46 protein-coding genes and 1 tRNA gene (2 of these 47 running past the window's edge) are annotated in these 57,671 nt (G+C 65.8%); 26 read left to right on the plus strand and 21 right to left on the minus strand.

The features are described from left to right. From BM125_RS20400 to BM125_RS02045, 3 genes are all read left to right on the plus strand, one after another. Window positions 1–2,556 carry the final stretch of a SpvB/TcaC N-terminal domain-containing protein gene (locus BM125_RS20400; protein ID WP_217647787.1) on the plus strand. 6,516 nt of this gene lie to the left of the window's left edge, so only the last 2,556 of its 9,072 coding nucleotides appear in the window; the start codon falls outside the window, past its left edge; its stop codon occupies window positions 2,554–2,556. Window positions 2,557–2,566: 10 nt separating this feature from the next. Next, window positions 2,567–2,950, plus strand: a complete 384-nt coding sequence (locus tag BM125_RS02040) for a hypothetical protein (protein WP_092404363.1) — start codon at window positions 2,567–2,569, stop codon at window positions 2,948–2,950. Window positions 2,951–3,187: 237 nt separating this feature from the next. Continuing rightward, window positions 3,188–4,042 carry an REP-associated tyrosine transposase gene (locus tag BM125_RS02045; protein WP_092404365.1) on the plus strand — a complete coding sequence of 285 codons (855 nt, stop codon included), beginning with the start codon at window positions 3,188–3,190 and terminating at the stop codon, window positions 4,040–4,042. A gap of 25 nt (window positions 4,043–4,067) precedes the next feature. On the opposite strand, the gene BM125_RS02050 is transcribed toward BM125_RS02045, so the two are convergent. Then, window positions 4,068–6,365: an NADP-dependent malic enzyme gene (locus tag BM125_RS02050; RefSeq protein ID WP_092404367.1), complete on the minus strand. Its 2,298-nt coding sequence runs from the start codon at window positions 6,363–6,365 to the stop codon at window positions 4,068–4,070. A gap of 111 nt (window positions 6,366–6,476) precedes the next feature. Continuing rightward, window positions 6,477–7,730: a peptidase MATCAP family protein gene (locus BM125_RS02055; RefSeq protein WP_092404369.1), complete on the minus strand. Its 1,254-nt coding sequence runs from the start codon at window positions 7,728–7,730 to the stop codon at window positions 6,477–6,479. A 153-nt stretch (window positions 7,731–7,883) separates the two neighbouring features. Here BM125_RS02055 and BM125_RS02060 point away from each other — a divergent pair, with 153 nt between their 5' ends. Further along, window positions 7,884–8,792: a hypothetical protein gene (locus BM125_RS02060; RefSeq protein WP_139224821.1), complete on the plus strand. Its 909-nt coding sequence runs from the start codon at window positions 7,884–7,886 to the stop codon at window positions 8,790–8,792. 255 nt (window positions 8,793–9,047) lie between these two features. On the opposite strand, the gene rsgA is transcribed toward BM125_RS02060, so the two are convergent. After that, window positions 9,048–10,127, minus strand: coding sequence for a ribosome small subunit-dependent GTPase A (gene rsgA / locus BM125_RS02065; RefSeq protein WP_092404372.1), 1,080 nt, complete (start codon window positions 10,125–10,127; stop codon window positions 9,048–9,050). A 44-nt stretch (window positions 10,128–10,171) separates the two neighbouring features. After that, window positions 10,172–11,296: an efflux RND transporter periplasmic adaptor subunit gene (locus BM125_RS02070; protein WP_092404374.1), complete on the minus strand. Its 1,125-nt coding sequence runs from the start codon at window positions 11,294–11,296 to the stop codon at window positions 10,172–10,174. Between the two features lie 244 nt (window positions 11,297–11,540). Between BM125_RS02070 and BM125_RS02075 the strand changes: the two genes are divergently transcribed. Then, window positions 11,541–12,788: an aminotransferase class I/II-fold pyridoxal phosphate-dependent enzyme gene (locus tag BM125_RS02075; protein WP_092404376.1), complete on the plus strand. Its 1,248-nt coding sequence runs from the start codon at window positions 11,541–11,543 to the stop codon at window positions 12,786–12,788. Between the two features lie 11 nt (window positions 12,789–12,799). Continuing rightward, window positions 12,800–13,435: an SGNH/GDSL hydrolase family protein gene (locus BM125_RS02080; protein WP_092404378.1), complete on the plus strand. Its 636-nt coding sequence runs from the start codon at window positions 12,800–12,802 to the stop codon at window positions 13,433–13,435. 51 nt (window positions 13,436–13,486) lie between these two features. Here the strand turns inward: BM125_RS02080 and BM125_RS02085 are convergent, their stop codons facing one another. Then, window positions 13,487–15,499 (minus strand): Ig-like domain-containing protein, encoded by a 2,013-nt coding sequence (locus tag BM125_RS02085; protein ID WP_175497863.1) that lies wholly within the window; start codon window positions 15,497–15,499, stop codon window positions 13,487–13,489. Window positions 15,500–15,715: 216 nt separating this feature from the next. Between BM125_RS02085 and grxD the strand changes: the two genes are divergently transcribed. The 7 genes from grxD to BM125_RS02120 all read left to right on the plus strand — a co-directional run bounded on the left by grxD (window position 15,716) and on the right by BM125_RS02120 (window position 23,362). Continuing rightward, the gene (grxD, locus tag BM125_RS02090) at window positions 15,716–16,639 is read left to right on the plus strand and encodes a Grx4 family monothiol glutaredoxin (RefSeq protein ID WP_092404382.1); all 924 of its coding nucleotides are present in this window, start codon (window positions 15,716–15,718) and stop codon (window positions 16,637–16,639) included. Between the two features lie 200 nt (window positions 16,640–16,839). Then, the gene (locus BM125_RS02095; RefSeq protein ID WP_092404384.1) at window positions 16,840–17,103 is read left to right on the plus strand and encodes a hypothetical protein; all 264 of its coding nucleotides are present in this window, start codon (window positions 16,840–16,842) and stop codon (window positions 17,101–17,103) included. Window positions 17,104–17,190: 87 nt separating this feature from the next. Continuing rightward, a complete protein-coding gene (gene ilvA / locus BM125_RS02100; RefSeq protein ID WP_092404386.1) occupies window positions 17,191–18,729 on the plus strand; it encodes a threonine ammonia-lyase, biosynthetic in 1,539 nt (512 codons plus the stop codon). A gap of 137 nt (window positions 18,730–18,866) precedes the next feature. Next, window positions 18,867–21,281 (plus strand): acyl-CoA dehydrogenase, encoded by a 2,415-nt coding sequence (locus BM125_RS02105; protein ID WP_092404388.1) that lies wholly within the window; start codon window positions 18,867–18,869, stop codon window positions 21,279–21,281. Beyond that, window positions 21,281–21,934 (plus strand): 2-hydroxychromene-2-carboxylate isomerase, encoded by a 654-nt coding sequence (locus tag BM125_RS02110; protein WP_092404390.1) that lies wholly within the window; start codon window positions 21,281–21,283, stop codon window positions 21,932–21,934. The genes BM125_RS02105 and BM125_RS02110 overlap by 1 nt, the downstream gene beginning before the upstream one ends. Before the next feature lie 148 nt (window positions 21,935–22,082). Continuing rightward, window positions 22,083–22,616, plus strand: a complete 534-nt coding sequence (locus tag BM125_RS02115; RefSeq protein WP_092404392.1) for a hypothetical protein — start codon at window positions 22,083–22,085, stop codon at window positions 22,614–22,616. A 68-nt stretch (window positions 22,617–22,684) separates the two neighbouring features. Further along, entirely contained in the window at window positions 22,685–23,362 is a 678-nt protein-coding gene (locus BM125_RS02120; protein WP_092404394.1) for a hypothetical protein, read from the plus strand. A 15-nt stretch (window positions 23,363–23,377) separates the two neighbouring features. On the opposite strand, the gene BM125_RS02125 is transcribed toward BM125_RS02120, so the two are convergent. From BM125_RS02125 to BM125_RS02135, 3 genes are all read right to left on the minus strand, one after another. After that, window positions 23,378–23,878, minus strand: a complete 501-nt coding sequence (locus BM125_RS02125; RefSeq protein ID WP_092404396.1) for a methylated-DNA--[protein]-cysteine S-methyltransferase — start codon at window positions 23,876–23,878, stop codon at window positions 23,378–23,380. A gap of 14 nt (window positions 23,879–23,892) precedes the next feature. Then, window positions 23,893–25,356 carry a DNA-3-methyladenine glycosylase 2 gene (locus BM125_RS02130; RefSeq protein WP_092404398.1) on the minus strand — a complete coding sequence of 488 codons (1,464 nt, stop codon included), beginning with the start codon at window positions 25,354–25,356 and terminating at the stop codon, window positions 23,893–23,895. A gap of 247 nt (window positions 25,357–25,603) precedes the next feature. Then, the gene (locus tag BM125_RS02135) at window positions 25,604–26,380 is read right to left on the minus strand and encodes an SDR family oxidoreductase (RefSeq protein WP_092404643.1); all 777 of its coding nucleotides are present in this window, start codon (window positions 26,378–26,380) and stop codon (window positions 25,604–25,606) included. A 75-nt stretch (window positions 26,381–26,455) separates the two neighbouring features. Here BM125_RS02135 and BM125_RS02140 point away from each other — a divergent pair, with 75 nt between their 5' ends. Further along, a complete protein-coding gene (locus BM125_RS02140) occupies window positions 26,456–26,710 on the plus strand; it encodes a hypothetical protein (protein ID WP_092404399.1) in 255 nt (84 codons plus the stop codon). Between the two features lie 52 nt (window positions 26,711–26,762). On the opposite strand, the gene sppA is transcribed toward BM125_RS02140, so the two are convergent. Then, window positions 26,763–28,613: a signal peptide peptidase SppA gene (sppA, locus tag BM125_RS02145; protein WP_092404401.1), complete on the minus strand. Its 1,851-nt coding sequence runs from the start codon at window positions 28,611–28,613 to the stop codon at window positions 26,763–26,765. Between the two features lie 107 nt (window positions 28,614–28,720). After that, window positions 28,721–30,088, minus strand: a complete 1,368-nt coding sequence (locus tag BM125_RS02150; RefSeq protein ID WP_092404403.1) for an MATE family efflux transporter — start codon at window positions 30,086–30,088, stop codon at window positions 28,721–28,723. 131 nt (window positions 30,089–30,219) lie between these two features. Between BM125_RS02150 and BM125_RS02155 the strand changes: the two genes are divergently transcribed. The 3 genes from BM125_RS02155 (at window position 30,220) to BM125_RS02165 (ending at window position 35,460) form a co-directional block, all read left to right on the plus strand. After that, complete coding sequence (locus BM125_RS02155) at window positions 30,220–31,206, plus strand: NAD-dependent epimerase/dehydratase family protein (RefSeq protein WP_092404405.1); 987 nt, start codon at window positions 30,220–30,222, stop codon at window positions 31,204–31,206. After that, window positions 31,203–32,426 carry a DUF3667 domain-containing protein gene (locus BM125_RS02160; RefSeq protein WP_092404407.1) on the plus strand — a complete coding sequence of 408 codons (1,224 nt, stop codon included), beginning with the start codon at window positions 31,203–31,205 and terminating at the stop codon, window positions 32,424–32,426. Before BM125_RS02155 ends, BM125_RS02160 begins: the two co-directional genes overlap by 4 nt. Window positions 32,427–33,273: 847 nt before the next feature. After that, the gene (locus BM125_RS02165) at window positions 33,274–35,460 is read left to right on the plus strand and encodes a primosomal protein N' (RefSeq protein ID WP_092404409.1); all 2,187 of its coding nucleotides are present in this window, start codon (window positions 33,274–33,276) and stop codon (window positions 35,458–35,460) included. A gap of 47 nt (window positions 35,461–35,507) precedes the next feature. On the opposite strand, the gene BM125_RS02170 is transcribed toward BM125_RS02165, so the two are convergent. The 9 genes from BM125_RS02170 to BM125_RS02210 form a co-directional block, all read right to left on the minus strand. Continuing rightward, on the minus strand, window positions 35,508–35,957 hold the full coding sequence (locus BM125_RS02170) for a hypothetical protein (protein ID WP_139224822.1): 450 nt from the start codon (window positions 35,955–35,957) through the stop codon (window positions 35,508–35,510). A 122-nt stretch (window positions 35,958–36,079) separates the two neighbouring features. After that, window positions 36,080–36,943, minus strand: a complete 864-nt coding sequence (gene rpoH / locus BM125_RS02175) for an RNA polymerase sigma factor RpoH (RefSeq protein WP_092404413.1) — start codon at window positions 36,941–36,943, stop codon at window positions 36,080–36,082. 379 nt (window positions 36,944–37,322) lie between these two features. Then, entirely contained in the window at window positions 37,323–38,030 is a 708-nt protein-coding gene (gene ung / locus BM125_RS02180) for a uracil-DNA glycosylase (protein WP_092404415.1), read from the minus strand. Further along, on the minus strand, window positions 38,027–38,881 hold the full coding sequence (locus BM125_RS02185; RefSeq protein WP_092404417.1) for a response regulator: 855 nt from the start codon (window positions 38,879–38,881) through the stop codon (window positions 38,027–38,029). Before BM125_RS02185 ends, ung begins: the two co-directional genes overlap by 4 nt. Further along, window positions 38,878–39,882, minus strand: coding sequence for a permease-like cell division protein FtsX (gene ftsX, locus BM125_RS02190; protein WP_092404419.1), 1,005 nt, complete (start codon window positions 39,880–39,882; stop codon window positions 38,878–38,880). The genes BM125_RS02185 and ftsX overlap by 4 nt, the downstream gene beginning before the upstream one ends. Beyond that, the gene (ftsE, locus tag BM125_RS02195; protein WP_092404421.1) at window positions 39,882–40,556 is read right to left on the minus strand and encodes a cell division ATP-binding protein FtsE; all 675 of its coding nucleotides are present in this window, start codon (window positions 40,554–40,556) and stop codon (window positions 39,882–39,884) included. The genes ftsX and ftsE overlap by 1 nt, the downstream gene beginning before the upstream one ends. A 106-nt stretch (window positions 40,557–40,662) precedes the next feature. Then, window positions 40,663–41,871 carry a type II secretion system inner membrane protein GspF gene (gene gspF / locus BM125_RS02200; protein ID WP_092404423.1) on the minus strand — a complete coding sequence of 403 codons (1,209 nt, stop codon included), beginning with the start codon at window positions 41,869–41,871 and terminating at the stop codon, window positions 40,663–40,665. A gap of 61 nt (window positions 41,872–41,932) precedes the next feature. Further along, the gene (locus BM125_RS02205; RefSeq protein WP_175497864.1) at window positions 41,933–42,799 is read right to left on the minus strand and encodes a UbiA prenyltransferase family protein; all 867 of its coding nucleotides are present in this window, start codon (window positions 42,797–42,799) and stop codon (window positions 41,933–41,935) included. Window positions 42,800–42,803: 4 nt separating this feature from the next. Beyond that, a complete protein-coding gene (locus tag BM125_RS02210) occupies window positions 42,804–45,497 on the minus strand; it encodes a C25 family cysteine peptidase (protein WP_175497865.1) in 2,694 nt (897 codons plus the stop codon). 284 nt (window positions 45,498–45,781) lie between these two features. Between BM125_RS02210 and BM125_RS02215 the strand changes: the two genes are divergently transcribed. Together BM125_RS02215 and BM125_RS02220 are read left to right on the plus strand one after the other, a co-directional pair. Then, window positions 45,782–47,281, plus strand: a complete 1,500-nt coding sequence (locus BM125_RS02215) for a tetratricopeptide repeat-containing sulfotransferase family protein (protein WP_175497866.1) — start codon at window positions 45,782–45,784, stop codon at window positions 47,279–47,281. 210 nt (window positions 47,282–47,491) lie between these two features. Beyond that, window positions 47,492–48,097, plus strand: a complete 606-nt coding sequence (locus tag BM125_RS02220) for a hypothetical protein (RefSeq protein WP_139224823.1) — start codon at window positions 47,492–47,494, stop codon at window positions 48,095–48,097. A 156-nt stretch (window positions 48,098–48,253) separates the two neighbouring features. Here the strand turns inward: BM125_RS02220 and BM125_RS02225 are convergent, their stop codons facing one another. After that, window positions 48,254–48,622, minus strand: a complete 369-nt coding sequence (locus tag BM125_RS02225; protein ID WP_092404433.1) for a hypothetical protein — start codon at window positions 48,620–48,622, stop codon at window positions 48,254–48,256. Between the two features lie 460 nt (window positions 48,623–49,082). Here BM125_RS02225 and BM125_RS02230 point away from each other — a divergent pair, with 460 nt between their 5' ends. The 7 genes from BM125_RS02230 (at window position 49,083) to BM125_RS02260 (ending at window position 54,928) form a co-directional block, all read left to right on the plus strand. Further along, the gene (locus BM125_RS02230) at window positions 49,083–50,933 is read left to right on the plus strand and encodes a DegV family protein (RefSeq protein ID WP_175497867.1); all 1,851 of its coding nucleotides are present in this window, start codon (window positions 49,083–49,085) and stop codon (window positions 50,931–50,933) included. Window positions 50,934–50,985: 52 nt separating this feature from the next. After that, entirely contained in the window at window positions 50,986–51,630 is a 645-nt protein-coding gene (gene plsY / locus BM125_RS02235; RefSeq protein WP_175497868.1) for a glycerol-3-phosphate 1-O-acyltransferase PlsY, read from the plus strand. Beyond that, window positions 51,627–52,619 carry a biotin--[acetyl-CoA-carboxylase] ligase gene (locus tag BM125_RS02240; RefSeq protein ID WP_175497869.1) on the plus strand — a complete coding sequence of 331 codons (993 nt, stop codon included), beginning with the start codon at window positions 51,627–51,629 and terminating at the stop codon, window positions 52,617–52,619. The genes plsY and BM125_RS02240 overlap by 4 nt, the downstream gene beginning before the upstream one ends. Beyond that, window positions 52,616–53,368, plus strand: a complete 753-nt coding sequence (locus tag BM125_RS02245) for a type III pantothenate kinase (RefSeq protein ID WP_092404439.1) — start codon at window positions 52,616–52,618, stop codon at window positions 53,366–53,368. The genes BM125_RS02240 and BM125_RS02245 overlap by 4 nt, the downstream gene beginning before the upstream one ends. Before the next feature lie 69 nt (window positions 53,369–53,437). After that, window positions 53,438–54,094 carry an SPOR domain-containing protein gene (locus BM125_RS02250; RefSeq protein WP_092404441.1) on the plus strand — a complete coding sequence of 219 codons (657 nt, stop codon included), beginning with the start codon at window positions 53,438–53,440 and terminating at the stop codon, window positions 54,092–54,094. Between the two features lie 91 nt (window positions 54,095–54,185). Further along, window positions 54,186–54,261 (plus strand) — tRNA-Thr (locus tag BM125_RS02255). 331 nt (window positions 54,262–54,592) lie between these two features. Beyond that, complete coding sequence (locus BM125_RS02260) at window positions 54,593–54,928, plus strand: YegP family protein (RefSeq protein ID WP_092404443.1); 336 nt, start codon at window positions 54,593–54,595, stop codon at window positions 54,926–54,928. A 292-nt stretch (window positions 54,929–55,220) separates the two neighbouring features. Here the strand turns inward: BM125_RS02260 and BM125_RS02265 are convergent, their stop codons facing one another. After that, window positions 55,221–57,671, minus strand: partial view of a GGDEF/EAL domain-containing response regulator gene (locus BM125_RS02265; protein WP_092404445.1) — the 3' portion only. Its footprint extends 675 nt past the window's final position; 2,451 of the gene's 3,126 nt are visible here — the last part of the coding sequence; its start codon lies beyond the right edge, outside the window — the gene reads right to left on this strand; the stop codon is at window positions 55,221–55,223.

Below are 57,671 nucleotides of genomic sequence, written 5' to 3' on the forward strand. Positions count from 1 at the left end.
CCAAACCCCAGCACCGGGACCTATTCGGTGAGTTGGACGCATCCAGACGGCGCCCAAACGTTTCGTTTGGAGGAGCAAGTCGTCACCGGCGCGAGGACTTCGCCATGGGTAGTCTTGCTTGACCAGTCCTCCGCCACTCATTGGGATGCGCTCGGAAAGGCGGCAGGGAAATACAACTACCGTGTGCTTGCCTGCTCGGATGTCTGCGGTGGCTTCAGCACCGTTGTTACGGAAACCGTTAACTCCGCCGTCAACGTGCCACAGCCTCCGGCCTGGCTGACTGCAACCTTTGAAGCGGGGTCCACGACAAGCTATCGAGTAAATTGGGCCTCTTCAGCCTCTGCCAGCTACTACCTGCTTGAGGAAAAAATCGGATTGGGCAACTTTACTCCTGTCAATGGTGTCACTGGCACTTTCCATCTGTTTTCCAATAGACCACCAGGGACGTACACCTACCGGGCAAGGGCGTGCAATTCTATCGGGTGCAGTGTCGGTTACAGTCCGACCGCGACAATAACTGTTGATGCGCTTGCCGTCTGCAATCCGCAGAACCTTGTGATCGCGCCGGACAATAGCCTCGACGGAAACTTCCGGTTGACATGGGATCCAGTCCCAGGAACCGGCATTCGCTACAGCGTAGAAGAATCAACGACTGCCAGCACGCCGTATCAGTGGCACGTAGTGTCCGATCAGACAGCAACGCTGTTTGATGTCACCGGAAAACCGGACGGTTCGTACCCCTATCGTGTGAGGGCCTACAGTACAACTTGTAGCGGCTACAGTGCTGTCTATATTGAGACGGTGCGTTTGGTGCCCGATGTCCCGACGATGCACCCGCCCAGCCCGACAAGCAGCAACGGGCAGTTCGAGCTTTCCTGGAGCCCTTCACCCACCGCCACCTACTACAGGCTGTCCGAGCAGGTCAACGGCGTTTGGTCGGAAATTGGCGATGACAACGGGCAGGGCATCCATGGAACATCTGTGGTTCTGCATCGCGGTGATGGGGATTACCACTACAAGGTGCGCGGATGCTTTATCGGATCCCAGGTCCGGTGCAGTGGCGAGTCAAATGTTGTCGCGGAGCATGTCTCGGGAAGCGGGCTCCCGATCATGCCTCCTACGATCACCAGTTCCCTGGGGGACAACTGCGGGCATGTAAGTGCAGGACATCCGGCGTCCTACACCATCAGCTGGTCGCTCACGAACGGAACGGAGTACGAAGTCCTTGAGAGCAACGCTGATGTCCCCGGGCCCAGCACTTACTTCACGACCGCGGACCACATGGCATTCACCCATGGGCTGCCCGGAAGCCCTCCAGGAGGAACCAGGCCGGATTCCACGACATACGACTATTTTGTGCGCGCGTGTATCGGAACCGGCAGCAACAGACCCTGTTCAATCTGGAAGGGCGGCGCCCATGCCTGCGTCGGCGACGGCCTGAACCGCCCGGGCGCCGAAAACTCGGCGACGGCCTATGACGCTTTTGGCAAGGTGCGAAACGGCGACTACTCGGACAAGGCCAACGGCACCTTGAATCTGCTGCCCGATACGGTTCGCGGGTTCACCGGGCACCAGCATGTCGATGACGTGCGCCTGATTCATATGAACGGGCGGGTTTACGACTATCAGCTGGGGCGGTTTTTGAGTGTGGATCCGGTGATTCAGTTTCCGACGAATACGCAGTCGATGAATCCGTATTCGTACATTATGAATAACCCGTTGTCGGGGAGGGATCCGACGGGGTATCAGTCTTGCTCAACCGGGACGCACATTGAAGGAAGCAGTGGGCCAGATTGCGACAGCATTGGAGTTGCGCAGATTCAAGTTGGCCAGAGGAGTGAAGGTCCCAAACAGAAGAGCAGTGGGAGTCAATCACAGTCTGTGAAAGTGGCTCCAGTGAGCGCGGCGGATGCCACTTCTGCCACCAAGCAGCCAGCGTTGGACAATCCAGGCGCACCAACCAAGCCACAAGATCATGGCAACCAAGATGGAATGCTTGGCGCAGTGGTAGTCACCGCAACGGCAGCCGTCAGATTTGGCGAAATGGTCAGTCCGTTCCCTTGGGGGTTCAGTGGTACTAGCGGGCGGATTCCCTGGGCAGGAAGGGGTGGCCTAGCCGGTATCGCTACCGCGCTGATACTTTATTCACCAAACGCAGGTGATCCAAACGAGTGTATGTGTGGTTGCGGAAATACGTGTGGCGCGCTAACTGGGGCTGCTGGATTGGAGGGTTTACGTGGTTCTACTATGTCGAATGAGGCTGGGGAGAATGCTGATTCAGGAGAAACCGCTCCACCTGTGCCAGGCGCAAAGCCGGGACGAGAAACGAGAGGTCGAACTACTCAATGGGAAGCGCCGGGCGGGATGACCGAGGCCGATCGAGACTTTGACGGAAAACAACCTACCGGAGTAAGGACCCTTCCCAACGGTGGCCGGGTCGGAAAATTGCCCGACGGTTCGACAATTGTAGTGAGGCCAAACAGTAGCGACGGTAGGCCTACTCTGGAGATTCAGCACGGGAAGACCAGTGACAAAGTCAGATACGGCAACAAGTGAGGTGGCCTAGATGAACACCTATGTCAATATTTTTCAGAAGTTCGAGTCTAAGGAGCCATATGTCTTCGACCTGCTATTGGACCGCGGAGGGGTATTAGTTGTTGAGTTGATGGATGTGGATGGTAAGAGAGTCCGTTGCAAATTCGACAGCTATTTGGCATATCGAAAAGTAGGAGAGAGCGATTCGCTGATTCTCATCAATGAATTACACAAACAGTCTATGCTCGGAAAATCTTTCTTTAGAGTCAATTCGTCTGACTTTATAAATTGGTTTCAATCGCAGAATCATAGTGTCCGCGAACTTAACTCCCTAGCGCACTACGCGATAGTAACCCTGGACGACGTAATAGACGTGGTCGCACTCTCTGAGCCAGTGTTTGAGCATGTGCGCTGAGCATAGGTGCAGCGAAGAAAGGAAGGAGGCAGGGAAGAAAGTGGTCATCATTTCGCCTCCGCTGTCAACCGGGCAACACGCTTCCGTCCGCTGAGCGAGCAGCGGAATGGCGGGTCCCGTTATCGTTGTCGACCGGCTCCCATCGTGTTTTTGTTGCGATGAGAAAGGGGTCACGATGAGAAAGGGGTCAGGTCTTGAATCTTGAATCGCGCCGTTTTTCGGCGTAGGTTCGGATGCATGGCCCGGCCCCTTCGCATTGAGTTCGCTGGCGCGCTGTACCACGTCACCTCGCGGGGTGACCGACGCGAGGACATCTATCTCGACGATGTCGAACGGATGATGTTTCTCGAGGTGCTGGGCGAGGTCTGCGAGCGCTTTCAGTGGGCGTGTCATGCCTACTGCCTGATGAGCAATCACTACCATTTGTTGATCGAAACCCGCGATTCGACGCTGGCCAAGGGCATGCGCCACTTGAACGGAGTTTTTACGCAGCGCTCCAACCGCAGGCACCGTCGCGTCGGACACGTGTTTCAAGGGCGCTACAAGGCCATCCTGATCCAGAAGGAAGCCTATCTGCTGGAGGTGGCTCGCTACGTCGTCCTGAATCCGGTTCGCGCCGGCATGGTCCGATCCGTCAACGATTGGCCCTGGAGCAGTTATCGCGCGACGGCTGGGTGGGTGGATGTTCCGCCGTGGCTCAGCATCGATTGGCTGCTGTCGGCATTCGGAACCCGACGCAAGGCAGCGAGGGAGGCTTATCGTCGGTTTGTGAGCGAGGGACGTGGCGCGGGTTCGATCTGGGACGATCTGAAGCGGCAGATGTATCTCGGCGACGAGGCCTTCGTCGACCGGATGATTGCGACGCTGGAGGGCGATGCTTTACTGGATGAGGTTCCTACGACCCAGCATCGGCCGCCGCCCATGTCCTTGCAGCAGTATGCCAAGGCCCACCGCGATCGGGATCACGCTATTGCGGCCGCCTATGCAAGCGGTGGCTACAGCATGAAGACGATCGGTGACCACTTCGGTCTCCACTATTCGATGGTCAGCCGAGTTATCAAGAAGAGCCGCGATTCAAGATTCAAGACCTGAAGATTCACGTTGAAGCCAGGTCCCTCTACCCTGTGCCGCCGCCCTGGGCGGCGCGAATCTGCGCCTCGACTGCCGCGATCGCGGTCATGTTGACGACGCGCCGTACGGTCGCGGCCGGGGTCAGGATGTGGGCCGGTTTCGATACGCCCATCAGGATCGGGCCGAGGGCGACGCCTTCGGTCATGACGCGGGTGATGTTGTAGCCGATGTTGGCGGCATCGAGGTTCGGGCAGACGTAGAGGTTGGCGCGGCCCTTGAGGCGCGAGTTCGGGAACAGCTTGTCGCGCACGTCTTCATTGAAGGCGGTGTCGGCGTGCATCTCGCCTTCGACTTCCATGTCCGGCGCGCGTTCGCGGATGATCTCGAGCGCGCGGCGCATCTTGGCCGCCGAGGCGTCCTCGTGGCTGCCGAAGTTCGAGTGCGAGAGCAGGGCGATCTTCGGTTCGACGCCAAACAGGCGCAGGCGGATCGCACCCTGCAACGTCGCTTCGGCGATCTGCTCCGCGCTCGGGTCGAGCTTCACGTGGGTGTCGAGGAAGAAGAAGATGCCATTGTTGTTGAGCACGCCGGTCATCGCCGAGGCGGCCTGCACGCCGGGATCGAGCGGCAGGATGTCGAGGATGTAGCGCAGCTTCTTGTGGTAGCGCCCGACCAGGCCGGTCAGCATCGCGTCGGCTTCGCCGCGATGGACCATCAGGGCGGCGATCACCGATGCGCGCGACCGCACGACGGCCTTGGCGCTGTCGGGGGTCACGCCGTGGCGTTCGAGCAGGCTGTGGTAGAGCGTCCAGTATTCCTTGAAGCGCGGATCGTTCTCGATATTGCAGATCTCGAAGTGCTCGCCGGCCTTGATGCGCAGGCACATGCGCTTGATGCGCGCCTCGATCACACCCGGTCGGCCGATGAGGATCGGCCAGGCCAGGTGATCGTCGGCGATGTGCTGGATCGCGCGCAGCACGGTTTCCTCCTCGCCCTCGGCGTAGACGACACGCTTGAGGTCGCTGCGCGCGCGGTCGAACACCGGCTTCATGACCAGGCCGGTGCGGAACACGAAGGTGTTGAGGCGCTCGCGATAGGCTTCGATGTCGGCGATCGGGCGCGTCGCCACGCCCGATTCCATCGCCGCGACGGCAACCGCCGAGGACAGTTCGATCAGCAGGCGTGGGTCGAACGGTTGCGGAATCAGGTACTCGGGGCCGAACGAACGGGTCTGGCCACCGTAGGCGCGCGCGGCGACGTCGGACATTTCGCGCCGGGCCAGGTCGGCGATGGCCTTGACGCAGGCGATCTTCATCGCCTCGTTGATCACCGTGGCGCCGACGTCGAGGGCGCCGCGGAACAGGTAAGGGAAACACAGGGCGTTGTTGACCTGGTTCGGGTAGTCCGAACGTCCGGTCGCGACGATCGCCTCGGGGCGAACCTCCTTGACCAGCTCGGGCAGGATCTCCGGGGTCGGGTTGGCCAGGGCGAAGATGATCGGCCGATCGACCATGCGCTCGACCATGGCCTGGGTCAGTGCGCCCGGGCCGGACAGGCCGACGAACATGTCGGCGCCCTCGATGATGTCATCGAGCGTGCGTGCATCGGTATCGCGCGCGTAGCGGCGCTTGTTTTCGTCGAGGTCGTCGCGGCCGCTGTGGATCACGCCGTGACGGTCGGCCACCCAGATGTTTTCCTTCGGCACGCCGAGATGGACCAGCATGTCCATGCACGAGATGCCGGCGGCGCCGGCGCCGGTGTGCACGATCTTGACCTGGTCGGGTTTCTTGCCGATCACCGAAAGCGCATTGATGAAGGCCGCGCCGAGGATGATCGCGGTGCCATGCTGGTCGTCATGGAAGACCGGGATCTTCATGCGCTCGCGCAGCGTGCGCTCGACGATGAAGCATTCCGGGGCCTTGATGTCCTCGAGGTTGATGCCGCCGAAACTCGGTTCGAGGCTGGCGATGATGTCGATCAGCTTTTGCGGATCCGATTCGTTGATCTCGATGTCGAAGACATCGATGCCGGCAAACTTCTGGAACAGCATGCCCTTGCCTTCCATGACCGGCTTGGCCGCGAGCGGGCCGATGTCGCCGAGGCCGAGCACGGCAGTGCCGTTGGTGATGACCGCGACCAGGTTGCCGCGTGAGGTCATTTCGGCGGCCGTGGTCGGGTCGCGGACGATCTCCTCGCAGGCATAGGCGACGCCGGGCGAATAGGCCAGCGAAAGTTCGCGCTGGGTCACCACCGACTTGGTCGGCACGACCTTGATCTTGCCCGCCGGAGCGCGTCGGTGATAGTCGAGCGCTGCTTGCTTGAGGAGTTCGGTTTCGCTGGACATGGTGCGGGCGCGGACCTCTAAGTTGGCGGTATCACAGGGTTTTCCACTATATCACGCGGGTTCGATGGCACTCTGCCAAGCGGATACTGTCTTCTCGGCCCGACTCGACTGCTACAGGGCCAGCACGAGATCCTCCGCCTCGACGCGATCAAGGCGGATCTGATTGGCGAACAGCGAGAAGGCGAGCATCGCGGCCAGGCCGTTGGCGTGCTGGATCCAGCGCGGCAGCCAGTTCGCCGCGACGATGAAGCCGGAGTCGAACTCCCCTTCGAGCGAGACCACGTCGTGCAAGCTCATCTTGCCGGCGAACAGGTTGCGACAGAGGTTGAGCTTGCGGTTCTTCAGGGCCCAGCGGAAAAACGTGTGCACCGAGAGCAGGCCATGCAGGTAGACCGTGTCCTTGGTGAAGGCGTATCCGCCGGTCGTCGGTGAGCCGCGAAAGACACGCTGCGCCGAAGAGAAGCTGTCGCTCTCGGTCTGCCCGGCATCGAGGAAGAAGCGGAATACCTCGATGAAGTCGGCGCCATGCAGGGCCTTGTCGATGGCCAGGATGCGCAGGCTGATTCGCTTGAAGCGCTCGATGTCGAGCGATCCGGTCATCAGCTCGGCGAACACGGCCAGGCCTTCCTGGGTCGCGGTAATGCGCGGTGAGCTCAGGCCCAGTGAGGGCAGGCTGGGCTGGCGCCTGCCGTTCAATGCCGTCAGCGTATGCACGAAGGCCTCGTGCTCGAGCAACTGGTTGCGATCGTATTCGCTGAAACAGGTGGCCGAGCGCAGGCGGATGCGCGTGGCGCCGGCGGCGGCCTTGGAAATCAGCTGGTCATCCACTTCCACGCGCACGGTAGCCTTGCCGAAGAACGCGTCGAGCTGGGCCTGCAATTCGTCGCGCAGGACCGAGGCGGGGATGCAGTAGTCCGCCTCGCTGGTCAGCACCTCGTTGTCGAGCTCGTCGGCCAGGCTGATGAAGTGGCGCGCGGCGTCGAGGTTGCTGAGCTGGCTGCCGGGCACGCGCGAGCCGGGGCGTCCGTAGAGCTGGATGGAATGCGCGCAGAATTCGGCGCTGCCGACTGCGTCGAGCATTTCAGTCGCTACGCGCCAGGACTCGGTGCTTCGGCGGATGTAGTCGCCGACCGGATGCTGCGGATCGGCCTTTGCCTGCACGGCAAGAATTTCCGCTCGCGCGGCGGCGTAGTCGGGTTGGACGTAGTCGATCTGCGGAAGGCTCGGCGCACCGCGTCGCCACTGCGAAAGGAATCTTTCCTGGACGCTGGCCGGCCAGCTGACCGAGGCGAGCAGTCGGATACCCTTGACTGCGGCAACCAGGCGCCGGTCGAGTTCGGCCAGGTGTTCAAGGCTGTGCGTCATCGTCGGCATGGGCTGCTGGCAAATATAGCCCAGTCCGGCTGACGCGGATCGGCGCTGCCTCGGTCGACTGGAGGCCATGGCGAGCACTCGCGGTTGGCGCCCGCCCATTCGGCGCGGCAGAATGCCGGCCAGTCCCTGGCCGAGGCTTCCGCCATGCGTATCCGACTCCCCATGCTTGCGGCCTGTCTCGTTCTGCTGGCGATCTCGATGCCAGCACCGGCCGTCGAATCCTGTCTCTGGCTGCCAGTCGCGCAGGTCGGACGCGCGCTGCCCGAATTCAAACCCTGGCAGACCATGGCAGGCGGAAAGGTCGGCGCTTGCCAGTTCCTCGGGCGGACGCCTCGCGGGGCGGCGATCCTGAGCCTGATCCAACGGGTCGAGGAATCACCGGCCAAGGCCGAGGATTTCGTCGCCAGCCTGCGCAAGAATCTCGGTGGCGAATACCTCGTCGAGCCGATGGCCTCGCTCGGGCGGCGCGGTTTCAGCTATCGGCCGAAGGATGCGGCCGCTGGCGATGCGCGCGGCACGCTGTTCCTGGTCGGCCACGAGGGTCGCGTAGTCGCAATGGGCACGCTGACCGTGCCCGGTGAGGTATCCGCGGACATGCGGGAAGGCTTCCTGGCGCTGAGCCGGCGCGCCTTCGATCTGGCCGGCGACAGCGAAAATCTGGCCGCTGCGACGCGTTGTACCTACTTCGACCAGGACCTGCTGGACGAGCTGTTCAAGGGCGCAGGGTTTTCGCAGCAGGTCTATGGCGCGAACAGCTGCATCGCCAATGCCGGAGCGCGCGTGCTGCTGCTGGCCATCGTCGACAATGTCGGCCCAGCGCTCGCCCAGACGATGGCCGCCAGTGGCGACTGCCGATCGACGCCGCTGCCGGCGCTCGGCGCACACGGCAGCATCGGCTTCGCCTGCGCAGAGGGCAATGCGCGGGCGATGGTGCGCTACCTCAAGGGCGGCAAGCACTTCGAGTTCAGCTGGATTCCCGGCGCCGAACCGAGCCCTGCCGAACGCGAGCTACTGGTCAAACTGGCGCAGTCCGCCTACGACGGAGTTCACTAGGGAGGGTCTGATCAAGTAGCAAAGTCGTCACGACGCCTGCCTGATTGATTGGATGCTGAAAAGGTGGCGTCCAGAAGGCTCTCCACATGCACCGCGCGCCTCGTCAAGGCAACCAGCCTTCACTTCGCCACGCGGCACCTGTGGAAAACCTTCTGAACGCCATGACGACTTTGCTACTTGATCAGACCCTCCCTAGCTGCCACGAAACCGATGCCGGCATCGCGATCCCGAATCCCCAATCCCCAATCCCGGCTCTCAATGCCGGCCGTATTTCTCGTCGAGCCGGCGACCGAGTGCCTTGGTCATCACGCGAGCCTCGCTCTTGCGGCGCAGTTGCGTCTCGAGGCTGTCGGCCGCGGCGGCGAGTTCGTCGCGCAGCTTCAGGTAGTTGTGCCAGCGGTCGTTGTCGAGGCGGCCGTCCTCGAGTGCAGTGCGTACCGCGCAGCCCGGTTCGCTGAGGTGGCTGCAGTCGCCGAAGCGGCAGTCCTCGGCCAGTTCCTCGATGTCGCCGAACTGGCTGCCGTCGAGTGATTCCTCGCCGGTCAACTTGATCTCGCGCATGCCCGGAGTGTCGATCAGGCAACCACCGCTCGGAAGCTGGATCAGGGCCCGGTAGGTCGTGGTATGGCGGCCGCGACTGTCGGTCTCGCGCACTGCATGCGTGGCCTGGCGCGATTCGCCGAGCAGGGTATTGGTCAGGGTCGACTTGCCAACACCGGACGAGCCGACCAGCACGGTCGACGTGCCGGGGCCGAGCAGGGGCAGCAGCACCGAAACGCTGTCGGCGGATTTCGCGTTGACGGCGTGGATTGCGGTTTGCACGGGTACGCGCCCGCGCAGCTCGGCCATGGCCGCGTCGGCATCCCCGGCGGTATCGGCTTTGGTCAGGACCACCACCGCGCGGGCGCCACTGCCCTCGATGAGCATCAGGTAGCGTTCGATGCGGGCCGGATTGAAATCTCCGTCGAGGCCGCTGATCACCATCACCGTGTCGATGTTGGTCGCGATCAGCTGGCGCTGGTGGCGTTCGCCGGCGGCGGCACGTGCCAGCACGCTGCGACGCGGCAGGATCTGCTCTATGGACGGAGGCTTGCTGCGATTGACGCGGACGAAGTCGCCGACTGCCGGACGCTCGGCCGGGTCCAGGGATGGCTTGAGGAAGCGCGGCGCCGGCTGCGCGTTGAACGCGGAAACGCCATCGTGCAGCTCGTAGCCCGCCCGATGCTGGGCAATGACGCGGGCAATGCGCGAGTCGTCGGCGTCATCGTCCGACGACGGCGGCAAGGCGCCATGCCAGCCGATGCGGGTGAGCGGGGATTCGGTGGGGTCGGCCATCGCCGGGATTCTACCGGCGATTGCCATTCGCGCGAGGGTTTCGCTCAGCTGCCGTTGCTGGCGGTCGCGGCCAGGGCACGGGCCTGGGCGATCTTGGCATCGTGCGCGGCATTGATCACCTGGACCAGGGCGCCGTCGGTCAGGGCGGCATGGCCGGTCACGACCACTTCGGCACCGGCACTGACGCCGTCGAGGACCTGGATGCGCTTGCCGCTTTCGTAGCCGGTTCGGATCGGCGTGCGTTGCGCCTTGCCGTCGACGATGACATAGGCGATTTCCGCGTCGCGACTGCCGAGCACGGCGGTCTTGGGAATCAGCACGGCATTGGCGAGATGCAGGAAGGCGATATCCATGCGCGTGAACAGGCCCGGTCGCAGGCTGCGGTCGCGGTTGTCGACGCGTACGGTGACCTTGACCGTGCCGCTTTCGCGATCGACCACCGGCGCGACGCGTTCGATGCGCGCATCGAAATGGCGACTGCCGAGCGCGTCGACGGTGAAATCGACCGGCTGTCCGGCGGCCAGGGCGACGGCGTCGCGTTCGGGAACGCGCAGGTCGGCGCGCAGGTCGGAAAAATCGGCCACGTCGAAAACGGGGTCGTTGGCGGCCAGCAACTGGCCCTGCTTGATCCAGCGCCGCGTCACCACGCCGTCGAACGGGGCGCGGATTTCGCTCTTGGCGACGACCACGCGGGCCAGGGCCACCTCGGCGCGACGCACGGCGTACTCGGATTCGGCCTGATCATGGCTGGTTGCCGCGATCAGCTTGCGGGCAAGCAACTTCTCGCCGCGGTCGACATCGTTCTTGCGGCGTTGCAGGTCGGCCTCGGCTTCGCGCAACTGGAGACGGCTATGGGTCGCATCGACCCGCGCCAGCAGCTGGCCCTTGCGCACGCTGTCGCCTTCCTCGACCAGCAGTTCGAGCACGGTGCCCGGCACTTCGCTGACGATCTTGGCTTCGTGTTCGGCCTGCAGTGTGGCGGTGGCCGCATAGCGGGCTGTCAGGTCGCCCTGCTCGACGCGTGCCGTCTCGACCGGCTGACCCTCTTCGGCGGCCGTCTTTTCAGCGGCGGCCGCAGTCTTGGGGGCGGGCGCGGAGCCACCCGAGCAGCCGGCAAGGGCAGCGATCAGGGCCAGGGACAAGGACAACAAGGGGGTCAGGCGGGACATCGCAGTGACTTCTCAAGTAGTGTTGTAGGTAACTATAACACCAAAACTCATCGTGTCAAGGGTCGGGCGGGCGGCGAGTCTGGGGGAATGGTGCCGTGGCCGCGCCTGCCGAAGGTATCGGGTCATGGTGTCGACGATCTGAGATGCACGCGGAGCGGAATAGGTTGCGCCAGGGGCCGATTGTGTGCAGTGCAGCATTGGATGTTGCTAAGATGCCGCGAATATCTGCCGCGCGTGTCTTTCCATGCCCCATCGCCCCGTGTCGACCAGTTCGCGACTCGCCGAAGTCCGCTATGAAATTCGTGGGACGCTGAGCCATCGCGCGCGCGACCTCGAAGCCGAAGGCCGGCGGATCGTCCGCCTCAATATCGGCAATCCCGGTGCATTCGGTTTCGAGGCGCCCAAACACATCCGGGAATCGGTGACACGTTCGCTGCCGAACAGCGAGGCCTACTGCCAGCAACAAGGATTGCCGATGGCCCGCGAAGCCATCGCGGCGCAGCAGCGCATGCGCGGCTCGCTGTCGGTCGACGCCGAGCGCGTGTTCATCGGCAATGGCGTCAGCGAGCTGATCGATCTGGCCTTGCGCGCCCTGCTCGAAGCGGGTGACGAAGTGCTGGTGCCGGCGCCCGACTATCCGTTGTGGACGGCCGCCACCATCCTCAATGGCGGCAAGGCGGTGCACTATCCCTGTCCGGCCGGTCGTGGCCACTTGCCTGATGTCGAGGAAATGGCGGCCCTGATCACACCGCGCACGCGCGCGATCGTGCTGATCAATCCGAACAATCCGACCGGCGCCACGTATCCTCGCGAACTGCTCGGCGCCATCGTCGCCTTGGCCGAGCGCCACCAACTGGTCCTGCTGGCCGACGAGATCTATGACGGCATCCTCTACGACGGGGCGCGCTTCGAGCCGCTCGCGGCGCTGGCGGGCGACGTGCCATGCCTGAGCTTTGGCGGCCTCAGCAAGGTCCATCGCGCCTGCGGCTACCGGGTCGGCTGGTTCAGCGTCTCGGGGTCCAGGGCGCGCGTGGTCGACATGCTGCATGCCTTCGATCTGCTCGCCGCGCTGCGTCTGTGCGGCAACGTGCCGGGTCAATGGGCCATCGAGCCGGCCCTGCAGGGCGCCGATACGATCTCCGCGCTGACCGCTCCGGGCGGACGCCTGCATGACTCGCGGCGCGCCGTGCTCGAAGCAGTCGAGCGCAGCCGCTTTCTCCGCGTGGTTGCCCCGGCCGGCGCGCTGTACGCGTTTCCCGGCGTCGACACGGCGCTGATTCCCGACTTCGACGACGAAGCGTTCGCGCTGCACCTGCTCGAAACCGAAGACGTGCTGATCGTTCCGGGCTCGAGCTTCAACGTCCGCTACCGCAACCATTTCAGGATCACCCTGCTGCCACGGGCCGAGGTGATCGCCGACGTGTTCGGACGCATCGAACGGGCCCTCGTGCGTACGGCCGAGGTTCGCTCCACGGCACGCCAGGTCGCCTGAGGCGGACGAGGATGCCGCAATCGGCGTCAGCCATCCCGGCGCGGTTCCTCGCCCTCGGTGATTCCTACACGATCGGCGAGGGTGTCGCCGCGGGTTTGCGCTGGCCGGACCAGCTGGTTGCGCGACTGCGCGAAGCTGGCATCGATATCGAAGCCGCCGAGATCATCGCCACCACGGGCTGGACCACGGATGAGCTGCTCGAAGGAATCGCAGCCGCCAGGCCGGCACCGCCCTATGCGCTGGTCAGTCTGCTGATCGGGGTCAACAACCAATACCGCGGCCGTTCGGCGGATGAGTACGGCGAGGAATTCGCCGCATTGCTCGATCGCGCCGTCGGCTTCGCCGGGGGCGAGGCCCGGCGCGTCCTCGTGCTCTCGATTCCGGACTGGAGCGTCACTCCGTTCGCCGCCGAGCGCGGTACCGATCCGATTGCGGTCGCTGCCGCCATCGATCGATTCAACGCGATCAACCGGGAGCGGGCCGAGAATCGCGGTGCGCACTGGATCGACGTCACCGACCTGTCGCGTGACGGCGGCCGCACCCTGCTGGTCGAGGACGGCCTGCATCCCTCGGCCAATCAATACGCCTTGTGGGTCGACCGCGTTTTTCCGGTTGCCAGCGCCATCCTCGGCGCACGCGACGCCTGAGCCCTGGCCCGCGCGCCCGCGGCACCCCAAGGGGCACCGCGGTGCTGGTGCTCAACCGCCGACGAGTTCGTAGACGACGATCGTCACCGTCGCCTTGGCCGTGCCGCCGCGGCCGTCGGAAACCGTGTACTCGAAGAAGTCGTGCCCGGAAAAGCCGTGGATCGACTGGTAATGCACGGTGTTGTCCGCGTTGATCGTGATGACTGCATTGCCGGGCCCGGTGTGTTCGACCGAGACGACGCTCAGCGGGTCGCCATCCGGGTCGCTGTCGTTGGCGAGCACGTCGATATCGGTGTCGTAGCCCTTGAGTACGCCACCGTCGTCGTTGACAGCGACCGGCATCTGGTTCGATGCCGAGGCCGGGTTCACGGTCACGCTGACGTTCGCCGTGGCCGTGCCGCCGCGGCCATCGCTGATCGTGTAGGTGAAGCTGTCGCTGCCCGAGTAGCCTGGCGCGGGCGCGTAGCTGACGCCGCCCGCGCCGATGACGGCCGTCCCGTGCGCAGGCGTGGAGACGGCGGTGATCGTCAGCGTATCGTTGTCCGGGTCGCTGTCGTTGGCGAGCACGTCGATCACGGTGGCCGCGGATTCGAAGTCGACCGTGACCGCGTCATCGGCGGCCAGCGGAGCACCGTTGAGATACACGCGCGGCCCCAGTGTGGTCGTCGATGTCTGTTCCTCGAACTTGTACACATCGACCGTGCGCTTGTGCTCGGCCGGGTTGCGCAATGCGCGCTCGATCCAGGCCGGATTGGCCTTGACCGGTTCGCGCACCCATTCGACCTTTTCGGCGGCCGGTGCCGGCTCGGGCGCCGGCACCACGGTTTCCTCGATGGTCAGGAACTCGACGTCGACGCGGCGATTCTTCTGCCGGTTCTCGGCCGTGTCGTTCGGGTGGCCCGGGTTGCGCTCGCCTTCACCGCGGGTGTCGATCTGGTCGGCCGGGATGCCGCGGCTGACCAGATGCGCCTTGGCGCTTTCGGCGCGGCGTTCGGACAGGCCCTGGTTGTAGGCGTCGGTGCCGATCGAATCGGTATGGCCGACGACGCTGACCCGGCTGACCCGGCTCGTCGAATTGAGCTTGTCGACCAGTTCGTCGAGGGCGGCGATCGCATCGGGGCGCAGGTCGGCATGATCGAAACCGAAAAACGCGTCGCCATCGAGGCGCACTTCGTTACGGATCACCTGAGGTTCGGAGGGCGTCGTTGCCGGCTCGGCCGGGGTCTTCACTTCGACCAGGCGGAACGGTTCGCGGGCGCGGTAGTTCTGGCCGAAATCGTAGCGGGCCAGCAGCCAACCGCGGGTGTCGGACTTGTCGGTCTCGAAATCGCCGGACTTGCGCGCGAACTCGCCCTGCAGCGACAGGCTGAACGGGCTGTTGCGGAACAACTTGTCGAGTCCGAGCGAGAAGGTCGTCTGGTCAGAGCTGTACTTGCCCTTCTCGTAGTCGAAGCCGGCCCGCACGCGCAGCAGGGGTTCGTCGAAATAGGCGCCGAAGCGCAGGCCCGCGCCATTCTCGTAGGGGTGTTCGAAGAAGCGGGTCAGGGTCTCGATGGTCTGGGTCTGGGTATAGTCGCCGGTCGAGTCGCTGCCACTCAGTGTGGTCGTGTCGCTGACCAGTCGTGTATCGACCAGGCGCGTGCCCGATGTGGCGTGGCTGAAGTAGCCGCTGAAGAACAGGTCGTTGCGCTCCCAGCCGAGGCCAAGGGTCGCCTTGCGGTCCTTGTAGGCATTCTGGTCGCCGGCGCCGAAGAATTTCCAGACCGTCGCCGTGCTGCTCTGCGGGTTGCCGGAGAGGCGGTTGTAGCCGAGCTGGAGCCCGCCCGAACCACCCTGGCCCAGCCACAGTTCGGCCAGCCAGGCCGAACTGTCGGTCTTGCCGAGAATGGCCAGGATTTCGCCGAGGACGTCGCCGTCGTCGTTGATGCCCAATGACACGCGGGCGTTCGATCCGACATAGGTCAGCGGGATCGCGGCGTCTCCTGCCGCCTGTTCGGAGCTGGGTTGCGCGTTCGCCGAAGCAGCGAGTGCGAAGGCGATGCAAAGCGGCAACTTGCGGATCATGTCACTTCCCCTGACGTTGGCTGGTCCCCTGAACTTCCAATTATCCTGTATTTTCGCGGCGCGGCAAAACCTCCGTGCGCCGGCAGGTATGGCGGCGCGGTTTCGATCCGGACCCTTGTGCATCCTGGCCTGCGCACCCACATGCATGCATGCGCAGGGCCATGCCTCGTGACCGAGGATTTGCCCGTCCCATCGAACCCGCCCCGAGGTAACGTCATGTCCAGCCAAGAACCCGTCCGTCAGCGCATCGAGTCGATGCTGGCCAGCAACCGCATCGTCCTTTTCATGAAGGGCACGCGCGACGCGCCGAGCTGCGGTTTTTCGGCCGCCACTTCCGGCGTCCTCAACGACCTCCTCGACGATTACTTCACCGTCGACGTACTCGCCGACGAGGCGATCCGCCAGGGCATCAAGGAATATGGCAACTGGCCGACCATTCCCCAGCTCTATGTCGATGGCGAACTGGTCGGCGGCGCGGACATCGTCCAGGGCATGGCGGCCAGTGGCGAGCTGCACAAGCTTCTTGGCGTGCCCGAGCCCGACCGCACCCCACCCGAAATCAGCATCAGCGACGAGGCCGCGACCCAGATTCGGGCCGCTCTGGCTGACGCCGAAGGCATGGGTCTGTTCCTTGCCATCGACGGCCGCTACCACCCGCAGTTCCAGCTGCGCGAGATCCAGGGCGGCGAAATCCGCGTCAGCGCGAATGGCATCGATGTCCACTTCGATCCGGCCAGCGCGCAGCGCGCGCGCGGAGCGCGCATCGGCTGGACCGAGACCGCCCAGGGCGAGGGCCTGTCCATCGACCTTCCGGCTGCGCCGCCCAAGGTGCACGCGCTCGATGTGCATGCGCTGAAGAAGCTCCTCGACGAGGGCCGCGTCACCGTGATCGACGTGCGGCCGGCCGACGAGCGTGCGCGTGCGCCGTTCGCCGGTGCCGAAGTGCTCGATGCCGAGTCGCACGCGCGCCTGGTCAAGCTGCCGGTCGACACCCCATTGGCCTTTCTCTGCCACCATGGCAATTCGAGCCGGCGTGCCGCCGAGCATTTCCGCGAGCATGGCTTCCGTTCGCTGCACAACATCGAGGGCGGCATCGACGCGTGGTCGCGGGAGATCGACCCGACCGTGCCGGCGTACTGAACTACGAGCAGGTTCGTTGCATCGCAGCATGGGTTATTCGAACGCTGCACCTATACTCCTGATCAGCGTGATGCTGTGCATTGCGTCACGCCGTGCGACCTTGGGCACATCGATGCAGGAGTAAGCCAATGCGTGCAACTGCCACCGCCTTAGTTTGCCTCCTCCTGGGCGCGTGCGCAGGCGGAGGGCCGGAGAAGCTGGTGGCCGACGCCTGCGTCAAGGAAGTCGATCAGCGCCTGGCCGGCAAGACCTACGAGGTCGATGCCGACAAGCTGCTGACCAGCGCCGCCAAGGCGGATGCGGCCGACACCTATCAGGTATCGGGGCCGGTCGTATTCGATCGCGGCCTGGCATCTGAATTCACCCAGATGCTCAAGTGCAAGGCGCGCGTCGACGGCAAGACCGCCAGCGTGATCTCGATCGAGTTCATCTGGAGCATGGAAGACCTCAAGAAAGCCGAGTAGCTCCGCTCCGCCGGCAGGACCGGACGCCGGGCAATTGTGGCTTGGCTCGCGGCTGGTTAGGCTGCAGGTCCGCTGCCGGACCGTGCGATGCCCGTCGACTACCTGAAACGAATCCTCACCTCGCGCGTCTACGACGTGGCCCGCGAAAGCGAACTCGAGATTGCGCCGGGGCTGTCCGCCCGGACCGGCTGCACGGTGCTGCTCAAGCGCGAGGACAACCAGCCGGTGTTCTCGTTCAAGCTGCGCGGCGCCTACAACAAGATGGCGACGCTGAGCCGGGCCGAGCTCAAGCGCGGCGTCATCGCGGCCTCGGCCGGCAACCATGCCCAGGGCGTCGCCCTGGCTGCGGCCAGGCTCGATTGCAGGGCCGTGATCGTGATGCCGGTGACCACGCCGCGGGTCAAGATCGATGCCGTGCATGCGATCGGCGGAGCGCGCGTCGAGATCGTCCTGCATGGCGAATCCTATTCGGATGCCAAGGCGCATGCCGATGCGTTGGCCACGCGTCGTCGCCTCGTCTTCGTGCATCCGTTCGACGATCCCGATGTGATCGCCGGGCAGGGCACGATCGGCATGGAAATCCTGCGTCAGCATCCGGATCCGATCGAGGCGATCTTCGTCGCCATCGGTGGCGGCGGACTGGTTTCGGGCATCGCCGCCTATGTCAAGGCGATCCGGCCCGGGATCCGCATCATCGGCGTACAGGCACTCGATTCCGATGCCATGGCCCGGTCGCTCGCCGCGGGCCGGCGCATCACGCTCAAGGACGTTGGCCTGTTCTGCGACGGCACCGCGGTCAAGCAGGTCGGCAAGGAAACGTTCCGCCTCTGCCGTGAACTGGTCGACGAGATCGTGCGCGTCGACGCCGACGCGGTGTGCGCGGCGATCAAGGATGTCTTCCAGGATACGCGCAGCATCCTCGAACCGGCCGGCGCCCTGGCCGTGGCCGGGATGAAGGCCTGGACCGCGCAGCATGGCTGCCGTGGCAAGACCGTGGTCGCGGTCGCCTGCGGCGCCAACATGAATTTCGACCGGCTGCGCTTCGTCGCCGAGCGCGCCGAAGTCGGCGAGGCGCGCGAATCGGTGCTGGCGGTGACCATTCCCGAGCAGCGCGGGTCGTTCCGTCGCTTCTGCACGGTGCTCGAGGGTCACAGCATCACCGAGTTCAACTACCGCATGGCCGACGGCGCCCAGGCCAACCTGTTCGTCGGCTTGCAGGTCGCCGGTGCGGGCGATCATGCACGCACCATCCGGGCCTTGCGTGCCGAGGGCTTCGCCACGCTCGACCTGAGCACGGACGAGCTGGCCAAGCAGCACCTGCGCCACATGATCGGCGGCCGCTCGGCCGATGCCCATGATGAACTGCTGTATCGATTCGAGTTTCCGGAGCGCCCCGGCGCCTTGCTGCGCTTTCTTTCGGCGATGGACCCAGGATGGAATATTTCACTGTTCCATTACCGGAACGAAGGCGCCGACTATGGCCGCATCCTGGTCGGCATCCAGGTGCCGCAAGCGGACATGAAGGACTTCCGCGCGTTTCTCGGCAGGCTCGGCTATCCGCACGACGACGAGAGCGCGAACCCGGCCTATCGCCTGTTCCTGCGCGGGGCCGACGACAACGCCTGACGCCGGGATTGCGGCCGGCGGGTGCATGACGGCATCCGTGGCAATGCCGTCCCGCAACGCGCGGCCGCAGGTGCGAGCTTGGCGTCGCGACGTGCGCCTGGCGCATAATCGAGCGGTCTTCCCGAGGAGCCCGGCTCATGTGGATTGCACTCGCACTGGCGATCGTGGTGTTACTCGTGCTCGCATTTCGTGGGTTCGGCTTCCTGGCCTGGACTGGCGCCGCGGCGATCCTCCTGGTCGGCTGGCGCTTGTACGGCATCGCTTCGCCCTCGCTGTTCATGGCGGTCACGGCGGGCCTGATCCTGGTCGCTGCCGTATTCGGCCTGCCGCCGCTGCGCCGCGTGCTGATATCGCGTTTCGTCATGCCGGTGTTCGCCAAGGTGCTGCCGCGGCTCGGCGATACCGAACGCGTCGCCCTCGAGGCCGGCACGGTGTGGTGGGACGCCGACCTTTTCTCGGGCATGCCGGACTGGCAGAAGCTGCTCGATTTCGAGGCGCGCCCGCTCAGCGACGACGAACAGGCCTTCCTCGACGGGCCGGTCAATGATCTCTGTGCGGCGATCGACGACTGGCAGGTCTACCAGGACCGCGATCTGCCCCCCGAGGTCTGGGCACTGATCCGCAAGCACCGCTTGTTCGGCCTGATCATTCCGAAGGAATACGGCGGCCACGGTTTTTCGGCGCTGGCCCAGTCGCGCATCGTCACGCGTATTTCGAGCCGTTCGGTGACCGCTGCGGTGACCGTGATGGTGCCGAACTCGCTCGGTCCCGGCGAACTGCTGATGCATTACGGCACCCAGGCGCAGAAGGATCGCTATCTGAGGCGCCTCGCCGAGGGCGAGGAGATTCCGTGTTTCGCCCTGACCGGCCCCGAAGCAGGATCGGATGCCGCGGCGACCCAGTCCGAAGGCATCGTCGAGAAGCGCACGATCGACGGCCGCGAAGTGCTCGGCCTGCGCCTGAACTGGATGAAGCGTTACATCACCCTGGCTCCGGTGGCGACCCTGGTCGGTCTCGCCTTCCGCCTCAAGGACCCCGACCATCTGTTGGGCGACGAGGTCGATCGCGGCATCACCTGCGCGCTGATACCGCGCGATACCCCGGGCGTCGAGATCGGCATGCGCCACGATCCGATGGGCGTGCCATTCCACAACGGCCCGACCATTGGTCGCGATGTCTGGGTGCCGATCGACGCGATCATCGGCGAGCGCGATGGGGTCGGCCATGGCTGGCGCATGCTGATGGAATCGCTCGCCGCGGGGCGCTCGATTTCGCTGCCGGCGCTGAGCATCGGCGCGGCACAGATGGCGACCCGCATCTGCGGCGCCTATGCGACCGTGCGCGAACAGTTCGATACACCGATCGGGCGTTTCGAAGGCATCGAGGAACCGCTTGCGCGCATCGCCGGCATGACCTACCTGATGACGGCGACGCGGACCCTGACGTGCGGCGCGCTCGATGCCGGCGAGAAACCGGCGGTGATCGGATCGATCGCCAAGGCCTACCTGACCGAAGGCATGCGCCAGGTCATCACCGACGCGATGGACATCCGCGCCGGCAGCGCGATCCAGCGTGGACCCCGCAATATGTTGTCGCGTTCCTGGGATGCGGTGCCGATCGGCATCACGGTCGAGGGTGCGAACATCCTGACCCGTTCGATGATCGTCTACGGCCAGGGCGCGATCCGTTGCCATCCATTCGTGCACAGGGAGATCGAGGCGGTTGCGAAGAACGACCTGAAGGCCTTCGACCAGGCCATCTTCGGGCACGTCAACCTGCTCTTCACGCGCGCCGTGCGGGCCACGTTGCTGGCCCTGTCCGGGTCCCGCCTCGCCGGCGTGCCGCAGACCGAGGACACCGCGCGCTACTACCAGCACCTGTCGCGTTTCTCGGCGGCTTTCACGATCCTCTCCGATACCGCGATGGGCACGCTCGGCGGCACGCTGAAGCGGCGCGAGAAGATCTCCGGGCGCCTGGCCGATGCCCTGGCCTTCCTGTATCTCGCCTCTGCCGCACTCAAGCGCTACCACGACGAGGGCAAGACCACGGCCAACTTCGGGCTCGTGCGCTGGTCGGTCGAACTGTGCCTGTACCGCATCCAGGAAGCCCTGCTCGGCGTGCTCGAAAACCTGCCGAATCGCACCGCGGCCTGGTTGCTGGACCTGCTGATCTTTCCCCTCGGTGCGCGCTTCCGTCCACCCGCGGACCGACTCGGCGCGCGCGTCGCCCGCGATATCCTCGAGGACCGCGAGGCGCGCAGGACCCTGACCGAGGACGTGTACGTTCCGGCCGGCGACCAGCCCGGGCTGGGTCGACTCGAAGCCGCGCTCGACAAGGCCGTCGCCGCCCTGCCGATAGAAACCAAGCTGCGTGACGCAGTCCGCGCCGGCAAGCTCGATCGAGCGCCGGGCCACATGCTCGATGACACCGGCCTGGCTGCCGGCATCATCACCCGCGAAGAGTACGACCGGCTCAATGAAGCGCGCGACCTGCGCGACGAGGTGATCCAGGTCGATGCCTTCACACCCGAACAATTCCGGAGCCTGCGCTGATGGCGGAGCAGGCAGTCTGGTATTTCGATTTCATATCGCCGTTCGCGTATCTGCAGTTCGCACGCATGCGCGCGCTCGCCGGGAGATGGCCGATCACGCCGCGCCCTGTCGTGCTGGGCGCCGTACTCGCACATCATGGCCAGCTCGGTCCGGCCGAGATCCCGGGCAAGCGCGAGTTCACCTACCGCATGGTCCAGTGGAGCGCCGATACGCTGGGTATCGAGCTGCATTTCCCGCCGGCGCACCCGTTCAATCCGCTGGCCGCGTTGCGCCTGGCCATCGCCGGCGGCACGCGCTGGGAGAGCATCGGCGAAATCTTCGATCATCTCTGGAAGCAGGGTCACGCCGGTGATTCGGCGGCCGCTCTCGAAGCGCTCGGCAAGCGCCTTGGCATCGTCGACATCGAACCCGCAATCGCCGCGGCTGCAGTCAAGGAACAATTGCGCGCAAACACCGAAGAGGCGATCAGTCGTGGCGTATTCGGCGTGCCGACGCTCAGGCTCGGCAATCAGCTCTTCTGGGGCAATGACGCGACGCCGATGATCGAAGCAGCCCTGGCCGATCCCGAAATCTTCAGGCGCGGCGAGTATGCGCGCATCGCCACGCTGCCGAGCGCGGTGGCGCGCGTCCGCGATCGCGGCCAGGTCGGGTAGCGAAGGACGGGCAAAGTTGTCCGCGCGCTGAACGGTTTTCGAATCGATTACGAGGCGTTCACGTTTCTCCGGTTCCAATGCGCCGCGTGGCGTCCGGATCGTTGCGAACCGGCACCGGGCGAGCCGCCGACCAACTGGAGGAAAACCGATGAAGAACCTGATGCTCGTATCAATGATCGCCCTGACCCTCGGCCTGGGGGCCTGCAGTCAGCAGGATTCCGCGGTCGAAGCGCAGCGCCATGTGGAGCAGGCGCGCCAGCAGGCCGCCGAGGACCTGGCCAAGGCACAGCAGGAAGCCAGCGCGCAGGCTGCCGAAGCGCAACGGAAGCTCGATGCGGCCCGCGAAGAAGCGCGCGCCGACGTGGCGAAGGCCGATACCGAGGCCAACGAGAAGATCAATTCGGCGACCGGTGACGCGCTCGATGCGGCGAAGGAAGCGCGCAGCGATGTCGCCGAGGTCGAGGCCGATGCCATCAACACCCAGGCCAAGGCCGACTACGACGTGGCCGTGGCCAAGGCCGACGCGGAACTGAAGGTCGCCGTCGAACGCTGCGAGACGATGGATTCGGCAAAGGTCGGTCCGTGCAAGGACCAGGCAAACGCTGCCCATGACATCGCCAAGCAGAACGCCAAGCGTGCCCTCGATGACGCGCAGGCCGCTGCCGAGGATGCCAAGCGCTGAGAGGCAGTTCGGTGATAGGGTAATGGACGGGGGCGATCGGTATCGCCCCCGTTCCTGGAGAACCGGGCGTGATCTCGAACAGGCGGGCGACGGCACCCGTTCTTACCTGCCTGGCGGTGCTGCTGGCCGGCTCGGCGCCACTCCGGGCGCTTGAAGTGCGCAAGTGTGTGGGACCGGATGGCCGGGTCGCATTCCAGGACGGACCCTGCGCGCAAGGTGAATCGTCCAGCCTTGTCCGCCTGCCCGATGATCCGCATGCGGACGTCGTGCGCGAACCCGAGGTCGAGGCACCGCCCCCGCCGACCAAGCCGCCTGCAATCAACGCAGATCCGATGCCGCCTGCCGACTCCCCGGTGCCGGCGCAATCCATCTGCGTCCGCGAGGACGGAAGCCGTTACCTGAGCGAGAGCGGACGCGGTGAGCGGCGGGCCGTTCCGCTCGGCATGCTCGGTATCCCCTCCGGAACGCTCGCCGATGCCTACGGCGGACGCGACGGGATCGGGGTTTCCGCACCGGGCCTTCGCGAAATTCCGCACGATCGCTCGTCGCGCGGCTCGCCTGGCGCGCTCTACGTATGGGTCGAGGATCCGTGCCGGCTCGAGTCCGGGAACGCGCTTTGCTCGTTCTATGCGGTGCGCATCGATGCGGTGCAGCGGCGTCTGCGCCTGGCCTTCAGCGACGAGGCACCGGCCATCCGTGCCGAACTGGAGTCCTGGCGCCTGCGCGCGGCGCCATGCGGAAACTGAGTCGCCGCGAGGGACTCAGGACGTCAGCGCGAATGGCGCGGCCGGCGCGTGACGGCGTTCCAGGTCGAGCAGGAAGCGCTTGGCGGGCAGTCCGCCGCCGTAGCCGGTCAGGCTGCCGTCGGCACCGATCACGCGATGGCAGGGCACCACGATGGCGAGCGGATTGGCGCCGTTGGCTAGGCCCACGGCACGACTCGCTTTCGGGTTGCCGATCCGGCGCGCCAGTTCGGCGTAGCTGATCGTGCTCGCGTAGGGAATGTCGCAGAGCGCATTCCAGACGCGACGCCGGAACGCGCTGCCTTCGGGCGCGAGCGGCAGGTCGAAATCGATCCGCTCGCCGTCGAAGTAGGCTTCGAACTGCCGACGTGCTTCGGCCAGTGCCGTGCGGTCGCGTCGCCACTCGGGCGCAAGCGGGCGCGGATGGCGTGCATCGGGCAGGTCGACCCGGATCAGGGCTTCGCCGTTGCCGACGAGCAGGATGCGGCCGATCGGAGTATCGAGGGTGTCGTAGTACATGAGCGGTCTTCCATTCAGTTTGCGCTGCGCCAGAGCAGCATCACGGCATAGGCGCGCCAAGGGCGCCAGGCTTCGGCGATCGACGCCATCGCGCGCTCGCTGATCGGCGTGCCGTCGCCGGCGATCTTGCGCAGCACGAGGTCACCGGCGGGAAACGCATCCGGCTGCGACAGCGCGCGCATGGCGACGTAGTGCGCGGTCCATGCGCCGATGCCGGGCAGAGCGACGAGGCGTTCCACGAACGGCTCCAGTGGCTGGTGCGCGGCGAAATCGATGCGACCATCGAGGCAGGCCTGGGCCAGTCCGCGGATCGTCGATGCACGGGCGCGCGGCAGGCCGATCGCTTCGAGCGGGGCATCGGCCAGATCGGCCGGCTGCGGAAAGTGCGCGCCGAGTCCGAGCGGCCGCGCCGTCTCGTGCGGCGAGCCATGGCGCTCGACGATGCGCGCCGCAAGCGTGCGTGCTGCGGCCACCGAAATCTGTTGACCGAGGACTGCGCGCACGGCGAGTTCGAAGCCGTCCCAGGCGCCTGGCAGGCGCTGCCCGGGCCAACGCCGGGCGACCGCGCGCAGGCGCCGCTCGCGTTGAAGTGCGCCGCTGATTGCGGCCGGATCGGCGTCGGTGTCGAACATGCGACGAACGCGCGATACGACCTGGCCGAGTCGGGCCGGACGCACCCCGTGCACACGAAGACGCAAGGCGGAATCGTTGCTCGCCCGGGATACGTCGATCCAGCCCGCTTCGCCATCGACGACGATGCTGCGCCGGTAGCCGTTGGCGTCGATGCACTCGACGCCGGGAATGGCGCGGCGCTCGTAGAAGGCCAGCAGGGCTTCGAAGTCGTAGGGCTCGCGGTACGGCAGGCGCAGGTCGATGGCGTCGTTTGTGCTCGTCGACGTGCGGCCGCGGCGGAAGTCGCGGGGCGGCTTGCCGTAGGCATCGAGGAAGGCCGAGTTGAAGCGGCGCAGGCTGGCGTAGCCGGCCGCACCCGCGATCGAAGTAATCGCCAGGTCCGTCTCGCTGAGCAGTTGCTTGGCGAACAGCAGGCGCCGCGTCGCGGCGACCTCGAGCGGACTGGCGCCGAGTTCCTGGTCGAACAGCCGGCGCAAATGGCGTTCGCCGACGCCGACGCGACGGGCCAGGGCGCTGACCGGACGCTCGTCGAGCGCACCCTGTTCGATCAGGCGCAGCGCGCCGGTGACGAGCGCGCTGCCGGCGTGGTGCAGTGGTGAGCCGGGCGCCGCCTCCGGACGACAGCGCAGGCAGGGCCGGAACCCGGCCGCAGCGGCTGCGGCGGCGCTCGCGTAGTAGACGATGTTGCGGGCCTTCGGCGTCGGCGCCGGGCAGACCGGCCGACAGTAGATGCCGGTCGTCTTCACGGCCGTGAAGAACAGGCCGTCGAAGCGCGCATCCCGGGTCAGGCGCGCCTGTTCGCAGATGGCGGGATCGAGCGTCTTGCTGGCGGATTCGGTCTGCATGGTGTGCGCATGCTACCGCGATCGCCGTTGTCGACTCGCCAAATTCGGCCACGAATGCGGGCACCCGGCGCGGGCGCCGAAATCGGTCGACCGTGCTGTTCCGGGAAGTGCCAGACCAGACACCGAAGGGGCGCGGGTAATTCCGCCGTCTCCGATGCAGCAGGCCCACAGTCGTCATCGGCGCGAATGCGGGAGGTTAAAGGAGCGCACCGCGAGGTCGCTGCGCACGCATGCGCAACGATGCGGATCAGAACCCGTAGCGCAGGAAGCCACCATCGACGGCGATGCATTCGCCGGTGACATAGGACGCAGCGGGCAGGCACAGGAACGCGATCGCGGCGGCGACTTCGACCGGATCGCCGATGCGCCGCATCGGCGTGCGTTCGAGCACCTCCTCGAGGTACTCGGGATCGGCCAGCACCGGCTCGGTGCGCTGGGTGCGGACGTACCATGGCGCGACTGCATTGACGCGGATGCCGTCCTCCGCCCACTCGCAGCTGAGGTTGCGGGTCAGCTGGTGCAGGGCGGCCTTGGTCATGCCGTAGGGCGAGCCGGTTCGTACCGCGGTGCTTCCTGAGACCGAGCCGACGTTGACGATCGCGGCGTTCGCGTGCTGGACCAGTTGCGGATGGGCGAGGCGACACATCTCGAAAGCGGAAACCAGGTTGATGCCGATCAACGCGCGGACTTCTTCCTCGGCGTAATCGAGGGTCGCCTTGCGCGTATTCGTGCCGACGTTGTTGACCAGCAACGATAGTTCGAGTCCTAGATCAGCGATGAAGTCGAACACCTCGAGGCGTTGTTCGTGTTCGCTGACATCGGCGGCGAATGCCCGCAGCGTGGTGTCCGGAAACTCCTCGGCCAGTTCGTTGCGGATCGCCTCGAGATGCCCCTCGTCGCGGGCCACCATGACCACGTCGGCGCCGAGCATCGCCAGCTCACGCACCGTGGCCAGGCCAATGCCGCGGCTGGCGCCGGTGACCAGGGCGGTCTGTCCATCAAGTCGCCAGCGGGACGGATTCATCGTTCGGATTTCCATCTTGTCCGCGGCCGGATCGCGGTGCAGACTGCAGCCGTTCCGTTGCCGTGCGAGGAAACCATGTTACGACAAACCCTGCGGGTCACCGCAATCGCGGCCGCACTCGGCCTGCTCGCGGCCTGCTCATCGTCGGCGCCGGATTCGAACGAAGCGCAGTCAAAGCCGTCCGCCGATGCCCCGGCGCAAGCGGCGAAACGCCCGGCCACCGTATTCGACGATCAGCTCAAGGCTCTCGACAAGGCGAAATCCGTGGAAGGGACGCTGAAGCAGGAGCAGGCCGATCGCGACAAGGCGATCGAGGATGCCGGCGGCTGATCGTCGGCGCGTGACCGCGTTGCCGCCCGAATCGCGGCGGCAGCGGTCGACCTTACTGCAGGGTGCAGAAGCAATGCGCGACCACGCCGTAGCGATTGCCGCCGAGATTGCGTAGCAGGGCCAGCGTGCGTTCGAGTTCGGCATTGCCGAGCAGGTGCCGCGGCAGTGCCGATAATCCCGACCAGCGACCGAGGCTGACCGCCGCTTCGCTGTTGCTCAGGGTCAGGGCGAAGCGCTCCCACGCGCTGAGCTCGCGTTCGACGTAGCGAACGTGGTAGTCCGCGGCAACATCCGCGCGCGCGGCGGCGGAAGCGATCGCTTCCTGCAGGCCACCGAGCTTGTCGACCAGGCCGCGCTCCTTGGCCTGCGAGCCGCTCCAGACCCGACCCTGCGCAATCGCGTCGATCTGCTCGGGCGTCTTGCCGCGCGCCTGGGCGACCTTGCCGATGAAATCCCGGTAGCCCTTCTCGATCACGCTGGTGATGATCGTCTCGACCTTCGGGTTGAACGGGCGGCGGATGTCGAACGCGCCGGCGATGGGCGTCGTTGCCACGCCATCGGTGTGCACGCCGAACTTCTCCAGGGTGTCCGGAATGGTGACGAACATGCCGTAGATTCCGATCGATCCGGTAATCGTGGTCGGTTGCGCCCAGATCTCGTTGGCATTCATCGAGATCCAGTAGCCGCCACTGGCGGCGACGTCGCCCATCGAAACCACGACCGGCTTGCCGGCACCCTGGATCAGCTCGATTTCGCGGCGGATCATCTCGGAGGCGTAGGCGTCACCACCCGGTGAGTCGACGCGCAGGACGACGGACTTGATCCGGTCGTCCTCGCGTGCGCGACGCAGCAATTGCACGGTGGTCGTGGCACCGACCGACCCCTGGGCCCGTTCGCCCTGGACGATGTCGCCCTGGGCTACGACGACGCCGACCTGCGGGCGCAGGTCGGGCAGGTCGTCGCGCAACTGCATGCCGAGGTAGCGCTGCCAGCCGACCTGGCGGAACGATTCGCCGTCCTCATCCGGCCTGCCTTTCTTCTTGAGCAATTCACGGGCTTCCTCACGCGTCGCCAGCTGATCGACCAGGCCGCGATCGAGGGCCAGTTTGGCGAGATCGCCTCTGAACTGCGGAACGAGCGTATCGAGGTGACTGATGTCGTCGCTGATCTCGCCGGCATCGAGCTTGCGCATCGCGGCGATTTCATCGAGGAATTCGCTCCAGATGCCACCCATCCAGAACAGGTCGGCTTCCTTGGAGGCATCGGAGGCATGATTGAGGATGAACGGCTCGGCGGCCGACTTGTATTCGCCGACCTTGATCAGGTGCACGTCGACGCCTAGCTTGTCGAGGGCGTCGCGGTAGTAACTGCGATAGCTGGAAAAGCCTTCAAGCAGGACCGCGCCATCCGGATCGAGCAGGATCTCGTCCGCATGCGCGGCCAGGTAATACTGGCCCTGGCCCATGCCTTCGGAGAACACGACCACGTCCTTGCCGTGGTTGCGGAACCGATCGAGCGCCTGGCCGAGTTCGCGCAGGGTCGAGATGCCGGCACTGAACTGGTCCGGGATCAGTACGATGCGGTCGATCCGGTTGTCCACGGCGGCCGCCTCAATGACGCTCAGCAGGTCGCGCAGCTGCACTTCGTGGGGACTGTCGCCGGACAGGCTGCCGAGGGCGCGCTCGCCCGCGTCGGTGCTGTATTGTTCGACGATCAGGCCTTCCGGATCGAGCACGAGCGCCGTATGTGCGCCGATGATCGGTGCCGAGCGGAAGAACGCGGCGAACAGCAGGAACAGGACGATCACGAAGACCGCGTTGAAGATCAGCCGGCGGGTGAAATTCAGGGTGTTCCAGATGCCTCGGATCAGGCGAACGAACAGGCCCGGCGTGTTTTGCGACATGGTGCGACTCCGGCGCGGACCCGGGGTCCGACGGTGAAGGGTGCAGGTTAGCGGAACATCGGGCCGGGGGCATGGCCCGGACGCCACGGATCTGTCGGTGCCTCCGTTCAGACCGCGGCCGCATTGCGGTTGGCGATTCCCCAGAATCGCACGGTCAACAGCACAGCGGCAACGGTGAGGCCGGCGATCAGGCCCATCCACATGCCGCGGGCGCCGAGTCCGGCAGGGAACGCCAGCCACCAGCCAACCGGCATGCCGACGCCCCAATAGGCGAAACCGGTGATCAGCATCGGCAGACGCGTGTCCTTGAGTCCGCGCAGGGCACCATTCGAGGCGGCCTGGATGCCGTCGGAGAGCTGGAAGATCGCGGCCAGGGTCAGCAACTGCGCGGCCAGCGCGATCACCGCTGCATCGTCGGTGTACATCGAGGCGATGCGCTCGGGAATCGTGAACAGCAGGGTCGCCGACACGAGCTGCACGCCGAGGGTCAGGATCAGGCCGACAGTGCCGGCCTGGCGCACGCCGTGCGCGTCGCCGCGGCCGCGGGCATGGCCGACCCGCACGGTCGTCGCCATGGCGATGCCGAGCGGCACCATGAACGCCACCGAGGCGATGTTGATGGCGATCTGGTGCCCCGCGATGACGTCGGTGCCGAGCTTGCCGATGGCCAGGGCGACGGCCACGAACAGGCCCGCTTCCATCAGCAGGGTGACCGCGATCGGCATGCCGATGTGCATCAGTTCGCCGATCGTGCGCCAGTGCGGCGCGTCGTAGCGTTCGAGCAGGCGCAGTTCGCGATAGCGCTTGCGTCGGGCCAGGTAGACGGCGAAGGCCAGGCACTGCAGCCAGAGCACGATCGCCGTGGCCAGGCCGCAGCCGCGTGCGCCGAGCGAGGGCACGCCGAAGGCGCCGTACATCAGGGTGTAGCCGATCGGACCGAGCAGGGTCAGCCCGAGCAGGCTGAAGTACATGGTCGGCCGGGTCAGGCCCATGCCTTCGCTGAGGCCGCGCAGGACGAAGAACACCGACAGCGCCGGTGCTCCCCAGGCAATTGCGCGCAGGAAGGCGCCGGCATCGGCCACGAGGCTTGCATCGACGCCGATCAGGCCGAACAGGCCGGGCGCCACGAAGGCCGTCGCGAGGCCGAGGCCGATGCCGAGCGGCAGGGCCAGCCAGAGCGCCTGGCGGAACAGCGGGCCGATCTCATGCTCGCGGCCCGCGCCGCGCAACTGGGCAATCGATGGCTGCAGCGACATCATCATGCCGATGATGATGATGATCGAGAGCACCCAGACATTGCTGCCGAGGGCGACCGCACCGAGCGTGTGCGCGTTGAGATGGCCGGCCAGCACCGTGTCGATCAGGTTCATGCCGATCGTGGAGAGCTGACCGAGGACCAGGGGCAGGGCCAGACGCACGGTTGCGTCGAGTTCGCTGGCCAACCGGGGCCGGTCGGTGGATAGAATGGCGGTCATGGGAGGAGCTTCCTGCGGCCGCGGAGTATAACGGTGCCCCGGCGCCGGCGCTGAACGCGCCACCGATCCCGGCAGGGCCGACAGGCCGTGCCGCGACGAGTTTCCGAATCGATCTGTACGGAGTACACCTGATGCGCGTCATGCTGACCGGAGCCACCGGTTTCCTCGGCGGGCACCTGCTCGCGCAATTGCGCGCGCAGGCGGTCGAGATCACCGCGCTGGTCCGCTCGATCGAAGCCGGCGATCGGCTCAGGGCCTCGGGGGTCGACCCCGTTATCGGCTCGATCGAGGATCCGGCCTCGCTGCGCGAGGCCCTGGCCGAGCCGGCGGATGCGGTCTTCCATGTCGCCGCCGATACCAGCCAGTGGCGCGGCCACATCGATCGTCAGACCCGGACCAATGTCGAGGGTACACGCAACGTCATCGAAGCGGCCGAAGCCGCCGGCGTGCGTCGCCTCGTGCATGTTTCGTCGGTTTCCGCCTTCGGCCAGCAGGAAGAGATCCTGACCGAGGCCTCGCCGCGCCTCGGCAAGGACTCCTGGATCAACTACGAGCGAACCAAGGCCATCGCCGAGGAACGCGTTCTCGAAGCCGATGCGGCGGGCCGGATCGAGGCGGTGGTCCTCAACCCGGCGCATATCCTGGGTCCCGGCGACACCCACAACTGGGCACGCATGTTCCTGCTCATCGACCAGGGCAAGCTGCCGGGGGCGCCGCCCGGCTCGGGGGCGTTCGCCGATGTCCGCGAAGTCGCCGCCGCCGCGCTCGCGGCCTGGCGTCGACCGGCCCACGGCGAACAGTTCCTGCTCGGCGGCGCGCATGCGAGTTTCCTCGAACTGATCCAGGCGATCGCGACCGAGCTGGGCCGCAGCGCACCGGCCAAGCCGATGCCGGCCAGTTTCCTGCGCGGCTATGCGCGCGTTCTCGATGCGATCAGCCGGGTCACCGGGCGCGAGCCGGGCCTGACTCCGCAGGCGGTCTCCTTCACCTGCCACGACCTGCGCGTCGACTCTTCTAAGGCGGTGCTCGAACTGGGCTACCGCACCACGCCGCTGCCGACCCTCGTGCACGATACCTGCGAGTGGTTACGCGAACAGGGAATGCTGCTGCCGCGATGAACACCGGAATCGAACTGCCACCGCCACCGCCCCCGGCGCCCTCGGACGAACTGGCCGACGCCGAGTTCCCGCGGTCCGCCTCCGACCGTCCGGCACGCACCTGTCCGAATTGCGGTGCGCCCGCGCACGGACCGTTCTGTTATGCCTGCGGGCAATCCGAAAAGGGCATGATCCGCCATCTTTCCGAGGTCATGGTCGATCTCGCCGACATCGTCTTCAATGTCGATTCGCGGATATTCCGTTCGCTTGGCGATCTGTATTTCCGACCCGGCTATCTGACCACGGAATACCTGGCCGGACGCCGCGCCCGCTACGTGACGCCGTTCCGACTATTCTTCTTCCTTTCGATCATCGCCTTCTTTGCCATCCAGGCGTCGCTGCCGAAAATCGACCCGAACAATATCCAGTTCAACACCGATGACAGCATCGCCGAAGCGAAGACGCCCGAGGAAGTGAACAAGCGCGTCGAGGAGGCCCTGGCCGAGCTGACCGTGTCGAAAAACGTTCCCGGCCTGCCGGCCAAGGCGCAGCGGAAGATCGACCAGAGCATGCAGAAGATCCGCGATCGCGGCGCCAGCCGCATCAAGATCCTGGAGGAGCGTGCCGCCGCCAAAGCCAGCGGTGCCAAGGTCGAGGAGGACCAAGCCGACCCCGAGGTCACCCTGTTCTCGGTCGACGGCAAGCCATGGGACTTTAAAGCCAACCCGGTCCATGTCGACTGGCTTTCCGAAGGTCTCAACGAAAAGCTCAACGGCACGCTCGAGCACATGAAGGAGAACATTGAGCATTGGAAAACCGACCCCGGGCGCCTCGTGGCTGGCTGGTTCTCGGTGCTGCCGCAGACGCTGTTCGTGGTCATGCCCTTGTTTGCCGTGTTGCTCAAGTTCTTCTACCTGTTCAAGCGCCGGCTCTACATGGAGCATCTGCTGGTCGCCCTGCACAGCCACGCCTTCATCTTCCTGTCGGTTCTGGTCATCCTGCTGATCCAGTTCCTGCGCGGTCTCTCGGCCGGAATCGGCTGGCTCGAGGTCCTGCTCGGCTGGCTCCTCGCCGCGGCGTGGACCTGGCTGTTCGTGTACCTGCTGTTGATGCAGAAGCGGGTTTATCGCCAGGGCTGGCTGATGACGATCCTCAAGTACTGCGTGATCGGCTGGTGCTACTCGATCTTCCTGTCCCTCGCCCTCGTCGCTGCCGGACTGATCAGCCTCGCCTTGACCTGAGCGACTTAGCCCGCCGTCGCGGCTGGGGTTCCCGGAGGGCGCGGTTGGATGGCCGTGATGTGATCGGCGCGTGCATACCGGCCGATGGACCACCGTCGCACGTGCCGAGACGGCCCCGGATTTCGCCCGCGCCGCCCTCGTTCAGGCGGCCAGCCGGCATTCCGCCTGAAATCCGGTTTTTTTCGGTGCTGTCAAGACTGTTTTGCACAGTTGCAGTGGCTTGACACAGCAGCCTGTATGGGCCTGTGCCGGTGCGCCACCCTGCCGATCCGCGTTCTCCATGTTGTTGAAATCCATAGCTTAAATGCGACTGGTCAAAGTTTCACCAAGATGACAGCGAGCGCGCCGCGACGGGGCCGCATGGGGCAAATCCCGTCCTCATCCACAAACTTATCCACAGGCGCTGTGGATAAGGAAAATTCCGTAGCCAGGCCAGCGACTTGGGGAAGAATTCTCGTCTCCTTCTCAGGAATGGGTCGCAAGTGCAGGGAGCCCTCATGGCGGCGAAACGGCGGGCGGGCGTTAGACTGCGCACTCGCTCGATCGGATCCCGCACTCAAGGAGGCCCTGAACCAGTGGCACAACCGTCACGACGCCTGTCTCGGTGCAGATCGCGGCGCGCCGATGCAGACAGACTGGCAGTCTTTCAAGTCGGCGCAACAAGGAGTTGCGCGCAGGCAGACGTCTCCCCACAGACGACTTTCATTGGAATTGGGCGGCGTCCAGAAGGCCCGCCACAGGCACCGCGCGCCTCGTCACGGCAACCACCCTCCGCTTCGCCACGCAGCACCTGTGGCGAGCCTTCCGGACGCCCTGACGATTGCGCCAGTGGTCACGAGCTTCCCTGATGCCGCGCATCGTCCGTGTGGCGCTCCCGGTGCCGCTGTTCCGCCTGTTCGACTACCTGTTGGAGGCCGGTCTCGCCGAGCCCGTGCCGGGTTGCCGCGTGCGTGTGCCGTTCGCCGGCAGGACGCTGACTGGCGTTGTGCTCGAATGCACCGACACGAGTGCTGTACCCGCCGGGCAGTTGAAGCCGGTGGCAGCGATTCTCGACACGACTCCGCTGCTCGGCGACGAGTTGATGCGCACGGTGTGCTGGGCGGCGCGCTACTACCAGCATGCGATCGGCGAGGCGTTCGAGGCGGCCCTGCCGGTGCTGATGCGCGGCGCCGGCGAGCTGCCGGCCGCTGGCGTGGATGGCTTCGAACTGAGCCGAGCCGGGCAGTCGGCCCTGGCCGATCCGCGCCGCCGGTGCGGCAGCCGAACCGCCGCGCTGCTGGAAATCCTCGCTGACGGTCCGCAGTCGAGCGTGACGCTAGACGAGCGCCTGCCCGGTTGGCGCGCGGCCTGTCGCAGTCTGCGTGCACGTGGCTGGGTAGCGGAGTGCAGGCTCGAGGGGCCGCTGCGTGCCGATGGCGCAGTCGCGGCGCCGGCACTGAATGCCGACCAGCAGGCAGCGGTCGAGGCCATTCGCGCGGACCTCGGGCGCTTCGCGCCGATCCTGATCGAGGGCGTCACCGGCAGCGGCAAGACCGAGGTCTATCTCGCGGCCATCGCCGAAACGATCGCGCGCGGCCGGCAAGCCCTGGTCCTGGTCCCCGAGATTGCCCTGACCCCGCAGACCACGCGCCGATTTCGTGAACGCCTCGGTTTCGACATCGCCGTGCTGCATTCGGGTCTGTCCGAACGGGAGCGCGCGAAGGCCTGGCTGGCTGCCGCGCGCGGCGAAGCTCGCGTCATCCTCGGTACGCGCTCGGCGATCTTCGTGCCGTTGCCGTTGCCCGGCCTCATCATCGTTGACGAGGAGCACGATGCTTCCTACAAGCAGCAGGACGGTTTCCGCTATCACGCCCGCGACCTCGCCGTGGTCCGCGCCAAGGCGCTCGACGTGCCGCTGCTGCTCGGCTCGGCGACGCCCTCGCTGGAGAGCCTGGCCAATGCCGAGGCGGGCCGCTACCGCAGACTGGGCCTGCCGCAGCGTGCCGGCGTGGCCCGGCCGCCGTCCCTGCAGGTCATGGACCTGCGCAACAAGCGTCTCGAGCAGGGCCTGGCCGTCTCGACCCTGCAGGTGATGCAGCAGCATCTGGCCCGCGGCGAGCAGGTCCTGGTCTTCCGCAACCGGCGCGGCTATGCGCCGGTACTGTTCTGTCACGGCTGTGGCTGGACCGCCCAGTGCGCGCGCTGCGACCGCCCCCTGACCCTGCATCGCGGCGCGGCGCGGCTGCGCTGTCATCATTGCGGGGCCCAAGCGCGCATTCCGCCGGCCTGTCCGCAGTGCGCGAGCCCGGCCCTGGCGCCGCAAGGGCAGGGTACCGAGCGCATTGAGGAAGTCCTGCGCGAGCGCTTTCCCGACGTGCCGGTATTGCGGGTGGACCGCGATACCACGCGTAACCGCGGCGGTCGCGAGCTGATCTTCGAGCAACTCGATGCTGACGGTGCGCGGATCCTGGTCGGGACGCAGATGCTGGCCAAGGGCCACGACCTTCCGGGCCTGACCCTGGTCGTCGTGGCCGGCGTCGACGAGGGCCTGCACAGCGTCGACTTTCGCGCCGCCGAACGTCTCGGTCAGCTGATCGTGCAGGTGGCCGGGCGGGCGGGACGTGCCGACCGCGCCGGCTCGGTGATCCTGCAAACGCACCAGCCCGATCACCCGCTCCTGCGCGACCTGATCGAGGGTGGCTATCCGGCGCTGGCGCGCACCCTGATGCACGAGCGCCGGGCGGCGTCGTTGCCGCCGTTCGGGCACTTCGCCCTGCTTCGTGCCGAAGCGAAAGCCATGGGTGACGCCGAGGGGTTTCTGGCAGAGGCTGTCGAGGCTGCCGGCGCCCATGCCCCGCAAGTGTCTGCGCACGGCCCGTTGCCGGCACCGATGCCGCGCCGGGCCGGTTTCCAGCGCAGCCAGGTGATCATCGAAGCGGCGGAGCGCAGCGCCATGCAGGCCTTCCTGCCCGACTGGCTCGCTTCGCTGCGAGGTCGGCCGAGCGCCCGCCGTGTGCGCTGGTCGATCGACGTCGATCCGGTAGAGATGGGCTGAGCGGGCCGGGCAGGGCGAAAGGACGGCCCTGACCCGTGGTCCGGAATCTATTGCGCGGTCGAAGCCCGTTCCGCATAGAACGCGCGTGCGCGCTCGGCCTCTTCGGGCTTTGGCCGGTATTCGGTCCAGGGATCCGAACGCTTTTCCTTGTAGCGGATGACGCCCGCTGCGACGTCGACCTCATAGAACGGGAATACCGAGCGCAGGTTGAAGAACGCGGCCGGGGCGAACAGGATGATGTCGGCGGCGAGGTGGCCGCCCTTGAACTTCAGCGGCAGGATCCCGTAGAAGGCGTCGCCTTCGCCTTCGCGCGCCTCGAATTCGTAGTTGCCGAAACTCGTACCGCGCAGGTCGCGCGTGGCCGGCAGGGTCATGGCGTCGTTCTTGACCAGCAGGCGCGTGCCGGTTCGCGGCGATTCGAATGAGCTCACGTGCGAGCAGGCGCAAAGCGCGCACAGGGCAAGAAGGCACAGGGAGCGGGCAAGCGTACGTTTCATCCTTGATCCTCGAAGGTGTCCGGTGTCGCCAAGCATACCGTGCCGCGGCGCGTGCCGAACAGGCACAAAGCAAGAAGGCCCCGCATGCGGGGCCTTCTTCGTTGCCCGGACGCGCGGCCGGATCAGGCGACGAACAGGGCGCGCATCTTCTTCATCGCATTGGCCTCGACCTGGCGGATGCGCTCGGCGGAGACGCCGTATTCGTCAGCCAGTTCCTGCAGCGTGGCCTTGTTCTCGTCGCCGAGCCAGCGGCGCTGAATGATGTCACGCGAGCGCTCGTCGAGCTTGGCCAGGCCCTTGTGCAGGGTGTCCAGCGACGACTCCTCCTCGGAATCGTTCTCGACCGTAAGGTAAGGATCGGCGTTCTGGTGATCCTCGAGGAACATCACCGGAGACGGTCGCGCGTCCTCGTCGTCGTCGGTCGGCGCATCGAACGCGATGTCGCGCCCACTCAGACGCGACTCCATCTCGAGCACGGTGGCGGCCGGCACGCCGAGTTCCTTCGCGATCGTGTTGACCTCGTCGTTGTTCATCCAGCCGAGGCGCTTCTTCGACTTGCGCAGGTTGAAGAACAGCTTGCGCTGGGCCTTGGTCGTCGCGACCTTGACGATGCGCCAGTTGCGCAGGATGAATTCGTGCATCTCGGCGCGGATCCAGTGCACGGCGAAGGAGACCAGGCGCACACCCTGGTCCGGATCGAAGCGCTTGACCGCCTTCATCAGGCCGATATTGCCTTCCTGGATCAGATCGGCGATCTGCAGGCCGTAGCCGGCGTAGCCGCGGGCGACGTGCACGACGAAGCGCAGGTGCGACATGACCATCTTGCGCGCCGAGTCGATGTTCTCGTTCTCGATATAGTCGCGAGCCAGGGCCTGCTCGTCTTCCGGGCTCAGCATGGGAACGCGATGCACGGCGGAGATATAGGCATCCAGGCTGCCCAGCGGACTGGGAACCGGAAAATTGCTGGCGATCAGGGCGTTGCTCATGCAGAAATCCTCATTCTTGCGGCACACTTTAGCACTCGGCCACTTGGAGTGCTAAAGCCGGCGGGAGTTCCCGGCCTGTCGCCCGGGGCCCATAGATAACTGAACTGCCCGGTATAGTAGCTCGGATTGTGTTAATCCGCAGTGAGCAGACTGGCCATATTGCGTGAACAATCCCGCTCGGCAGGCCCCGGGATGGTGCCGCAGCCCAATGGATTCCAGGTGTCTGTCTGACTTGAGCGGTCGAGGCGAATATTCGGCTGCGTGAGGACAGATTTTCGACGATTCGCAGGCCCATAGTGGTTCTATGGGCCAGGAAGCGGCGAAAACATGGACCGCGCAGACGGATTTGAAACCCGATCGATTCAAGTCCGACGGGCTCCTAGGGACCGGGTCCCGTCGCGATATCTGGCAGGCTCCAGTCGATCGGCGTCTGCCCATGCTCCTGCAGGTAGCGATTGGTCTCGGAAAAATGGCCACAGCCGAGAAATCCGCGGTGGGCCGACAGTGGCGACGGATGCGGCGCCTTCAGGACCCGGTGCCGCCGCGCATCGATCAGGCGGCCCTTCGCCTGCGCGTGACTTCCCCAGAGCAGGAACACGAGACCCTCGCGTTCCCGGTCGAGCGCAGCGATGCAGGAATCGGTGAATTCCTCCCAACCCCTGCCCTGATGCGATCCGGGCTGGCCGCGCTCGACCGTCAGCACTGCATTCAGAAGCAGGACGCCCTGGCGCGCCCAGGCAGTCAGATCGCCGTGGCGCGGACGCGGCAGGCCGAGGTCGCGCGAGATTTCCTTAAAGATGTTCTGCAACGAGGGCGGCACGGCGACCCCGCTGCCGACCGAAAAGCACAGCCCGTGCGCCTGGCCGGGACCGTGGTAGGGATCCTGGCCAAGGATGACCACCTTGACCGCATCGAACGGGGTCGTGTCGAGCGCGGCAAAGATGCGTGGCCCGGGCGGATAGATCGTCTTGCCGGCCGCCTTTTCGGTGCGCAGGAAGGTCGCCAGCTGGCGCATCCGGGGAGTTTCGAGCATCGCGCCGACGCGTTGCCGCCAGGAGGGTTCGAGACGAATCCGACTTTCGGTCATGCGGTCGCTTGGCTGACCCGGGCGCGCAGGTTGCGTCCGACCCGCAACTGGAACAGCAGCTTGGTCACGAGCAGGCGTTCGTCGATCGGCTTCTCGACCAGATCGTTGGCACCGGCGCGCAACAGCACGGCCTGGTTGTCCGGGTTGTCATCGCCGGTCATGACGATGACCGGCAAATGGCCCTTGCCATAGCCAAGCTGGTGGCGAATCCGCTCGAGCAGGTCGCCGCCGGTCAGTTCGCCCTTCAGGTTGACGTCGGTGAGGACGATGTCGGCGCCGATGCGGTCCATCGACTGCGCGGTTTCGAGCAGGGCCAGGGCGTCCTCGACCGAGATGACGTGGAGCACGGTCAGGCCGTGTTTCTCGAGCATGCGCCGGGTCGCCAGCGCGACCACGCGGCTGTCCTCGACATAGAGAACCTCGCCCGAGGTCAGCTCGGTCGGTCGCACATAGCCGCGAATGAACTCGGCCAGCGCCTGGAAGCCGAGCGACTTGTCGAAGTAGTCGGTCACGTCGTCACTGATCGAGCGTTCGACGAGCCGCTCCTGGACGTCTCCGGAGACGACCACGATCGGCATGTAGGCCTGTGGCGATTGCTCGCGGATCCGCTTCGCCAGCTCGAGACCATCCATGTCCGCCAGGCGCAGCGCGGTGGTGACGAAATCGACGACGCCTTCACTGAGCTTGGCCAGCGCCTCGGCGCCGGACTCGCAGGCCAGCACGGTGACGCCGGGCAGGTTGGCCTTCAGCATCTGCTCGATAAGGCGGCGGACCACCTTGGAGCCATCGACGACGAGCACGCGCGGCTCCTCGGATGACAGATGTCGGGTCAGGTTGGGTTTCTGGCTCATCGCTGCGGACGTCCGGCGATCAGGTAGCGGGTGCTGACGACCCAGGCGCCGAGCCAGCCCAGCAGGGAACTCGCGGCCACCACCAGCAGCGGCTCGCGCCAGCCGAAGCCGTGCAGCGCAAAGCGGTTCTGGTAGCTGGCCAGCAGCTCCAGCAGCGGCCCGCGCATTGCCAGTTCGACCAGTCCGACCGCGATCACGGCCAGCGCGCCGCCAAACAGGCCGTACCAGAATCCGGCGTACAGGAACGGTCGGCGTACATAACCATCACTAGCTCCCATGAGTTGCACGACGGCAATCTCCTCGGCGCGCGCCTGGATATCCATGCGAACGGTATTGCCCACGACCAGCAGAGTGGCCAAGCCCAGCAGGATCGTCAACGCCTGCATGGCACGCGCCCCGAATTCGAGGATGGCCGAAAGGCGCTGGCGCCAGGTTGCATCGTACTGCACCATGTCGACCCGCGGGTCGGCCTTGAGTTCCTCGAGCAGGGCCGGATTGCCCACGCGACTGTCGGCCATCGGTGAAACGACGAGGACATTCGGCAGCGGATTGTCCTGGAGCACGTCGAGGGCCTCGGCAAAGCCCGAGAGCTGGCGGAATTCGGCCAGCCCCTGCTCCGGCGTACGCACCACGACCGCGGCCACATCCTTGCGCTGTCCGAGCTCGGCGGCAAAGCGCCGGGCCGCGTCCGTGCCCTCGCCGGTTTGCAGGAACACGGTGAACTCGCGCGCCTCGCGCAAGCCGCCCGAGAGGGCCCTGGCATTGTCGAGCAGGACATAGAACAACAGCGGCAATGCCAGTGCGATGCCCATGACGAGTACGGTCAGGATCGAGGCCCACGGGCGCTCGACCATGCGCCGCAAGCTCGAGCGGAAGCTCTCCCGGTGCTGCTGGATCCAGGCGCTCCAGCGCGCCCGCAGCGAGCGCCGCTGGCGCGGGACGCTCTGGTTCGCCGGTGGCGCTTCGCGTAGCCGATTGGCCTGGGGGCGCGCTCTCGCCATCACGCGGCCTGCGGACGAAAATCGTCGATCAGCTGGCCATGGTCGAGCACGAGGACGCGCTTGCCCATGTGCCGGATCAGGTGCAGGTCATGGCTCGCGATCAGGACCGTCGTGCCCACCTGCTGGAATTCGGCAAACAGGTTCATGATCTCCACGGAGAGTTGCGGGTCGAGATTGCCGGTCGGCTCGTCGGCAATGATCAGGGGCGGCTTGCCGACCAGCGCGCGGGCGATGCCGACGCGCTGTTGCTCCCCGGTCGACAGCGTGGCCGGCGCCGCACGCTCGCGGTCGAGCAGGCCGACCTTGTCGAGCGCGGCGCGGACCCGCTTGGCGGTTTCCTCGCGACCGGCACCGACGATGCCGAGGGGCAGGGCGACATTGTCGAACACGCAACGATCCATCAGCAGGCGATGGTTCTGGAAGACCATGCCGATGCCGCGACGCACCTGAGGGATCGAGCGTTGGCGCACGCGTCCCAGATCGGCCCCGTTGAGCACGATTTCGCCTCGTGAGGGCCGCTCGATGATGCCAAGCAGCTTGAGCAAGGTGGTCTTGCCGGCACCGGAATGGCCCGTGACGAAGACCATTTCGCCGGCCTCGACATCGAAGCTGAGCCCGTTCAGCGCCTCATGGCCCCCGGCATAGCGTTTGCTGACGTTGTCGAAGTGGATCATTGGATGGCCGGGATTGGGGATTGGGGATTCGGGATTCGGTAACGCGGACTAGCCGCTCCGTTGCTGGCGGCTCCTGCAAATCCCGAATCCCGAATCCCGAATCCCATCACTTGACCATCTGATTGAGATCGAAGATCGGCATCAGGATGGCCAGCACGATGAACAGGACCATCGCGCCGACCAGCAGGATGACGGCGGGACCGAGGGTCGCGGCGAGCACGCCGAGCCAGCGATCGAGGTCGCGCTGCTGCTGGGCGGCGGCTTCGTCGAGCATGCGCGGCAGTTCGCCCGAGCGTTCGCCGCTGGCGATCAGGCGCAGCGCAACCGGCGGGAACTGCCGGCTCTCGGCCAGCGCGCGGGCGAAGCTGCTGCCTTCGCGGATCTTGAACGCGGCATGCCGCAGGGACTCGCGCATCGGCAGGTTAGGCACGACCTGGGCGGCGATCGACAGGGCATCGAGCAGGGGCACGGCCGCGCCGGCGAGCAGGGCCAGGGTGCGGGCGGCCCGTGCCGTATTGGCGGCGCGGGTAAGGCGGCCGATCAATGGCAGGCGCAGCAGCAGCGCATGCCAGCGATAGCGCACCGACTCGCGTTGCAGGGCCAGGCGCACCGCGAGCGCCGCGAGCACGAGCAGGCCGAGCAGCAGCCAGGCCCAGTGGCGCAGGAAATCCGAGAGGCCCATGAGCAGGCGCGTGGCCAGCGGCAGGGTCTGCTGCATGTTCTGGAAAACCCCGATGATCTGCGGCACCACCCAGGTCAGCAGGCCGGCAACGACGGCCAGGGCCACCAGGGTCAGCAGCAGCGGATAGGTCAGCGCGGCCAGCAGGGTCTGCTTGAGGGCGTCGCGCGCCTCGGCGTAGTCGGCCAGCTTGTCGAGCACCTCATCGAGATGGCCCGACTGTTCGCCGGCGGCCACCGTGGCCCGGAAGATTTCCGGGAAGCTGTCGGGAAAATCGGCCATGGCCTGGGCCAGGCTGGCGCCCTCCATGACCCGCGAGCGCAAGGCCACCGTCAAGGTTCGCTGGCGCTCGTTGTCGTCCTGCTCGGAGAGGGCGGCCAGGGATTCGTCGATCGGCAGTCCGGCGCCGACCAGGGTCGACAGTTGCCGGGTCAGCATGGCCAGTTGGGTACCGGAAAGACCGCGCCGCGAGAATGGAAGGGCACTGCGCCGATGCTCGGTGGCTTCCTCGACGGCCAGCGGATTCAGGCCGCGTTCGCGCAAGGCACTGCGCACCGCCCGCGCCGTATCGCCCTGCAGCACCCCGCGCTGGGTCTTGCCGTCGCTGTCTAGCGCCTGGTATGCGAATGCGGGCACGCGGATTCCCTTGCAGGGGACGAGTCAGGTCATTGTCGCCGGAATGCGCCGATGATGGCAGTCAGAGGTAGAGGATGCCGCCGAGCGTGGCCAGCCAGCCCACGGTCGCCAGCAGCAACACCGGATCGCGCACGGCGAGCCGGCTCGGATCGCCGCCCGCGCCCCGGCGAAAGACCAGGAACAGGTAGCGCAGGACGCCGAGCAGGACCCAGGGGGTCGAATAGAAGAGGGCGTGATGACCGTGGCGGGCAATCACCTCGGGCGAGAACGTGTAGAGAACATAGGCGGCGATGACGGCTCCGGACAGGCCGGCCAACAGGCGCTCGATGGTGGCCAGGTCATAGCCCGACGCGGCACGCGCGCGGACGTCTTCGACGTGGACCAGATCGCCATGACGCTTGCCGAGGGCGAGCATCAGGGCGAGCAGGAACCCCATGGCCAGGATCCAGGGCGTCAGCGGCACGTCGGCGGAAAGTCCGCCGGCGATGATGCGCAGCGCGAATCCGCTGGCGACGATGACGACGTCGAGGTAGGCAATGCGCTTGAGGCCCAGCGAATAGGCCAGCTGGATGCCGAGGTAGAGGGCGATGACCGCCGCCACTTCGATGCGGACGGCAGCGGCGATCAGCAGCGATAGCAGGGCCAGCGCCGCCGACAGGCAGTAGGCCGGTTTCGCGCCGACTGCGCCGCGTGCCACCGGCCGCATGCGCTTGTCCGGATGCAGGCGGTCGCGCTCGGCATCGCGGGCATCATTGAAGGCATAGACCGCCGAGGCGGCAAGGCAGAATGCCGCCGTCGCCAGCAGGGCGCCGCGCAGGGCATCGCCATCGAGCAATGCGTGGGCGAAGAACAGCGGCAGCAGGACGAAGCCGTTCTTGATCCATTGCGCGGGGCGCGCCAGTTCGAGCAGCGCCAGGGCGGTTCGCATGGATTCAGTCGTTGCCCGCGGAAGCGGCCGCATGGCGGTCGAAGCCATCGCGCTTGAGCGTATCCGCGGCTTGCGCGCGCGGGGCAGGACGCAGCCCATCCGGCCAGCGCCAGCCATTCGAGCGCCGTTCGCCGATTCCGGCGAGGCTCAATCCGGCCGACATGTCCTGGCCGCTGCGCTCGTCGTTCGCATACAGACGCACGAACTTCGCGAGCTTGCCGTCGGGAAACTTCGGGATGTCCACGCTGAATACGGTTTCGTCGACCCGGCGCACCGTGGTCGACAGCAGCGCATCCTGTTCGTCCAGCCAGTCCATCGCAACCAGTCCGCCGAACGTCCGTCCCGGCAGGGAGACCAGGACCGACGGTCGCCACGGATCGGCGTCGAGGGCGAGCCGTGCATCGGCCCGCGGACGCTCGAGCACGACGGCGGGGTCGCCGAGCAGGTTGTACATCTCGACCAGGGTGCGGTCCTGCAGGGTCTTCTTCGATCGTACGATGGCCTCGCCGATGGTCGCTCCCGGAACCAGCAGCTCATCGACCAGGCTCTTGCTGAAGGCGGTCGAAGGCGAGTTTCGCCAGGAAGCCGCAAACACGGCGACGGCGCCCTTGTCGGCCTCGCGCAGGAAGCGTTCGCCGATCGAATCCTCGGTCGGGTTGTCGAACGGCGCCGAGTAGCAGGTCATCGAGAGGACCATCGGCAGGCGCCCGCCGTTCTGCAGCTCACTGACATCGTCGAGGGTGAACAGGTCGTGGTTCTTGCGCAGATCGGGTGGGCCGGTACGCCAGATGAATCGACCGCCGTGTCCGATGAAGTGCACGAGCAGCTGGCCGGCGTTGAGGCCGTCCTTGATCGCGCTCTGGTGGGAGAGGTTGTCGGCCTCGTCCGGACTGGCGTAGATCTTGTCGACGCTGAATCCGCGGCTGCTGACGCTGTTCGCGAGCTGGTCCGAGGACTTCTTGAAGTAGTCCGACTCGTCGGTGATGAACATCACGTCGCGGCGCCAGATGCCCGGGTCCGGCCGGGTCAGGTAGGTAATGGTCTTGGCCACGATGGCGCTGACTTCGGCCGGTTCGACGACGGGAAAACGGCCGACTGCGACGGACGGGTAGTAGCCGTCATCGACGACCCCGAACGGATTGTCGCTGGCGGACTGCCCTTCCGGAGAGGGGTATTGCCAGGTCGGAATCAGGTTGCGATCGGCGAACGCGGCCGACCCTTCCTTGTAGGGTGTTGCCGGTATTCCCGAGAAGTGCCCGGAGAAGTTGAGCTCCGTGGAGTTGTTGGCGAACTTCGCATAGGCGAGATCGTTGTAGGTTTCGTGCCGGATGTCGAAACTGGCATCGCCGACGAGGAGCAGGAAGCGCGGTTTGGGTGCGGGCCAGTCCTTCCAGGCGGTACGCACGAAGTTGCTGATGGCGCGCGGATGCGGGATGCCGAAGTTGAAGCCGTCGTAGATGTCGTTGATGTCGGCAACCGCAACCTTCAGGCCGCGCTTTCGATGAAAGTCGGCGAGCGGTTCGATCGCCTCCATCAGGCTGGGATGGCTGACGATCAGGTAGTCGTAGCCGGTCGTTGGCATCGACCATAGAGCCGGCCTGGCGGCGCGAACCGATTTCGGTCGGGCCAGCGGATCGACAGCCGCGTACAGGGTCGTGCCGGCGGGAGCGGCCGCGAAGGTCGCTTCGCCGTTGCCTTGCAGCTCGCCGTACCGACGCACGCCGTCGTCGCCGTATAGCAAAGGTGGCGACTCGCCCTGCCAGCGCACCGCAAATGACCCATTCGACGCGCGGTCCAATTGGACCGGCGGCGACGTCGCCGAAAGACTGCCGACCGCGTAGCGGAATTCGATCCAGTTGAACATGACGACGTCCACCAGGGAGTTGTCGGGATTCCAGGGCGTGGCCCGTTTGGGAATCGAAAGTTCGAACTGGTTGCCTTCCGCTTTGAGCCAGGCCGCGGGAAGCTCGAGTTCCCGGCTCACCTCATCCTTGCCGTCCCATTCGAAACGTTCGACCAGGCGGTCGTTGATGCGGAATTCGACCCGGTGATCGTGGGGTCGCTGGGACTCATGGTCATACGGCACGAACAGTGCGGAAATGCCGCGAAAGTTGATCTTCACGCCAACCTTGCCCGCGGATACCTGCAATTCGGGCAGGTCGAAGCGACCGGGCAGCGGCTTGGGGTCGGCCTGGGTCAGCTTGGCCCACTGCCAGAGGTCGGGCTCCTCGCCGGGCTTCTGGGCGTTCTGGTCGAGCCGGATCATGAGGTTTTCCTGCTCGAAATGCAGGGTCCGCTCGAGCGCAGCCGGTTTCGAACCCGGTATCGGGCGTTCGTCGCGAATGCGCGCATGGGGACCCGGTGCGACCGAGAGCATGTAGCTGTTGTTGATGCTGTAGGTATCGAACCAGCTCTGTGGACCGTGCAGCTGCTGGCCGATCCATTCGATCCGGTCGCCCGGGTCGAACCTGCCATCGCCGCCATCGGCGACCGCGATTGGTACCTCGACGCCGAGGTTGGTCAGGCGCAGGTCCGAACTGGCGCACCCGGCCAGCCCGGGCTGGATGGCCACGACGTCCTCGTGGCCCAGCGCATAGACGCCCGTGTGCTCGATTTCGACATTCAGGTTGCCCTCGCAGGCGCCAGCGAGGGCCGGGGCAAACAGGATCGCGAGCAGGGAATTGCGAAACGGGGTCACCGCGCGAATCGGCGCTGGGCGAGGCAGATTCACATTCGACATCAGCTGGGTTGTACCGGAAAGTAATCGGCTAGGCTAATGGCCTTGTGCGACTGCTGCAACCGCAGCGATCGCCGATGCGCAAATTCTAGAAGCATTGGCCTTGCCGGCTGGACCGGTCAAGGCCGACCCAGCAGGAGCCGCCCCCGACGATGATTTCAAAACGCACTGGCAGGAAAGCACAGCCGGGGAGGCTGCACGGACTGACGGGGGCCGCACGAAGGTCGCTGGAACGGATCGACCCGTTGCTTCACCTGCATCGCTGGGCCGAGGCCGAGCAACTGCTGGCGGCGTCCCTGGCGCTCGCTCCCGGACATCCGGCCGTCCTCGAGCGGCTCGGACGCCTGCACCTGGGCCAGGGTCGCAACGAGGATGCAATGGACGACCTTGGCGGCGCCCTGCGTTCCTGCCCGGACGATCCGGAACTGCTGGACCTGTTGGCCGCCGCGCAGGCCGGCGCCGGTCAGGTGCTGGCCGCCGCGAACACCCTGCAGCGGGCCTGCACGATCCGTCCCGAACCGGCACGCTGGCTGTCGCTTGGCGCCACGTTCGATGCCTGCGGCGAGCACGAAGCGGCCCTGGATGCCGCCGAACGCGCGCTGGCGCTGGATCCGAATTTGACCCGCGCCGGCTTCCTGAAGGCGCGCAGCCTGCAGGCGCTCGGTCGGATCGCCGAGACCGCGCAAGCGTATCGATCGCTGCTGGCCAAGGGGCAGGCGCGCGAAGACGCCTGGTTTGGGCTGCTCGACATCAAGACCGTCGAGCTGGCCCCGGGCGAGTTCGAGGCCCTGGCCACTTTCGCCTCCGATCCGGGGCTCTCCAGCGAGGCCCGCATGAAGGTCGATTTTGCCTTCGGCCAGGCCTGCGAGCGGCTCGGGCGATATTCCGAGGCGTTCGCGGCGTTCGACCGGGCCAATGCGGCGGCGCGGGAGCGCTGGCGCTGGAACGCGACCGAGCACCACGCCCAGGTCGAGGCCCTGGCGCGGACATCGAGGTCCCTGGCCGCAGGTCCTGACGGGGATGCTCGCGGGTCGGAGGTGATCTTCGTGGTCGGATTGCCTCGTTCCGGATCGACCCTGGTCGAGCAGATCCTGTCCGCACACTCGCTCGTGGAAGGTGCGAGCGAACTGCCGGATCTCGGTCTCGTCCTGAACGCGGAGTCGAGACGCCGTGGCACCGAGCTGGCGAACTGGGCGCCTCGGGCCAGCCCTGCCGACTGGCAGCGACTGGGCGGGGAATACCTGGAGCGAACCGCGCGCTGGCGCAGCCAGCGACCCATCTCCACGGACAAGGCGCTCGACAACTGGAAATACGTGGGCGTAATCCGCGCCATGTTGCCAGGTAGCCGGATCATCGACTGCCGACGCGATCCGCTGGAAACCTGCTGGTCCTGTTACAAGCAGATGTTCGCGCCCGGGCTGATGCGTTTCAGCTACGCCTTTGCGGACCTTGCCGCCTGCTGGAAGGACTATGCATGGCTGACCGATTTCTGGCAGCGCGAGCATCCCGGACATGTGCGCGTGCAGGCGCTTGAGGCGATTCTGGCGGATGCGCCGGTTCAGGTTCGGCAACTGCTGGACTTCTGTGGCCTGCCATTCGAGGCCGGTTGCCTGAGTCCGGAGGATGCCCGGCGCGCGGTGCGGACCGCCAGTTCGGCGCAGGTGCGCCAGCCGATGCGCCGTCAGACCGGAGTGGCCGGGAACTACGGAAACCTGCTTGACGCACTGCGGCAGGCCCTGACCTGAGCGAGCGGCAGGTGATCGTCGGCCGATGGCGCCGGTCCGGCTCGACATCACTCCGCCCCGCCCCAAAGCTGAATGCCGCACACGCCGGGTTGTGGTAGCTTGACGCACTGGGGAGATGGGATCGTCTATTCAGCAACTTTGCATGGCGGACTAGGATCCGGCAGGGAAACAAAGATCCAAAGTTCATTAATCAATCTCGGGTGAATGTTAATGAGCACATCCAATAGTCTTTCAGTAGCTCGCAAGCCGCGTTTCAGCCGCGCAGCTGTGGTTGCCTCGCTGGCCTTAGCCTCGGCCACCATCGGTTCGTCATCGGCGATCGCGGCGATCATCTGTTCGAATTTTCCGGCCCCGGTCGACGTGCCCGCGACGATTGACGGCGCCTACGTGAATTTCGCCACGGGCGTGGTCAATCTGGCGGGAACCGTGGCCGGCTGGGACTTCAATGCGTATCAGACCGGCGGCAATCTTCGATTCTTCACCTCCACCAATGCTGCCAACACCAACCGCATCGTCGGTACCGGCACCACCGCGGACGTCCTTCCGGCGGGCACCATGATCGACGGCTCCTCGCCGCTGACCACGGCCGGCATCGTCAATCCGGGTGCGCTCCTCGGTGGCGTAACCAACGGTTATGTCGGCGTGGCCTTCAACAACGAAGGCACCGCGACGACGAACTACGCCTGGGTCTCGCTCTCGACCACGGGCCCGACCGGATATCCGGTCACGATCAACCAGTACTGCTACCAGGACGATGGCTCGGGCATCATGGCGGGCACCACGCCGGTCTCGCTGCAGAGCTACTCGGTCGACTAGACCGGCCAGGAATTGCGCGGGCGATCATCGCCCGCGGTTTCAACAAGAAGGGCAGGCCGTCGAGGCCTGCCCTTTTTCATTGCCCCGCCCGATCCAGGTTCAAGGCTTGCGGATCCGCCGGGTTGGCGGGCGCTGTCGGAAATGCGGTGACGGTGGCTATTTGATCGCGCCAGGTACGAGCGACTGCCAGCGATTGCTGCGCGCCTTGATCGGTACGCTGATGGACTCGGTGGACGTGTTGCTGCCGCCCGGTGTCGATTCGGCGGCTTCGGCGGCCGCAGGCGCTGATCTGTCGTTGGCGACCGAAGCGGAGGCACGCGTGCTGTCCCGAATGCCCGTGACGCTGCGGCCGCCATCGGCCGCAGCGGAACCGGAGGAAGCGCAATCGTTCTGCGCGCTCGATGCGCCCGCGCCACGTTCGGATGTCGTGCCGACATCCATCGAGTAGTCACCGGCATGCGCCGCCGCGGCGAACAACAGCGCGGCCAGAAGTGAAAGCGAGGAGGTCAACTTGCGCGTGGTCATGCTTCGTCTCCGGATTGCTGCACGGGACTGCGTCGGCGCCAGAGCGGGGAAGTTTCCCACGATCCCTGGACGGACACCAGCAATCCATCCTGCAAGCGAGATTGCCGAGGCTGCTTTGCAATCGGTCCCGGGCAAGCTTCAGCAGCTATCATGCCAAGCCAGAATATCCATGAATATCAAAATGGTAGGTTCAGTTCGCGGTGCGCTTCAGGTGTCCAGTGGACAGCGGCGGACAGTCGCGGACACGTCCGTGTCCGCAGGCGAACATTCGGTGAATCGCCCGCCCGAACCCGGCCGCAAGGCCGGCATGGCACCCGTACCGACTGCGCCAGCGGATGCCCGGGCATGCGCCGGACGTTGATCGGGCAGGCCACATAATGGTTCCATGCGGGGCGTTCGCGTATCGCAGGCCGGGCCGCGAACGCATTCCGCCCCATTTCCTGACCGGACCCCGCTACCGATGCCATCGTCCGCCATCGAAAACCCGGGTTTAAGCCCGAGACATCACCGCGACGCCGACGGACGCACGCTCAAGCAGGCGCTGATTGCCGGCATCGGCCGCGTTCTCGCCGAACGCGACCTCCTCAACCGGATCAATGTCTTTCCGGTGCCCGATGGCGATACCGGCAGCAATCTCGGCTTCACCCTGGCGAGCGTGCGCAACGCCCTGCGCGGCATGTCGGGTGCGCACGCCGGCGCGATCTTCCAGCGCATGGCCAGCGAGGCGATCGATGGCGCGCGCGGCAATTCGGGCGCCATCCTCGCTCAGTTCCTGCAGGGCGTCAGCGAACCGTTGGCCGGGCAGCGGCGCCTTGGCCTGTGCCCGCTGGCGGCGGCCGTCGACATCGGTGCGCTGCAGGCTCGCCAGGCGATCGCCGAGCCGCGCGAGGGCACCATGTTGTCGGTCATCGGAGCATTCTCGCGATCGCTGCGCCAGGCCTGCGACCAGGGCGTCGAGGACTTGCGTACCGCCTTTGCGCGCGCTCTCGCGGCAAGCCGCGAAGCGCTCGCGGACACGCCGAAGCAACTGGCGGTGCTGCGCAAGGCGGGCGTCGTCGATGCCGGCGCGCAGGGCTTCCTGCATCTTCTCGAAGGCATCAACGATTACATCCAGCGCGGTCGCGTGGCCGCGCACGGCGAGGCCCAGCCGGTTGCCGCCGATGTCGGCGTCATGGTCGGGTCCGAGATCGATACCGATCCGACCCACCGCTGGTGCACGGAGTGTGTGCTTTCGGCGAGTTCGATCGATCGTGCCCAGGTGCGCCTGGCCCTCGATGCACTGGGCGGCTCGAGCCTGGTCATGGCCGGCACGCGCGAGAAGCTGCGCGTGCACATGCACATCGACGAGCCCGCTCGCCTGTTCGACGCGCTGTCGCGGTTCGGCGAAGTGCGCGCGCGCAAGGCCGACGACATGCTCGCCCAGCAGCGTTCCGCGCATGTCAGCGGCAAGGTCGCCGTGGTCGTCGATTCGGCGGCCGACATTACGGCCGAGGCCCTCGAGACTCTGCCCCTACAGGTCGTTCCGGTGCGCATCAACGTCGGTGCGCAGGACTTCCTCGACAAGGTGTCCCTGTCCGCCGATGCGTTCTACGCCCTGCTGCGCACCAGCGAGCACACCGTGCGCACCTCGCAACCGCCACCGGGCGACTTCCGGCGGCTGTTCGAATTCCTCCTCAGCCATCACGAGGAAGTCCTCTACGTCGGCGTCTCGCGCGCCATTTCAGGCACGCTGCAGGCCGGCGAATCCGCGGCCTCGGGTCTGGATCGGCGCGTTCATGTCTTCGACACGGCGAACGTCTCGGGTGGCCAGGGTCTGCTCGCGCGGCACGCGGCCGAACGCGCCGCGGCTGGAGCCGATGCCGCGACGATCATCGCCGAGCTCGAGGCCTTGCGCGCGCGAACCGCAACGTTTGCCTACGTCCGCGATCTGACCTCGGCCGTACGCGGAGGCCGCATTCCGGCCTGGGCGCTGCCGATCACGCGCTGGCTGGGCCTGGTCCCGTTGGCCCGCATCGGTGCCCGCGACGGACGCCTGCACGTGCTTGGCATCGGCCTGGATCGCAGGGAACTGCCGCGTCGCTTCGTGGTTCGCTGCCTGCGCGGCATCGATCGGACCACGGCCTGGCGCGGCCAGGTCATGCATTGCGACAACCCTGACGAAGCCGAGCGCGTGCGGGCCGCTCTGGTCGCGCAGTTGCCCGGGGTCGAGTGTCCCCCCGTATTCGACGCCGGCAGCGCCATCGGTGCACACGCCGGTGCCGGTGCAGTCGTGTTGGCACTCATGCCGAAGCTGCCGCCGTCGCCACGGTAATGGCATCATCGTCGTGCGCGGCCTTCCGCCGACGGCCCGGGAGAGGGGAATCTTGGCGTTTCTGATCGCCCAACTGATTGTGGCGTACCTGCTCGGGTCGATCTCCGGCAGCCTCGTCCTTGGCCACCTGCGCGGCGTCGATATCCGCACCCAGGGCAGCGGCAACGCCGGCGGCACGAACGCCCTGCGTGTCGCCGGCTGGCGATTCGCCCTCGGCGTCGTCGCCATCGATGTCGGCAAGGGTGCGCTGGCGGCGTGGCTCGGTGGTCTGTCGGTCGCTGGCCTCGACCAGCCGGCCTGGTGGTCGTCGCCCCTGCTGGCACCCTGTGCCTGCGCGTTCGCCGCCGTGCTTGGGCACTGCTGGCCGGTCTACTTCGGCTTTCGCGGCGGCAAGGGGGCGGGTACCGCGTTCGGCGCCCTGCTGGTCATGGCGCCGCTCCTGGCCGGGATCATGTTCACCGTATGGCTGGCCGTGATCGCCGCATTTCGCTACGTTGGTTTTGCCACGGTACTCGGCGCGCTCGCCTTTCCTGTCGGTCTGTGGCTGCTCGATCGTTCTGGACATGCCTTCCCGCCGGCACTCGCTGCATTTGCCCTCGCCATCGCCGCGCTGATCCTGTTCACGCACCGGGCCAACCTGCGTCGCATGGTGCGTGGCGAAGAACCGCGCATCGGCCGCGCTGCGCGTTCGCCATGATCGAAGCGCGTGCCCTGTTGCAGGCTCTCGACGAAGCGCAGCCGGTATCCGGCAGCGCACTCGCCGCGCGCTTCGGCGTGTCTCGTGCCGCGGTCTGGAAGCAGATGGAGGCACTGAGAGAGAAGGGTGCGCCGATCGAAGCCGCCGCCGGCAGCGGTTACCGGCTGCGCGGCCCACTCGCGCTGCTCGACGAGGACGCCATTCGCGCGGCCATGTCCGATTCGGCGCGAAGCAGGCTGGAGTCGCTCGAAGTGCATTGGCAGATCGATTCGACCAATAGCGCGCTGAGCCGGCGCGTGCAGGCCGGCGATAGCGGCCCCGGTGCCTGTTTTGCCGAGATCCAGACGGCCGGTCGTGGACGGCGCGGGCGTCGCTGGCATATGCCACTCGGCGGCGGGCTCGCATTCTCGATCTGGCGCCGTTTCGATGCCGGCATGGCCTCGATGGCCGGACTCAGTCTGGCCGTCGGCATCGGCGTCATGCGAGCGCTCGAACGGCTTGGTTATCACGGCATCGGTCTGAAATGGCCGAATGACATCCAGCACCGGGGCCTCAAGCTTGGCGGCATCCTGGTCGAACTCGGCGGCGATGCGCTGGGGCCCTGCCATGCCGTGGTCGGTATTGGCCTCAATCTGCGGATTGATGCGGCCGCAGGTGGGGCGATCGACCAGCCATGGACCGATCTGGTCCGCATCGGCGATGGTGCGCCGGCGGATCGCAACAGGATTGCCGCGTGCCTGCTCGAGCACCTGCTTGAGGCGCTCGAATGTTTCGCACAATCCTCATTTGCCGCGTTCGCCGATGAATATGCGCGCTACGATGTGCTGCGCGGAAAGCCCGTGCGCGTGACCGGCGGCGGTGGGGAGCGCTGCGGTGAAGCCGCCGGTGTCGATCGGCATGGCGCGCTCCTGTTGCGCACCGCGGATGGCGAGTTGCGGGTCGACAGTGGCGAGGTAAGCGTGCGACCGCAATCCGGATCCGCCTCGTGAAACTTCTCGTCGATTTTGGCAACACGCGTCTGAAATGGGCGCTCTGGGCGGACGGCCGGCGCAGCATGGGCGGTGTCTTTGCCCACCGCGAAACCACTCTCGAAGCCGCGCTCAGCAGCAACTGGTCCGCGCTGCCGCGTCTTCAGGCAATACTCGTTGCCAGCGTCGTCGACCCTGCCCGGGAGCACGAACTGGCCGAGCTGATCGAGGCGCATTTCGAAACCGAGGCCGAATTCGTGCGCAGTCCTGCCTCGGGCCTCGGTATCACCAATGCCTACCGCGAGCCGGAGCGGCTCGGAGTCGACCGCTTTCTGGCCATGGCCGCGCTGCACGCGGCCCAGCCCAGGGCGCAGGTGATCGTCAGCTGCGGCACGGCGCTGACGCTCGATGCGCTCTGCGCCGACGGTCGCCATCTGGGTGGATTGATCGCACCGTCGCCGGCGCTCATGCGCGAATCGCTCGGACGCGGCACCGCTCGCGTCGGTGAGGAACCGGGGCATCTCGTCGAGATCGCCGACAACACCATGGATGCGGCCTACTCGGGCTGCCTGCTCGCCGCGGTTGCCCTGATCGAGAGGTTTCGCCGCGAATTCCATGCGCGGATCGGGGCGCCGGTCGCCGTCGTTGCGGACGGTGGCGGCGTCGGCGAATGGCTGTCCCTGCTGCCCGATGTCGAACGCGGCCGTGATCTGGTCCTGCGCGGCCTGGCGCTCTGGTCGGAACGCGAATCCGGCCTCCGATCACCGTAGGCGACCGGGGTTCGGGCTAGAATCAAACACCAATACCTGCCCGTCCCGTGCAGTCCCCATCGAGCCCGGATGTTCCCGAGAGTCCTGTTCCTGCTGCTGCTTGCGCTCAACATAGGCGGTGCCTGCTGGATCGCATTTGCGCCCAAGGCGCCGGAAGTGTCGCGGCCGCCGAGTGATCCGGGCGTGCCTGCCCTGGTCCTGCTGAGCGAGCGCGAATCGGGCCACTCGCCGCAGCCCGCTGCCGCCAGGCCGGGATCGAGCAGCAGTGACGATATCTGCCTGTCGATCGGCCCGTTCCAGACCCAGTCGGACATGCGCGCCACGCTCAATTCGCTGTCGCCGCTGGTCAAGCGCATCCAATACCGCGACGAACGCGCGACCCAGTCGCGCGGCTACTGGGTGTTCCTAGCCGCCCTGAAGAATCGCGAAGAGGCACTGGGCGTAGCCCGTTCGTTGTCGGCGAAAGGCGTTCGCGACTACTACGTGGTCACCGCCGGCGACCAGCTCAATACGATCTCGCTCGGTCTGTTCCGCGAACAGGCCAATGCCGAACGGCGCAAGGCCGAAATTGCGGCGATGGGCTTCGACCCGAAACTGATCCAGCGCACCGAGGAACTGCCGGTCTACTGGATCGACCTCGCCAGGGACAGGAACAACAACGTCGACTGGCGTTCGCACGTAGCCAGTCCGGTCGGCCTCGAGGAACGCCGGATCGATTGTTTCTGAGCAGCGGGCTCCGCAAAGGATCCGCAAGCCGGTTGGCCGCATCCGCCTGAATTGGTATTTCGCGCCCACTCCACTAGAATGCGCGCCCCATGCCGGCATAGCTCAGTTGGTAGAGCAACCGCCTTGTAAGCGGTAGGTCCCCAGTTCGAATCCGGGTGCCGGCACCAGATCCGATGGCACCCCATAGGCTTGCCAGCCGCGCCGGATCTAGAATCCCGTCGGCAAGCCCCCTCCGTTTGCCGGATGATGCGCACCTCCATGGTGCTTCGGGAATCGAGCGCGCATGATAATCCCGTTGGCGCGCTCGACCGCTCTCGACAATGATTGCGCCGCGCGAGTCGTGGTTCGCCAGCCGCCAGATCGTGAACTTTGGTCATCCAGGACATTGGAGCGGCTCTGCCCGTACTTGCCCGTGTTAGGTTCCAATCCGGGGCTTGCGACGCGCCGCCAGGCGGCATGTCTGACAAGATTCGGTTCCATGCGGACAGGAGAAGGTCAATGGCAGGTTGGTTTGAATTGAGCAAGAGCAGCGACGGTCAGTTCCGGTTCGTCCTCAAGGCGGGCAATGCGCAAACGATCCTGACCAGCCAAATGTATTCGTCCAGGGCCGCCGCGCAGGGTGGTATCGCTTCGGTCCAGTCCAGTAGCGCCGATGATGCGAACTACGAACGCAAGACGGCCACCAACGACAAGGCCTATTTCAACCTGAAGTCGGCCAATCATCAGGTCATCGGTACGAGCCAGATGTATGCGTCCGAGGCTTCGCGAGAGGCCGGGATCGCCAGCGTCAAGGCCAACGGCGCATCCGCCAGCATCAAGGACCTGTCGGTCTGAGGATTCGTATTCCGGAGTCCGGCGCGCTGCCCCGAAGCCATCCGGTTTCTCGGAGGAGGGCATATCCGGACTGTTGCCATGCGCGGATTCTTGCCGTGCATGGCGCGATTCAGGCATGGGCTTTACCCCCGGCGTGACGGCGGTCAAGGCCGGTGCTTTCGCCACACGCATGGCAAACGGCAACCAGGGGTCGGATGCCACGACAAGAAGGGCTTGATCCGCTCCATCGGCCTCCGCCCCGACTCCGTACCGATGCTGCACCCGAACCCGGATACGAAGGCGTCAGCCAATCCTATGCGCCGCGGTGCATGCTCTGCCCCTTGCCACTCGACGCGTTTCCAACAGGAAGTTTCGCCTTGGTCGCCAGAAGCTCGGCCATCTCATCCGCCGGTAGCGGCCGGCTGAACAGGTATCCTTGGGCCTCATCGCAACGCAACAGATGCAGCAGCCGGGATTGCTCCTCGGTTTCGACGCCTTCGGCGATGACCTTCAGGTTGAGGGAGTGGGCGAGCGCGATGATCGCGGACACGATCGCGAGGCCTTGCGGCCCAATGTTCATTTCCATGATGAACGATCGGTCGATCTTCAATGCCGTGATCGGCAACTTGGCAATGTAGGCCAACGAGGAATAGCCGGTGCCGAAATCATCGACCGCGACGGTCACGCCCTTATCGCGGATCTTGCGCAAGGTCTGCACCGATGACTCGAGCTCTTCCATCAGCAAGGACTCAGTGACCTCCAGTTCCAGATTGCTGAGATCGAATGATTCCGAGAGCGAGCAGACCAGCTCCGCGAAGTCGGTCTTGCGCAACTGCAGCGACGAGACATTCACCGCAACCTTGGGGGCATTGGCATTCGTTTCACGCCAGCGACCCTGGTCGATCAGCGCCCTGCGCAGCGCCCATTCGCCGACCTCGCCGATCAGCCCGCACTCTTCCAGTACCGGAATGAACTCGCCCGGGGCGATCAGGCCGCGTTCCGGATCCTGCCAACGGATCAATGCCTCGACGCCGCAGATCTGGCCGTTGCCGAGATCGACCTTGGGCTGGTAATGAAGCAGGAATTCATCGGCCTTGATGGCGCGGCGAAGGCGGCTTTCGAAGCTCAGCGCCTGTGCTGCGCGGGCATTCAGTTCCGGCGAGTAGAAGACGATGCGCTCGGAGCTCGACTTCGTTCGACGCAGCGCGGCTTCGGCATTGCGCAGCAGCGTCTCGGCATCGTCGCCATCGCTCGGAAAAATCGCGATGCCGATCCTGCAGCCGATTCGCAGCTCTTCTCCGAAGATGCTGAAGGGCACGCCGAGCCAACGGAACTTCAGTTCTTCCAGGGACCGGGCCACCTCGGCGACCGAGGCCTTGTCGGTCAGGGTCAGTGCGAAGATGTCGACACTGATCCGGGCTACCGAGGTATTCGCCCGCGCGAGCCGTTCTCCGGCCTGGATCAGGAGTTCATCGCCGCCATGCCGCCCCAGTGTTTCATTGACGTGCCGAAGCCGCTCCAGATCCGCGAAGACGACGGCGAGCAGGTTGTCGCTGCTGGCGTGGCGGTACATCTGGTGCGAGAGGATATCGAGGAAATGCTGCCGATTCGGCAAGCCGGTCAGGCTGTCGTATTGGGCCAGATAGCGGATCTGCTCGGATTTTTGCAGGTGTTCGAGGGCGAATGAGATATCCGCAGCGAGCTGGTTCAGCAGTTCCATCTCGTTGCTGTCGAAAAAATCGGGCATCTCAGCGTAAAGCATCAGGGCGCCGACTCCCTTGCCCTCGATCGTCAGTGGCAGCATGGCCAGCGAGCGGGAACCCGCGTCTATCGATTCGCGAATCGCGCGGGGATCCCGGGCCAGGTCGTTGATGATGATCGGATGCGGTTTGCCGGTCGACAGCGATTCCACGATCTTGCGCAAGTCGGAATCTTCGTTCAGCTTTTGTCGCAAGGTGTCTTCATAATCGGGCGAGGCGCCGGCGCTGACCATGAGCCCGAGTCCGTCACCTGCATGGTCGAGCAGGCCGATCCAGGCGCGCGGGAATTGCCCCGCCTCGACCGCGATGCGGCAGACGCCCCGTAGCAGTTCGTCCCGGTCGCGCGTATGCACGATCAGCGCATTGATGGCGCTGAGCACCGAGAGCACGCGGTTGAGGCTACGCATGCCGAGCTCGGTCTTCTTCTGTTCGCTGACGTCCTGCAGCGTGTGGAACCAGCCGCCCGGCTGATCGCGTCGCTGGCTCCAATGATTCGAGGGAACCACGACATGCCTCAGATGCACCCAATCCTCGCCGCGCCGCAGACGATAGGCGAACTCCGCGCGTTCGTGCTGCTCGAAGGCGCGGTCGGCCTGTTCGTTGAAAGCATCGCGGTCGTCCGGATGAACCCGGGTCAGCCATTGCCGCCAGTTGGCCGGTACCTGGTCCGCAGCGGAGCCGATCAGGTCGGGCAGGGTTTCCGACCAGCTTTCGAAGCGGCCGTCAGCCAGTGAAACGAAATGCGCCAGCTTGGCCAGCTGCTGGGCGTGGCGCAGCCCGGCCTGGCTGCGCGCCAGCTCCTGTTCGGCCCGGTAGCGTTGGGTGATGTCGCGGACGAAGGCGACGAAAAGCCGCCCCTGGGAGGTATTGAGGCGGGAAACCGATGCCTCGATCGGAAACTCGGTTCCATCCCGACGCACGCCCCAGACCATGCGTGCCGGAATCGACATCGGCCGGGCCTGACCCGACGGACTGGAGAAGTTCTCGACGTCCCGTTCGTGCTG

The sequence above is a fragment of the Dokdonella immobilis genome, from assembly GCF_900115085.1.
GTDB classification, from domain to species: domain Bacteria; phylum Pseudomonadota; class Gammaproteobacteria; order Xanthomonadales; family Rhodanobacteraceae; genus Dokdonella; species Dokdonella immobilis.

Excerpts from the sequence above, each read along its gene's own strand:
- BM125_RS02225 (WP_092404433.1), bottom strand. The coding sequence starts at position 48,622 with ATGACCACGCGCAAGTTGACCTCCTCGCTTTCACTTCTGGCCGCGCTG.
- sppA (WP_092404401.1), bottom strand. The coding sequence starts at position 28,613 with ATGTCGCAAAACACGCCGGGCCTGTTCGTTCGCCTGATCCGAGGCATC.
- BM125_RS02170 (WP_139224822.1), bottom strand. The coding sequence starts at position 35,957 with ATGAAACGTACGCTTGCCCGCTCCCTGTGCCTTCTTGCCCTGTGCGCG.
- ung (WP_092404415.1), bottom strand. The coding sequence starts at position 38,030 with ATGACCGAAAGTCGGATTCGTCTCGAACCCTCCTGGCGGCAACGCGTC.
- BM125_RS02165 (WP_092404409.1), top strand. The coding sequence starts at position 33,274 with ATGCCGCGCATCGTCCGTGTGGCGCTCCCGGTGCCGCTGTTCCGCCTG.
- BM125_RS02220 (WP_139224823.1), top strand. The coding sequence starts at position 47,492 with ATGAGCACATCCAATAGTCTTTCAGTAGCTCGCAAGCCGCGTTTCAGC.
- BM125_RS02160 (WP_092404407.1), top strand. The coding sequence starts at position 31,203 with ATGAACACCGGAATCGAACTGCCACCGCCACCGCCCCCGGCGCCCTCG.
- BM125_RS02060 (WP_139224821.1), top strand. The coding sequence starts at position 7,884 with ATGCGTATCCGACTCCCCATGCTTGCGGCCTGTCTCGTTCTGCTGGCG.
- BM125_RS02250 (WP_092404441.1), top strand. The coding sequence starts at position 53,438 with ATGTTCCCGAGAGTCCTGTTCCTGCTGCTGCTTGCGCTCAACATAGGC.
- BM125_RS02150 (WP_092404403.1), bottom strand. The coding sequence starts at position 30,088 with ATGACCGCCATTCTATCCACCGACCGGCCCCGGTTGGCCAGCGAACTC.
- ilvA (WP_092404386.1), top strand. The coding sequence starts at position 17,191 with ATGCCCGTCGACTACCTGAAACGAATCCTCACCTCGCGCGTCTACGAC.
- BM125_RS02110 (WP_092404390.1), top strand. The coding sequence starts at position 21,281 with ATGGCGGAGCAGGCAGTCTGGTATTTCGATTTCATATCGCCGTTCGCG.
- BM125_RS02125 (WP_092404396.1), bottom strand. The coding sequence starts at position 23,878 with ATGTACTACGACACCCTCGATACTCCGATCGGCCGCATCCTGCTCGTC.
- ftsX (WP_092404419.1), bottom strand. The coding sequence starts at position 39,882 with ATGGCGAGAGCGCGCCCCCAGGCCAATCGGCTACGCGAAGCGCCACCG.
- BM125_RS02075 (WP_092404376.1), top strand. The coding sequence starts at position 11,541 with ATGCCCCATCGCCCCGTGTCGACCAGTTCGCGACTCGCCGAAGTCCGC.
- BM125_RS02080 (WP_092404378.1), top strand. The coding sequence starts at position 12,800 with ATGCCGCAATCGGCGTCAGCCATCCCGGCGCGGTTCCTCGCCCTCGGT.
- BM125_RS02085 (WP_175497863.1), bottom strand. The coding sequence starts at position 15,499 with ATGATCCGCAAGTTGCCGCTTTGCATCGCCTTCGCACTCGCTGCTTCG.
- BM125_RS02240 (WP_175497869.1), top strand. The coding sequence starts at position 51,627 with ATGATCGAAGCGCGTGCCCTGTTGCAGGCTCTCGACGAAGCGCAGCCG.
- BM125_RS02055 (WP_092404369.1), bottom strand. The coding sequence starts at position 7,730 with ATGACGCACAGCCTTGAACACCTGGCCGAACTCGACCGGCGCCTGGTT.
- grxD (WP_092404382.1), top strand. The coding sequence starts at position 15,716 with ATGTCCAGCCAAGAACCCGTCCGTCAGCGCATCGAGTCGATGCTGGCC.
- BM125_RS02155 (WP_092404405.1), top strand. The coding sequence starts at position 30,220 with ATGCGCGTCATGCTGACCGGAGCCACCGGTTTCCTCGGCGGGCACCTG.
- BM125_RS02130 (WP_092404398.1), bottom strand. The coding sequence starts at position 25,356 with ATGCAGACCGAATCCGCCAGCAAGACGCTCGATCCCGCCATCTGCGAA.
- BM125_RS02050 (WP_092404367.1), bottom strand. The coding sequence starts at position 6,365 with ATGTCCAGCGAAACCGAACTCCTCAAGCAAGCAGCGCTCGACTATCAC.
- BM125_RS02045 (WP_092404365.1), top strand. The coding sequence starts at position 3,188 with ATGGCCCGGCCCCTTCGCATTGAGTTCGCTGGCGCGCTGTACCACGTC.
- BM125_RS02135 (WP_092404643.1), bottom strand. The coding sequence starts at position 26,380 with ATGAATCCGTCCCGCTGGCGACTTGATGGACAGACCGCCCTGGTCACC.
- BM125_RS02230 (WP_175497867.1), top strand. The coding sequence starts at position 49,083 with ATGCCATCGTCCGCCATCGAAAACCCGGGTTTAAGCCCGAGACATCAC.
- BM125_RS02070 (WP_092404374.1), bottom strand. The coding sequence starts at position 11,296 with ATGTCCCGCCTGACCCCCTTGTTGTCCTTGTCCCTGGCCCTGATCGCT.
- BM125_RS02040 (WP_092404363.1), top strand. The coding sequence starts at position 2,567 with ATGAACACCTATGTCAATATTTTTCAGAAGTTCGAGTCTAAGGAGCCA.
- BM125_RS02205 (WP_175497864.1), bottom strand. The coding sequence starts at position 42,799 with ATGCGAACCGCCCTGGCGCTGCTCGAACTGGCGCGCCCCGCGCAATGG.
- rpoH (WP_092404413.1), bottom strand. The coding sequence starts at position 36,943 with ATGAGCAACGCCCTGATCGCCAGCAATTTTCCGGTTCCCAGTCCGCTG.
- BM125_RS02260 (WP_092404443.1), top strand. The coding sequence starts at position 54,593 with ATGGCAGGTTGGTTTGAATTGAGCAAGAGCAGCGACGGTCAGTTCCGG.
- BM125_RS02140 (WP_092404399.1), top strand. The coding sequence starts at position 26,456 with ATGTTACGACAAACCCTGCGGGTCACCGCAATCGCGGCCGCACTCGGC.
- BM125_RS02105 (WP_092404388.1), top strand. The coding sequence starts at position 18,867 with ATGTGGATTGCACTCGCACTGGCGATCGTGGTGTTACTCGTGCTCGCA.
- BM125_RS02115 (WP_092404392.1), top strand. The coding sequence starts at position 22,083 with ATGAAGAACCTGATGCTCGTATCAATGATCGCCCTGACCCTCGGCCTG.
- BM125_RS02185 (WP_092404417.1), bottom strand. The coding sequence starts at position 38,881 with ATGAGCCAGAAACCCAACCTGACCCGACATCTGTCATCCGAGGAGCCG.
- rsgA (WP_092404372.1), bottom strand. The coding sequence starts at position 10,127 with ATGGCCGACCCCACCGAATCCCCGCTCACCCGCATCGGCTGGCATGGC.
- ftsE (WP_092404421.1), bottom strand. The coding sequence starts at position 40,556 with ATGATCCACTTCGACAACGTCAGCAAACGCTATGCCGGGGGCCATGAG.